General features: G+C 60.6%; 60 protein-coding genes, 5 tRNA genes and 1 pseudogene (2 of these 66 only partly in view). 40 read left to right on the top strand and 26 right to left on the bottom strand.

The genetic code is table 11. The annotated features are described in order from the left end of the window. The 9 genes from folC to PVZ78_RS15770 form a co-directional block, all read left to right on the top strand. On the top strand, positions 1-574 hold the final stretch of the coding sequence (gene folC / locus PVZ78_RS15810) for a bifunctional tetrahydrofolate synthase/dihydrofolate synthase (RefSeq protein WP_273828933.1). The gene continues 734 nt to the left of window position 1, outside the view; 574 of the gene's 1,308 nt are visible here — the last part of the coding sequence; its start codon lies beyond the left edge, outside the window; the stop codon is at positions 572-574. Further along, positions 558-1,238, top strand: coding sequence for an SPOR domain-containing protein (locus PVZ78_RS15805; protein ID WP_009048106.1), 681 nt, complete (start codon positions 558-560; stop codon positions 1,236-1,238). Before folC ends, PVZ78_RS15805 begins: the two co-directional genes overlap by 17 nt. A gap of 98 nt (positions 1,239-1,336) precedes the next feature. Continuing rightward, positions 1,337-1,894, top strand: coding sequence for a CvpA family protein (locus PVZ78_RS15800; protein WP_009048107.1), 558 nt, complete (start codon positions 1,337-1,339; stop codon positions 1,892-1,894). 41 nt (positions 1,895-1,935) lie between these two features. Next, positions 1,936-3,441, top strand: coding sequence for an amidophosphoribosyltransferase (purF, locus tag PVZ78_RS15795; RefSeq protein ID WP_009048108.1), 1,506 nt, complete (start codon positions 1,936-1,938; stop codon positions 3,439-3,441). Between the two features lie 33 nt (positions 3,442-3,474). Beyond that, the gene (locus PVZ78_RS15790) at positions 3,475-4,686 is read left to right on the top strand and encodes an O-succinylhomoserine sulfhydrylase (protein ID WP_009048109.1); all 1,212 of its coding nucleotides are present in this window, start codon (positions 3,475-3,477) and stop codon (positions 4,684-4,686) included. A 5-nt stretch (positions 4,687-4,691) separates the two neighbouring features. Further along, entirely contained in the window at positions 4,692-5,459 is a 768-nt protein-coding gene (locus PVZ78_RS15785) for an SDR family oxidoreductase (protein ID WP_219733791.1), read from the top strand. A gap of 159 nt (positions 5,460-5,618) precedes the next feature. Next, positions 5,619-5,694 (top strand) — tRNA-Val (locus PVZ78_RS15780). Positions 5,695-5,753: 59 nt separating this feature from the next. After that, a tRNA-Asp gene (locus PVZ78_RS15775) sits at positions 5,754-5,830 on the top strand. 101 nt (positions 5,831-5,931) lie between these two features. Next, positions 5,932-6,008, top strand: a tRNA-Asp gene (locus PVZ78_RS15770). 211 nt (positions 6,009-6,219) lie between these two features. Here PVZ78_RS15770 and PVZ78_RS15765 read toward each other — a convergent pair. Further along, positions 6,220-7,503, bottom strand: coding sequence for an NAD(P)/FAD-dependent oxidoreductase (locus PVZ78_RS15765; protein ID WP_081362176.1), 1,284 nt, complete (start codon positions 7,501-7,503; stop codon positions 6,220-6,222). Positions 7,504-7,686: 183 nt separating this feature from the next. Between PVZ78_RS15765 and PVZ78_RS15760 the strand changes: the two genes are divergently transcribed. The 7 genes from PVZ78_RS15760 (at position 7,687) to PVZ78_RS15730 (ending at position 12,833) form a co-directional block, all read left to right on the top strand. Then, positions 7,687-7,763 (top strand) — tRNA-Val (locus PVZ78_RS15760). Positions 7,764-8,231: 468 nt separating this feature from the next. Continuing rightward, positions 8,232-8,708 (top strand): DUF3757 domain-containing protein, encoded by a 477-nt coding sequence (locus PVZ78_RS15755; RefSeq protein ID WP_169751701.1) that lies wholly within the window; start codon positions 8,232-8,234, stop codon positions 8,706-8,708. A 201-nt stretch (positions 8,709-8,909) separates the two neighbouring features. Beyond that, the gene (locus PVZ78_RS15750) at positions 8,910-9,272 is read left to right on the top strand and encodes an NUDIX hydrolase (RefSeq protein WP_009048112.1); all 363 of its coding nucleotides are present in this window, start codon (positions 8,910-8,912) and stop codon (positions 9,270-9,272) included. 156 nt (positions 9,273-9,428) lie between these two features. Then, positions 9,429-9,779, top strand: a complete 351-nt coding sequence (locus PVZ78_RS15745) for a hypothetical protein (protein ID WP_009048113.1) — start codon at positions 9,429-9,431, stop codon at positions 9,777-9,779. A gap of 319 nt (positions 9,780-10,098) precedes the next feature. Then, entirely contained in the window at positions 10,099-10,728 is a 630-nt protein-coding gene (locus PVZ78_RS15740; RefSeq protein WP_009048114.1) for a lytic polysaccharide monooxygenase auxiliary activity family 9 protein, read from the top strand. A 46-nt stretch (positions 10,729-10,774) separates the two neighbouring features. Further along, entirely contained in the window at positions 10,775-12,238 is a 1,464-nt protein-coding gene (locus tag PVZ78_RS15735) for a carbohydrate-binding protein (protein WP_016704902.1), read from the top strand. 133 nt (positions 12,239-12,371) lie between these two features. Further along, the gene (locus tag PVZ78_RS15730; RefSeq protein ID WP_009048116.1) at positions 12,372-12,833 is read left to right on the top strand and encodes a DUF2214 family protein; all 462 of its coding nucleotides are present in this window, start codon (positions 12,372-12,374) and stop codon (positions 12,831-12,833) included. A 73-nt stretch (positions 12,834-12,906) separates the two neighbouring features. Here the strand turns inward: PVZ78_RS15730 and PVZ78_RS15725 are convergent, their stop codons facing one another. Then, the gene (locus PVZ78_RS15725) at positions 12,907-13,155 is read right to left on the bottom strand and encodes a hypothetical protein (protein WP_009048117.1); all 249 of its coding nucleotides are present in this window, start codon (positions 13,153-13,155) and stop codon (positions 12,907-12,909) included. Positions 13,156-13,499: 344 nt separating this feature from the next. Further along, positions 13,500-13,694 carry a carbon storage regulator CsrA gene (gene csrA / locus PVZ78_RS15720; protein ID WP_007920550.1) on the bottom strand — a complete coding sequence of 65 codons (195 nt, stop codon included), beginning with the start codon at positions 13,692-13,694 and terminating at the stop codon, positions 13,500-13,502. 267 nt (positions 13,695-13,961) lie between these two features. Between csrA and PVZ78_RS15715 the strand changes: the two genes are divergently transcribed. Continuing rightward, entirely contained in the window at positions 13,962-14,318 is a 357-nt protein-coding gene (locus PVZ78_RS15715; RefSeq protein ID WP_009048118.1) for an SPOR domain-containing protein, read from the top strand. 122 nt (positions 14,319-14,440) lie between these two features. Here PVZ78_RS15715 and PVZ78_RS15710 read toward each other — a convergent pair whose 3' ends face one another. The 3 genes from PVZ78_RS15710 to PVZ78_RS15700 form a co-directional block, all read right to left on the bottom strand. After that, a complete protein-coding gene (locus tag PVZ78_RS15710) occupies positions 14,441-15,130 on the bottom strand; it encodes an endonuclease (protein WP_009048119.1) in 690 nt (229 codons plus the stop codon). Between the two features lie 4 nt (positions 15,131-15,134). Further along, complete coding sequence (locus tag PVZ78_RS15705; protein WP_009048120.1) at positions 15,135-15,377, bottom strand: DUF1654 domain-containing protein; 243 nt, start codon at positions 15,375-15,377, stop codon at positions 15,135-15,137. Between the two features lie 234 nt (positions 15,378-15,611). Then, positions 15,612-16,700, bottom strand: a complete 1,089-nt coding sequence (locus PVZ78_RS15700) for an asparaginase (RefSeq protein WP_009048121.1) — start codon at positions 16,698-16,700, stop codon at positions 15,612-15,614. A 323-nt stretch (positions 16,701-17,023) separates the two neighbouring features. Between PVZ78_RS15700 and PVZ78_RS15695 the strand changes: the two genes are divergently transcribed. The 8 genes from PVZ78_RS15695 (at position 17,024) to PVZ78_RS15660 (ending at position 24,703) form a co-directional block, all read left to right on the top strand. Then, positions 17,024-17,479, top strand: a complete 456-nt coding sequence (locus PVZ78_RS15695; RefSeq protein WP_009048122.1) for a hypothetical protein — start codon at positions 17,024-17,026, stop codon at positions 17,477-17,479. Positions 17,480-17,728: 249 nt separating this feature from the next. Next, positions 17,729-18,685, top strand: a complete 957-nt coding sequence (locus PVZ78_RS15690; protein ID WP_009043052.1) for a sugar ABC transporter substrate-binding protein — start codon at positions 17,729-17,731, stop codon at positions 18,683-18,685. A gap of 57 nt (positions 18,686-18,742) precedes the next feature. Then, complete coding sequence (locus tag PVZ78_RS15685) at positions 18,743-20,296, top strand: sugar ABC transporter ATP-binding protein (protein ID WP_124314847.1); 1,554 nt, start codon at positions 18,743-18,745, stop codon at positions 20,294-20,296. Further along, on the top strand, positions 20,293-21,270 hold the full coding sequence (locus PVZ78_RS15680; RefSeq protein WP_273828932.1) for an ABC transporter permease: 978 nt from the start codon (positions 20,293-20,295) through the stop codon (positions 21,268-21,270). The genes PVZ78_RS15685 and PVZ78_RS15680 overlap by 4 nt, the downstream gene beginning before the upstream one ends. A 3-nt stretch (positions 21,271-21,273) precedes the next feature. Beyond that, positions 21,274-22,293, top strand: coding sequence for a LacI family DNA-binding transcriptional regulator (locus PVZ78_RS15675; protein ID WP_009048125.1), 1,020 nt, complete (start codon positions 21,274-21,276; stop codon positions 22,291-22,293). A gap of 22 nt (positions 22,294-22,315) precedes the next feature. Further along, entirely contained in the window at positions 22,316-23,233 is a 918-nt protein-coding gene (gene rbsK, locus PVZ78_RS15670; RefSeq protein ID WP_273828931.1) for a ribokinase, read from the top strand. After that, positions 23,230-23,634: a D-ribose pyranase gene (gene rbsD / locus PVZ78_RS15665; RefSeq protein ID WP_273828930.1), complete on the top strand. Its 405-nt coding sequence runs from the start codon at positions 23,230-23,232 to the stop codon at positions 23,632-23,634. Before rbsK ends, rbsD begins: the two co-directional genes overlap by 4 nt. A gap of 40 nt (positions 23,635-23,674) precedes the next feature. Beyond that, entirely contained in the window at positions 23,675-24,703 is a 1,029-nt protein-coding gene (locus tag PVZ78_RS15660; RefSeq protein ID WP_009048128.1) for a nucleoside hydrolase, read from the top strand. Between the two features lie 34 nt (positions 24,704-24,737). On the opposite strand, the gene PVZ78_RS15655 is transcribed toward PVZ78_RS15660, so the two are convergent. After that, positions 24,738-24,950 (bottom strand): hypothetical protein, encoded by a 213-nt coding sequence (locus tag PVZ78_RS15655; protein WP_009043057.1) that lies wholly within the window; start codon positions 24,948-24,950, stop codon positions 24,738-24,740. Between the two features lie 163 nt (positions 24,951-25,113). Between PVZ78_RS15655 and PVZ78_RS15650 the strand changes: the two genes are divergently transcribed. Both PVZ78_RS15650 and PVZ78_RS15645 read left to right on the top strand, forming a co-directional pair. Beyond that, positions 25,114-25,419 carry a hypothetical protein gene (locus tag PVZ78_RS15650; RefSeq protein WP_009048129.1) on the top strand — a complete coding sequence of 102 codons (306 nt, stop codon included), beginning with the start codon at positions 25,114-25,116 and terminating at the stop codon, positions 25,417-25,419. Positions 25,420-25,581: 162 nt separating this feature from the next. Beyond that, the gene (locus PVZ78_RS15645; protein WP_009048130.1) at positions 25,582-25,893 is read left to right on the top strand and encodes an I78 family peptidase inhibitor; all 312 of its coding nucleotides are present in this window, start codon (positions 25,582-25,584) and stop codon (positions 25,891-25,893) included. A 73-nt stretch (positions 25,894-25,966) separates the two neighbouring features. Here the strand turns inward: PVZ78_RS15645 and PVZ78_RS15640 are convergent, their stop codons facing one another. Together PVZ78_RS15640 and PVZ78_RS15635 are read right to left on the bottom strand one after the other, a co-directional pair. After that, positions 25,967-26,179, bottom strand: a complete 213-nt coding sequence (locus PVZ78_RS15640) for a cold-shock protein (RefSeq protein ID WP_003179963.1) — start codon at positions 26,177-26,179, stop codon at positions 25,967-25,969. A gap of 293 nt (positions 26,180-26,472) precedes the next feature. Then, positions 26,473-26,772: a hypothetical protein gene (locus tag PVZ78_RS15635; protein WP_009048131.1), complete on the bottom strand. Its 300-nt coding sequence runs from the start codon at positions 26,770-26,772 to the stop codon at positions 26,473-26,475. A gap of 384 nt (positions 26,773-27,156) precedes the next feature. Here PVZ78_RS15635 and thrS point away from each other — a divergent pair, with 384 nt between their 5' ends. From thrS to PVZ78_RS15590, 9 genes are all read left to right on the top strand, one after another. Beyond that, positions 27,157-29,079, top strand: a complete 1,923-nt coding sequence (gene thrS / locus PVZ78_RS15630) for a threonine--tRNA ligase (RefSeq protein ID WP_009048132.1) — start codon at positions 27,157-27,159, stop codon at positions 29,077-29,079. After that, positions 29,079-29,630 carry a translation initiation factor IF-3 gene (gene infC / locus PVZ78_RS15625; RefSeq protein ID WP_169914426.1) on the top strand — a complete coding sequence of 184 codons (552 nt, stop codon included), beginning with the start codon at positions 29,079-29,081 and terminating at the stop codon, positions 29,628-29,630. The genes thrS and infC overlap by 1 nt, the downstream gene beginning before the upstream one ends. Positions 29,631-29,690: 60 nt before the next feature. Continuing rightward, positions 29,691-29,885, top strand: coding sequence for a 50S ribosomal protein L35 (gene rpmI, locus PVZ78_RS15620; RefSeq protein ID WP_002553160.1), 195 nt, complete (start codon positions 29,691-29,693; stop codon positions 29,883-29,885). A gap of 30 nt (positions 29,886-29,915) precedes the next feature. Beyond that, entirely contained in the window at positions 29,916-30,272 is a 357-nt protein-coding gene (gene rplT, locus PVZ78_RS15615; RefSeq protein WP_007905879.1) for a 50S ribosomal protein L20, read from the top strand. A gap of 109 nt (positions 30,273-30,381) precedes the next feature. Then, positions 30,382-31,398 (top strand): phenylalanine--tRNA ligase subunit alpha, encoded by a 1,017-nt coding sequence (pheS, locus tag PVZ78_RS15610; protein ID WP_007920512.1) that lies wholly within the window; start codon positions 30,382-30,384, stop codon positions 31,396-31,398. A gap of 36 nt (positions 31,399-31,434) precedes the next feature. Continuing rightward, a complete protein-coding gene (gene pheT, locus PVZ78_RS15605) occupies positions 31,435-33,813 on the top strand; it encodes a phenylalanine--tRNA ligase subunit beta (RefSeq protein ID WP_273828929.1) in 2,379 nt (792 codons plus the stop codon). Between the two features lie 3 nt (positions 33,814-33,816). Then, the gene (gene ihfA / locus PVZ78_RS15600) at positions 33,817-34,119 is read left to right on the top strand and encodes an integration host factor subunit alpha (RefSeq protein WP_002553164.1); all 303 of its coding nucleotides are present in this window, start codon (positions 33,817-33,819) and stop codon (positions 34,117-34,119) included. After that, a complete protein-coding gene (locus PVZ78_RS15595; RefSeq protein WP_007920509.1) occupies positions 34,100-34,456 on the top strand; it encodes a MerR family transcriptional regulator in 357 nt (118 codons plus the stop codon). Before ihfA ends, PVZ78_RS15595 begins: the two co-directional genes overlap by 20 nt. A 91-nt stretch (positions 34,457-34,547) precedes the next feature. Continuing rightward, a tRNA-Pro gene (locus tag PVZ78_RS15590) sits at positions 34,548-34,624 on the top strand. Positions 34,625-34,711: 87 nt separating this feature from the next. Here PVZ78_RS15590 and PVZ78_RS15585 read toward each other — a convergent pair. Beyond that, the gene (locus PVZ78_RS15585) at positions 34,712-35,824 is read right to left on the bottom strand and encodes a phage integrase Arm DNA-binding domain-containing protein (RefSeq protein WP_101282084.1); all 1,113 of its coding nucleotides are present in this window, start codon (positions 35,822-35,824) and stop codon (positions 34,712-34,714) included. Further along, a complete protein-coding gene (locus PVZ78_RS15580; RefSeq protein WP_273828928.1) occupies positions 35,824-36,036 on the bottom strand; it encodes a hypothetical protein in 213 nt (70 codons plus the stop codon). Before PVZ78_RS15580 ends, PVZ78_RS15585 begins: the two co-directional genes overlap by 1 nt. Before the next feature lie 811 nt (positions 36,037-36,847). Between PVZ78_RS15580 and PVZ78_RS31820 the strand changes: the two are divergent. Beyond that, positions 36,848-36,964 (top strand): annotated as a pseudogene (locus tag PVZ78_RS31820) (phage tail protein); the annotation flags it as partial. Positions 36,965-37,059: 95 nt separating this feature from the next. Here PVZ78_RS31820 and PVZ78_RS15570 read toward each other — a convergent pair. Continuing rightward, the gene (locus PVZ78_RS15570) at positions 37,060-37,641 is read right to left on the bottom strand and encodes a hypothetical protein (RefSeq protein ID WP_273828927.1); all 582 of its coding nucleotides are present in this window, start codon (positions 37,639-37,641) and stop codon (positions 37,060-37,062) included. Between the two features lie 401 nt (positions 37,642-38,042). Between PVZ78_RS15570 and PVZ78_RS15565 the strand changes: the two genes are divergently transcribed. Continuing rightward, on the top strand, positions 38,043-38,504 hold the full coding sequence (locus tag PVZ78_RS15565; RefSeq protein WP_232539760.1) for a GNAT family N-acetyltransferase: 462 nt from the start codon (positions 38,043-38,045) through the stop codon (positions 38,502-38,504). Positions 38,505-38,822: 318 nt separating this feature from the next. Here the strand turns inward: PVZ78_RS15565 and PVZ78_RS15560 are convergent, their stop codons facing one another. Then, entirely contained in the window at positions 38,823-40,631 is a 1,809-nt protein-coding gene (locus PVZ78_RS15560) for a calcium-binding protein (protein ID WP_273828926.1), read from the bottom strand. A gap of 421 nt (positions 40,632-41,052) precedes the next feature. Then, positions 41,053-42,321: a beta-ketoacyl-ACP synthase II gene (gene fabF / locus PVZ78_RS15555; protein WP_198920002.1), complete on the bottom strand. Its 1,269-nt coding sequence runs from the start codon at positions 42,319-42,321 to the stop codon at positions 41,053-41,055. Between the two features lie 114 nt (positions 42,322-42,435). Between fabF and PVZ78_RS15550 the strand changes: the two genes are divergently transcribed. Then, entirely contained in the window at positions 42,436-42,942 is a 507-nt protein-coding gene (locus PVZ78_RS15550; protein ID WP_009048138.1) for a winged helix-turn-helix transcriptional regulator, read from the top strand. Between the two features lie 47 nt (positions 42,943-42,989). On the opposite strand, the gene PVZ78_RS15545 is transcribed toward PVZ78_RS15550, so the two are convergent. The 7 genes from PVZ78_RS15545 to PVZ78_RS15515 form a co-directional block, all read right to left on the bottom strand. Next, positions 42,990-43,403 (bottom strand): VOC family protein, encoded by a 414-nt coding sequence (locus PVZ78_RS15545; RefSeq protein ID WP_016704872.1) that lies wholly within the window; start codon positions 43,401-43,403, stop codon positions 42,990-42,992. A 217-nt stretch (positions 43,404-43,620) separates the two neighbouring features. Continuing rightward, positions 43,621-45,084, bottom strand: a complete 1,464-nt coding sequence (locus PVZ78_RS15540) for a GDL motif peptide-associated radical SAM/SPASM maturase (protein WP_273828925.1) — start codon at positions 45,082-45,084, stop codon at positions 43,621-43,623. 151 nt (positions 45,085-45,235) lie between these two features. Further along, a complete protein-coding gene (locus tag PVZ78_RS15535) occupies positions 45,236-45,817 on the bottom strand; it encodes a DUF1842 domain-containing protein (protein ID WP_009048141.1) in 582 nt (193 codons plus the stop codon). Positions 45,818-45,869: 52 nt separating this feature from the next. Continuing rightward, positions 45,870-46,514, bottom strand: coding sequence for a DUF1842 domain-containing protein (locus PVZ78_RS15530; protein ID WP_273828924.1), 645 nt, complete (start codon positions 46,512-46,514; stop codon positions 45,870-45,872). A 34-nt stretch (positions 46,515-46,548) separates the two neighbouring features. Further along, on the bottom strand, positions 46,549-46,737 hold the full coding sequence (locus PVZ78_RS15525) for a DUF1843 domain-containing protein (protein WP_009048143.1): 189 nt from the start codon (positions 46,735-46,737) through the stop codon (positions 46,549-46,551). Between the two features lie 276 nt (positions 46,738-47,013). Beyond that, the gene (locus PVZ78_RS15520; protein WP_273828923.1) at positions 47,014-47,610 is read right to left on the bottom strand and encodes a TetR/AcrR family transcriptional regulator; all 597 of its coding nucleotides are present in this window, start codon (positions 47,608-47,610) and stop codon (positions 47,014-47,016) included. Beyond that, positions 47,603-48,454, bottom strand: a complete 852-nt coding sequence (locus tag PVZ78_RS15515) for a 3-hydroxybutyryl-CoA dehydrogenase (RefSeq protein WP_009048145.1) — start codon at positions 48,452-48,454, stop codon at positions 47,603-47,605. The genes PVZ78_RS15520 and PVZ78_RS15515 overlap by 8 nt, the downstream gene beginning before the upstream one ends. A gap of 171 nt (positions 48,455-48,625) precedes the next feature. Between PVZ78_RS15515 and PVZ78_RS15510 the strand changes: the two genes are divergently transcribed. Next, the gene (locus tag PVZ78_RS15510; RefSeq protein WP_028682099.1) at positions 48,626-49,639 is read left to right on the top strand and encodes an AraC family transcriptional regulator; all 1,014 of its coding nucleotides are present in this window, start codon (positions 48,626-48,628) and stop codon (positions 49,637-49,639) included. A 23-nt stretch (positions 49,640-49,662) separates the two neighbouring features. On the opposite strand, the gene PVZ78_RS15505 is transcribed toward PVZ78_RS15510, so the two are convergent. The 5 genes from PVZ78_RS15505 to PVZ78_RS15485 all read right to left on the bottom strand — a co-directional run. Further along, a complete protein-coding gene (locus tag PVZ78_RS15505; RefSeq protein WP_273828922.1) occupies positions 49,663-50,292 on the bottom strand; it encodes an HAD family hydrolase in 630 nt (209 codons plus the stop codon). A gap of 149 nt (positions 50,293-50,441) precedes the next feature. Then, on the bottom strand, positions 50,442-51,056 hold the full coding sequence (locus PVZ78_RS15500) for a hypothetical protein (protein ID WP_110177251.1): 615 nt from the start codon (positions 51,054-51,056) through the stop codon (positions 50,442-50,444). 50 nt (positions 51,057-51,106) lie between these two features. After that, positions 51,107-51,250, bottom strand: a complete 144-nt coding sequence (locus PVZ78_RS15495) for a hypothetical protein (protein WP_273828921.1) — start codon at positions 51,248-51,250, stop codon at positions 51,107-51,109. 107 nt (positions 51,251-51,357) lie between these two features. Continuing rightward, on the bottom strand, positions 51,358-53,130 hold the full coding sequence (locus tag PVZ78_RS15490; protein WP_028682096.1) for an acyl-CoA dehydrogenase C-terminal domain-containing protein: 1,773 nt from the start codon (positions 53,128-53,130) through the stop codon (positions 51,358-51,360). Between the two features lie 123 nt (positions 53,131-53,253). Next, positions 53,254-54,333: the 3' portion of an acyl-CoA synthetase gene (locus PVZ78_RS15485; RefSeq protein ID WP_038580397.1), read on the bottom strand. The gene runs 543 nt beyond the window's last position; 1,080 of the gene's 1,623 nt are visible here — the last part of the coding sequence; the start codon falls outside the window, past its right edge — the gene reads right to left on this strand; its stop codon occupies positions 53,254-53,256.

The raw sequence follows: 54,333 nt of genomic DNA, 5'->3' as shown, positions 1-54,333 counted from the left end.
TCTGCCGCTGCTCGATCTGCCCATGGAGAACGCTGCGCTGGCCTTGCAGGCCTATTTGCTGCTGGGGCTGCCTTGGCAGGCCGAGCGCATCGCCGAAGCCTTGCGGCAGACGCGAGTGGTCGGGCGCCTGGATCGCCGTCAGCTCGAATGGCAGGGCAAGCGCCTGAACCTGTTGCTGGATGTCGGGCACAATCCCCATGCGGCGGAGTATCTGGCTGAACGCCTGATGCGTCGACCTGTGGCGGGCAAGCGCCTGGCGGTATTCGGCCTGTTGGCGGACAAGGATCTGGAGGGCGTGGTTGCCCGTCTGGATGCCTGTGTCGAGCATTGGGCGGTGGCGCCGCTGGATTCTGCCCGCGCGCGTCCCGTTGCGGATTTGCAGGCGGCACTGGAGAACCTTGGGGCTTCGGTAACGTCTCACGAGAGTGTCGCCGCTGCCTTGGAAGGGCAGTGTGCGCAGGCTACGGCCGAAGACGAGATTCTGCTGTTCGGATCTTTTTATTGTGTTGCCGAGGCGCTCGAGTGGCTCGCTCGGCGCTCCACGGAGGAAGCTGCACATGGCTATGCTGGATAACGTCTACAAGCAGCGAATGGTTGGGGCCCTGGTTCTGGTGGCGTTGGCGGTGATTTTCCTGCCGATGCTGTTTTCCCGCGAAGATGAGCAGCGGCATGTCAATGTCGAGGCGCCGGCAGCACCTCAGGCCCCCGCGGTAACCCAGATCCAGGTCGAGCCTGTGGCGGTGCCCGAGCCACAGGCGTTGCCACAAGAGCCGGTACCCACCGATGAAGAGGTGGCCCAGCAGGCCGCGCCTTCGATGCCGATTGCTCCAAGTGCCCCTGTTTCAGCTCCAGCCCCGACTCCGGCGCCGCCGCCAGTCGCTGCGAGCAAGCCAGTGGCTCCACCGCCTGCACCCGCGCCCAAGCCGGCTCCGGCCCAGCCGATTGCCGCGGCGCCAGCCAAGCCCGATGCGACCCCAAGCCGTGTCGATGCGAATGGCCTGTCGGTCAGTTGGTCGGTGCAACTGGCCAGCCTGTCCAGTCGGGAAAGTGCTGAAAACCTGCAGAAAACCTTGCGCAGCCAGGGTTACAACGCCTATATCCGTTCCGCCGATGGCAAGAACCGGGTATTCGTCGGTCCGTTGATCGAGCGGGCCGAGGCAGACCGCCTGCGCGATTTGCTGAGCCGTCAGCAGAACCTCAAGGGTTTTGTCGTGCGCTTCCAGCCTGAACGCGGTTAAGGCTATCGCCTTGATTTGCAAAGCACAGTGAATCGCAGCTTACCGACGGCCATGCGCTCTGTTAAAATGCGCCGCCTTATCCGTCTGTAGGCTGCACTGTGCCATTTACCTGGGTTGACTGGGCGATCGTTGCAATCATCGCCATCTCCGCTTTGATCAGTTTGAGCCGCGGCTTCGTCAAAGAAGCGCTGTCGCTGCTTACCTGGATCGTCGCAGGAGTCGTTGCCTGGATGTTTGGTGGCTCTCTGTCCGAATACCTCGGCGGATACATCGAGACTCCCTCTGCTCGCGTGATCGCGGGCTGTGCCATCATGTTTGTCGCCACTTTAATCGTGGGCGCAATGATCAATTATCTTATCGGCGAATTGGTTCGCGTCACCGGGCTATCCGGGACCGATCGATTCCTGGGCATGGCCTTCGGCGCGGCGCGTGGCGCGTTGCTGGTGGTCGTGGCAGTCGGGCTATTGAGCCTGGGGCCGGTACAACAGGATTCCTGGTGGCAGCAGTCGCGACTGGTGCCACAATTTCTATTGGTTGCAGACTGGTCAAAAAACCTCATATTGGGGTGGAGCAGTCAGTGGCTGGCCAGCGGTATCAGCGTACCCGCTGAAATACCGTTCAAGGAACAACTCTTACCGGCCAAAACGCCTCAGTAAGATGTGTTCAGTTCAGTTTCATTAAGTAGGGGTTGCGTCGCATGTGTGGCATCGTCGGTATCGTCGGTAAGTCGAACGTCAATCAGGCGCTGTATGACGCGCTAACCGTCCTCCAGCACCGCGGCCAGGACGCTGCCGGTATCGTGACCAGCCATGATGGCCGGTTATTCCTGCGCAAGGACAACGGCCTGGTCCGTGACGTTTTCCATCAACGGCACATGCAGCGCCTGGTCGGTCACATGGGTATTGGCCATGTGCGTTATCCGACCGCTGGCAGCTCGACTTCGGCCGAAGCTCAACCGTTTTACGTCAACTCGCCTTACGGCATTACTTTGGCGCATAACGGTAACCTGACCAACGTTGAACAGCTGGCCAAGGAGATCTACGAATCTGACTTGCGCCACGTCAACACCAATTCCGATTCGGAAGTCCTGCTCAACGTCTTCGCTCACGAGCTGGCCCAGCGCGGCAAGCTGCAACCGACCGAAGAAGACGTGTTCGCCGCCGTGACCGACGTGCACAACCGTTGTGTTGGCGGTTATGCGGTAGTGGCTATGGTCACTGGTTATGGCATCGTCGGTTTCCGCGACCCTCACGGTATTCGCCCGATCGTTTTCGGTCAGCGTCACACCGACGAAGGCGTCGAGTACATGATCGCCTCCGAAAGCGTGTCCCTGGATGTGCTGGGTTTCACCCTGATCCGCGACCTGGCGCCGGGCGAAGCGGTCTACATCACTGAAGACGGCAAGCTGCACACCCGCCAGTGCGCGACCAATCCGAAACTGACTCCATGCATCTTCGAACACGTCTACCTGGCGCGTCCGGACTCGATCATCGACGGTGTGTCGGTGTACAAGGCACGCCTGCGCATGGGTGAGAAGCTGGCCGAGAAGATCCTGCGCGAGCGTCCGGATCACGATATCGACGTGGTCATCCCGATTCCGGATACCAGCCGCACCGCAGCGCTGGAGCTGGCGAACCACCTGGGCGTCAAGTTCCGCGAAGGCTTCGTGAAGAACCGCTACATCGGCCGGACCTTCATCATGCCGGGCCAGGCTGCGCGGAAAAAATCCGTGCGCCAGAAACTCAATGCCATCGAGCTGGAATTCCGTGGCAAGAACGTGATGCTGGTGGATGACTCGATCGTTCGCGGCACCACCTGCAAGCAGATCATCCAGATGGCCCGTGAAGCCGGTGCGAAGAACGTCTACTTCTGCTCCGCGGCGCCTGCCGTGCGTTTCCCGAACGTATACGGCATCGACATGCCGAGCGCTCACGAGCTGATCGCCCACAATCGTTCGACTCAGGATGTGGCCGATCTGATCGGCGCCGACTGGCTGATCTACCAGGATCTGCCTGACCTGATCGAAGCGGTCGGTGGCGGCAAGATCAAGATCGAGAGCTTCGACTGCGCGGTATTCGATGGCAAGTATGTCACCGGCGACGTCGACGAGGCCTACCTGAACAAGATCGAAAACGCACGTAACGATGCCTCCAAGGCCAAGACCCAGGCGGTCAGTGCGATCATCGATCTGTACAACAACTGATTTAGAGCACTAAAGACATAAGGAGTAGGCGGCATGAGTCAGGATTGGGATGCCGGTCGGCTGGACAGCGACCTTGATGGCGTAGCTTTCGATACCCTGGCCGTGCGCGCCGGCCAACACCGTACCCCGGAAGGGGAGCACGGTGATCCGATGTTCTTCACCTCCAGCTACGTGTTCCGTACGGCCGCCGATGCGGCCGCGCGGTTTGCCGGCGAGGTGCCGGGCAATGTCTATTCCCGCTACACCAACCCGACCGTGCGAGCGTTCGAAGAGCGCATCGCCGCCCTGGAGGGCGCCGAGCAGGCCGTGGCCACGGCCACCGGCATGGCGGCCATTCTCTCGGTGGTCATGAGTTTGTGCAGCGCGGGCGATCATGTATTGGTTTCGCGCAGTGTGTTTGGTTCGACCATCAGCCTGTTCGAAAAGTATTTCAAACGCTTCGGTATCGAGGTCGATTACGTGCCCCTGGCGGACTTGTCCGGCTGGGATGCGGCAATCAAGGCCAATACCAAGTTGCTGTTCGTTGAGTCGCCGTCCAACCCGCTCGCCGAGCTGGTGGATATCGCTGCGCTGTCCGAAGTGGCTCACGCCAAGGGCGCGATGCTGGTGGTCGACAACTGTTTCTGCACCCCGGCACTGCAGCAGCCGCTGAAGCTGGGCGCGGACGTGGTGGTGCACTCGGCAACCAAGTTCATCGACGGCCAGGGTCGTTGCATGGGCGGTGTGGTGGCTGGCCGCAGCGAACAAATGAAAGAAGTGGTGGGTTTCCTGCGTACCGCGGGGCCGACCCTGAGTCCGTTCAACGCCTGGATCTTCCTCAAGGGCCTCGAAACCCTCAACCTGCGTATGCGCGCCCATTGTGCCAACGCCCAGGCCCTGGCCGAATGGCTGGAGCAGCAGGACGGCATCGAGAAAGTGCACTACGCCGGTCTGCCAAGCCATCCGCAATACGAGCTGGCCAAGCGTCAGCAGCGTGGTTTCGGTGCGGTGGTGAGCTTCGAGGTCAAGGGTGGCAAGGAAGGGGCCTGGCGTTTTATCGACGCCACTCGCCTGATCTCCATTACCGCCAACCTGGGCGATAGCAAGACCACCATCACTCACCCGAGCACCACCTCTCACGGCCGTCTGGCGCCGCAAGAGCGTGAAGCGGCGGGCATTCGTGACAGCCTGATTCGTATCGCTGTCGGCCTTGAGGATGTGGTGGACCTGCAAGCCGATCTGGCGCGCGGCTTGGCAGCCTTGTGATCGAGTTGTCCGAACAGCAGAGCATTGCCAACGGCCGCGTCGCGCTGGTGACTGGCGCGGCACGCGGTATCGGCCTGGGCATTGCCGCCTGGCTGATCAGCGAGGGCTGGCAGGTGGTGTTGACCGATCTGGACCGCGTGCGCGGCTCCCAGGTGGCCAAGGTCCTGGGTGACAGCGCCTGGTTCATTGGCATGGATGTGGCGGATGAAGCGCAGGTCGCGCTGGGGGTCGCCGAAGTGCTGGGGCAGTTCGGGCGCCTCGATGCGCTGGTGTGCAATGCGGCGGTCGCCGATCCACGCAACATCACCCTGGAAAGCCTCGACCTGGCTTACTGGAATCGGGTACTGGCGGTGAACCTCAGCGGTCCGATGCTCCTGGCCAAGCATTGTGCGCCGTATTTGCGCGCTCATGGCGGAGCCATCGTCAACCTGGCATCTACCCGCGCCCGGCAGTCGGAACCCGACACTGAAGCCTATGCGGCGAGCAAGGGCGGCCTGCTGGCCTTGACCCATGCATTAGCCATGAGTCTGGGGCCGGAGATTCGGGTCAATGCGGTCAGTCCTGGCTGGATCGATGCGCGGGATCCGGCGGCGCGTCGGGCCGAACCTTTGAGCGATGCCGATCATGCCCAGCATCCGGCAGGCAGGGTAGGGACGGTCGAAGATGTGGCGGCGATGGTGGCGTGGCTGTTGTCGAAGAACTCCGGTTTTGTCACTGGCCAGGAGTTCGTGGTCGACGGCGGCATGAGCAAGAAAATGATTTATCGCGATTGATGGCATGTGAAGGGCGCAGCGAGCGCGGCTTGAGGTCGCCGGCGTTGTTGATCCCTTCTGCAGGCATTGTCGTGATTTTGTCTTTTTCAGAAAAACTTCAAGCAGGGTATTGACTTAGCATCGGTATCTGCGTAAATTTCGCGGCCTCAACGAAGCAAAGGGTGATTAGCTCAGCCGGGAGAGCATCTGCCTTACAAGCAGAGGGTCGGCGGTTCGATCCCGTCATCACCCACCACTTCTTGAGTGTCTTTCGAAAGAAAGGCGGAGGCTTCCACGGAAGCGTCCAACCGACGCGCAGCGGTAGTTCAGTCGGTTAGAATACCGGCCTGTCACGCCGGGGGTCGCGGGTTCGAGTCCCGTCCGCTGCGCCATATTTTCCAGATCAGGGATTCCTGCTCTGAGATTGAAAAGCCTCGAAGCTTTCCAGTCAGACGATTTAAACGGTTCACATGGACGCAAGTCCAAGCGATACGCAGCGGTAGTTCAGTCGGTTAGAATACCGGCCTGTCACGCCGGGGGTCGCGGGTTCGAGTCCCGTCCGCTGCGCCATATCTACTTGAGGGGGCACTGAACGCCCTCAGGTGACGAAGGAGCCATAGGCTCTTCGGATCGATAGCAAAGACCCTGGTCGAAAGACCAGGTTTTTTTGTTTTCGGAATCCGCTTTTTCTGTGCCGTTCAGGCAGTCGATATTTCCCCTCTGCAAAGCTCAAAAAAAACCGCCTTATGGGCGGTTTTTTATCTGGAGAGGGGCAGGGTTATCAGAACCCCAGCTTGTCCCGCAGGCTGTAATACCAGGCGCCCATTGCAGTGAATGGAGTGCGCAACAGCTGGCCGCCAGGGAAGGGGTAGTGCGGTAGCTCGGCAAAGGCGTCAAAACGCTCTGCCTGGCCGCGCAGGGCCTCTGCCAGTACCTTGCCCGCCAAGTGGGTGTAGGTGACGCCATGGCCACTGCAGCCCTGGGAGTAGTAGATGTTGTCGCCTAGGCGTCCGACTTGCGGCAGGCGCGACAGGGTCAGCAGGAAGTTGCCGGTCCAGGCGTAGTCGATCTTCACATCCTTGAGTTGCGGGAAGGCCTTGAGCATCTTCGGTCGGATGATGGCTTCGATATTTGCCGGGTCGCGAGCGCCGTACACCACGCCGCCGCCAAAGATAAGGCGCTTGTCGGCAGAAAGGCGGTAGTAATCCAGCAGATAGTTGCAGTCCTCGACACAGTAGTCCTGGGGGAGAAGACTTTTTGCCAGCTCATCGCCCAATGGTTCGGTGGTGATGACCTGGGTGCCGCATGGCATCGATTTGGCGGCCAGTTCCGGCACCAGGTTGCCCAGGTAGGCGTTGCCCGCGACTATGACGAACTTGGCCCTGACTTTGCCTTGTGGGGTATGTATCACCGGATTGGCGCCGCGTTCGATGCGCACTGCAGGGGATTGCTCGTAGATAACACCGCCCAGGGACTCCACGGCCGCCGCTTCACCCAGTGCAAGATTGAGTGGATGGATATGCCCGCCGCTCATGTCGAGCATGCCGCCCTGATACAGGTCACAGGCGACGACTTCGCGAATGCGACGCTGATCCAGCAATTCCAGTTGGGTGTGGCCGTAGCGCTCCCACAGGCGCTTTTGCGACTCCAGGTGGCCCATCTGCTTGCTGGTGATGGCGGCGAACACTCCGCCATCCTTCAAGTCGCACTGGATTTGATACTTGGCGACCCGCTCACGAATGATCCTGCCGCCTTCGAAGGCCATCTGGCCAAGCAATTGAGCCTGCTTGGGGCCGACACTGCGTTCAATCACATCAATGTCGCGGCTATAGCTGTTGACGATCTGCCCACCGTTACGCCCGGAAGCGCCGAAGCCAACCCTGGCCGCTTCCAGGACGGTGACTTTAAAACCGTTCTCAAGCAGGAACAGGGCGCTGGAGAGGCCGGTGTAGCCGGCACCGATCACGCAGACATCGGTTTCCACATCATCTTGCAGCAGCGGGCGGGCTGGAGCAGCGTTGGCTGACGCTGCGTAATACGACTGTGGGTAAGGAGTGTTCGCCATCCTGCAACCTCTGTTTAATATTCTTGACGATTGCGTGGATCCTACCTGAGTTGAAAAACGCCTACCAGCCATCGAAAAATCTTCTTGGCAGACTCAAAAAATAAAAATTCGCATATTCAGAGGGTTAGCTGCAAAAAAGGTGTTGACACCCCTCCGGAATTCCGTAGAATGCCGCCTCACAGCAGGCACGTAGCTCAGTTGGTTAGAGCACCACCTTGACATGGTGGGGGTCGTTGGTTCGAGTCCAATCGCGCCTACCAAACAAAATCCGCTCTGCTGGGCGGTCTGAAAGGGCTCACCGAAAGGTGGGCCCTTTTTTGTTGCCTGCGGTTTTCAAAGCCTTTGCAAAACCCTCCCACTCAAAAGGCCAAATCGGCACCCGTCTCCAGGTACGCGAACTCTTTTTTGGTGCGCCTCTCCTGATAGTGTCCTGTCATCTTCTCGTCGGCATGGCCATCAGGGGCTGGATATATTCCTGTGGGAATTTCTGCTGTTCGTACAGCAATGCTCCTCAGGCATGAATCTCATGAAGAGCAGGGTGCTCACCGGCTGGAATGTGGTCATACGTATGTGCGGCATCCCTGTTCTGCTGACCACCACGGTCAAGTGCGTCGGCGTGGAGACCGCTGGTCTTAAGAGAAGAATCTAATACTTTAGGAATCGTCCTACATTCTAAAATTGTCCTAGCTGATAGAACTTTCCCTCTGATATTTATGAGGGAATGGAACGTGTTGAGATTGTTGGGTTGGATGTTGCTGTGTTCACAGCTGTTTACATTCGTGCATGCCGCGCCCGGTAGCAATTACTTCAATATCCCTGATTGGTCGGGTGACCAGGAGTCATGCCCTTCACCACGAGATATCAAGGGCGAGATGGGGGTTTTTAGCGCGCCAGCCAAGAGTGAGGGTGCTGAATGGGTAGGTGTGTTGGTTGATGGTGTCATGGAAGCCGTTACCAACTTCGAGAAAAGCTATTTTGTACTGACTCACCAAGGTGTCGATAAAGTTGGCTTTATAAATAACTGTATCTACGTGACCTCCGGGGGTAGATATTTGAACATGCATCTTGATCTCGGCAGCAATTACAAGCAGGTCATGTGGATTGGGAACTCGTTGTCATGGAAAGAGTCCCGAGACTTCTCCTCATCCACGATCCTGGAATGCACTGATACCTATAGAGATGCATGCAGTTTTTACTTGAGGTAAATGTCTCTGTTTGTATGGGTAGGCTTTGCCGTTCTTCGAGTCGCCGACATGCTTGCTCCCTCCAGGCAATGCCGTTGTCTTCTTGGCATCCTTAATGCTTACGTATTTCATGACATTTTTGTGACACTTTTAAGTCGATTGCGGTCTGTATGTACGTTCCCTGTGCAATGCGGGCAGGGCGTGGTCGGGTAGGGTGCAGGTATGAAGAGCAGAGCGACGGTTATTTGTGCACACGGAGGGCACATTCTTTTTGTTCGCAAGGATCGCTCCAAATGGTCTTTACCGGGTGGCAAGGTCGAGCCTGGGGAGTCTCTCGCCGCTGCCGCGCTACGTGAGTTGCGGGAAGAGACAGGGTTGGATGCCAGTGAGCCTCTTTACATCCTGGAGTTCGAAGCCGGCAATGTGCGGCATCACGTGTTCGAGGTGGCCGTGACCAATGCCGGGGATGCCCGTCCCTTGAATGAAATTGCGGCCGTCGCCTGGCATGCCTATGGGGCTGCCAGCGAGCTGGATGCAACGGCCGCCACCAAAAGTATTGTGAGTTCGTTTTTACGCCGCCTTTAACCGAGGTGTTATCGATTCATGAAGAAGCCCGCCTTGTGCGGGCTTTTGCTTTTGCAGCCAGTGGGCGAAATGATTGGCGAGCAGTTTTCTCGCGGCCGAGTGCCAATCGCTTGCCATGTGAGTGGTACAGTCGCGTTTTCACGGCGAGGTAGCATGATGCGGGTGTTGATGGCGGTAATGATCGCGGCGTTGCTGGCGGGGTGTGCCGGCTCGGTGATGAATGAGGCGCGTTCGAAGAGCCCCTACAAGGTGCTCTCGTCGGCCAAGGCGGAGCAGGTCGTGGCGCAGTGCGTGCAGTTTGCCTGGCAGGACGAAGCTGTGTTCGGTGTGGATGCGTCGGCCTACCTGGAGTCTGCCAAGGTGGGTGGATACACGGTCTATACCCGTTCGGCGGAGTCCTTTGCCGATATTCGGGGGCAGGCTTCGGGTACCACTGTCAGTTATTACGCGACCCAGGACAATTGGGTTGCCAAGCGTAGACTGGCAGCATTGGCGACCTGCCTGTAATTCCTTTCTGAGCATTATCCAGTAAGCAGATCATGAACCCGGCTTTTGTCGGGTTTATGCTTTCTTGGGGATATTCATTGCTTGTCCTGAACGGTTAGTTAACACAAAGCTAGTTGTTCTCTTATTTAATTGTGTAAGTTATTTGCCTTTCTCTCTGTAGGTTTGCGCTGTAATTATTTTCTGATGTCCCGCCTTTGTTGAGGTGCGACAATTGGCTCGGAGCTCTGTGTGTGGGAGTCAGTAGACAAAACACTGATTTGGACTAGCTTAAAAGTTCTCCTCAAGAAGGAGTTTTATTTGATCAATGGAGTGAAGCATCATGAATAAACCATTAGTTCAACTGAAACACGGGCGTGTCGTGTCCCCCTCCAGTCGTGGCGCTGTCGCCGTCGAGCTGGGGCTGCTCGGCACCTGGCAGGTCAACGAGATGGAAGGTGGCAAAAACTTCCCGGACCTGGTGGGTGGACCTTTCCAGAAACCATACGAGAGCGATGTCGCCAGCGTTGTGCCACCGGCTGATGGGCATATCCTCAGCGGCGGCAAGACCGACGAGCGTGACTGCCTCAACTTCACCAATGAAGAAATGTCGAAGAAGCTTGGCCGTGCGTTCTCCTGGCCGTTGCTCAACGTCGACCCGGGGCAGGTGTTCCAGGTCAAGTGGGAGTACACCGCCCCTCATGTGACCCGCGGTTACAGCTGGTTCATCACCAAGGATGGCTGGGATCCGAAACAGCGTATCAGCCGTGCACAACTGGAGCCGCAGGCTTTCTTCAAGGACTTCTACACACAAGTTCCGTATGACCAGCATGGCGATGAAATGAAAGCCAAGGTCGAACATCAAGTGACCCTGCCCAGGAGCAAGAGAGGCCATCACGTGATTGTGCTGGCGTGGATTGTCGCCAACACCGGCAATGCGTTCTATCAGGCATTCGACGTCGACTTCAAATAACAGCAGAAGTTGTCACTCTCTTTAAATGGTTCTGAAGGATTAGAACGTGAACAAGATCAACTTTGCATCGGTAAAGACTCAGCTGAATGATTCGGCATCGTTGATGCCGTCGATCGCTGGCAAGAAGATTCTCATGGGTTTCTGGCACAACTGGCCGGCAGGCCCCAGTGACGGTTACCAGCAGGGGCAGTTCGCCAATCTCGACCTGGTGGATGTACCCAAGGAATACAACGTGGTGGCCGTGGCCTTCATGAAAGGCAACGGCATTCCCACCTTCAAGCCCTACAACCTGTCGGATGAGGAGTTCCGGCGCCAGGTTGGCGTGCTCAACAGCCAGGGGCGTGCGGTGTTGATTTCCCTTGGCGGTGCGGATGCTCATATCGAGTTGCACAAGGGCAACGAGCAAGCGCTGGCCAACGAAATCATTCGTCTGGTGGAGGTCTATGGTTTCGACGGGCTGGACATCGACCTGGAACAGAGCGCCATCGATTTTGCCGACAACAAGACTGTGCTGCCGGCGGCGCTCAAGCTGGTGAAGGATCACTACGCAGGTGAGGGCAAGCATTTCATCATCAGCATGGCGCCAGAGTTTCCCTACCTCGTCACCGGCGGCAAGTATGTCGGTTACATCCAGGCGCTGGATGGCTACTACGATTTCATCGCGCCGCAGTACTACAACCAGGGCGGCGACGGTCTGTGGGTCCAGGAAGCCAACGGCGGGAAGGGGGTCTGGATAGCCCAGAATGACGACGCGCTGAAGGAAGACTTTCTGTTTTATCTGACCGAGAGCCTGGTCACCGGTACGCGTGGCTATATCGCCATCCCTGCCGACAAGTTCGTGATCGGTCTGCCGGCCAACGTCGACGCAGCGGCGAGCGGGTATGTCATTGACCCCGCGGCGGTGAGCAACGCCTTCAAGCGTCTGGATCGTGCCGGCTTGTCGATCAAGGGGCTGATGACCTGGTCGGTCAACTGGGATAACGGCATCAACAGGTACGGCGTCCGTTACAACTGGGAGTTCCGTGATCGTTATGCGCCGCTGATCCATGGCGGCAGCGGCGAGGAGCGACCTTCGGCGCCGGGCAACCTGGTTTCTCCGGCACAGACGGAGAACAGCGTGACCTTGAGCTGGAGTGCTGCCCACGGGGTTCGTCCGATCGAGTTCTACACCCTGTTCCGCGATGGCAAGCCGGTGGCCCAGACGGCCTCGCTGACCCTGAAGGACGAAGGTCTGAAAACCGATACGCTGTACAGCTACTTTGTCAGCGCCACGGATACCCAGGGTAATCAGTCGCTGCCGAGCACTAACCTGAGTATCAAGACTGCCGGCGGGGTACCTGACCCGCAATATCCGGAATGGCAACTGAATCATCACTATCGCAAAGATGACGGTGTGACCTACCAGGGCAATCTGTATCTGTGCTTCCAGGAGCACACCTCGAATGCCGGCTGGACCCCGGATGTCGCCTTTACCCTTTGGGCCAAGGTGGCGATTCAGCGGCGTGCGTGAACGGTGGAGGAAGCGGTACAAAGGCGCCCCATGACGGGCGCCTTTTTGTTGTACGTAGAGCAGGGCAAAGCTGCGGGTTATGAACTAATACTCACAGGCTGTTTTTTGTCATCCGTCAATGGAGAGTGGAGCGATGCTCATGCACTGGTTTCTCGCGGCTGTACACCTGTTGGCCTTTGCTGTCGCCTTTGCGGCGGTGCTCAATCGTGGTACGGCGTTGCGTCGCGTGGTCACCGAGGGGGCGGACGTGCGCCGGGCTCTGCTGGCCGATAACGGCTGGGGGCTGGCTGCCGCGGTGTTGTTGATCACCGGTTTACTGCGGGCTTTTGCCGGCTACGAAAAAGGTACGGATTACTACCTGCACCAGCCGCTGTTTCACATCAAGATGACCTTGTTCATCATCATCCTGTTGCTCGAAATATTGCCGATGGTGACGTTGATCAAATGGCGAATCGCCCTCGGGCGCGGCACCTCGATCGATACCGGCCGCGCCACGCTGTTTGCGCGCATCAGCCATCTGCAGGCGCTGTTGATCGTGCTGCTGGTGGTGGCGGCCAGCGGCATGGCGCGTGGGGTCATGTTCAGCCAGCCATGAGGTGAGGAAGGAGCAGCGAGTCGAGTGTGCTTTGGCTCGATGTGGGTTGTTGTACATCACCGAGCGCCGCGCGCTAGCAGAGTTGGCTGAAAGCCTTGCTGATGGTGGCCCGGTTGGTTTTGAACTCGGCCTGCTGCACAGGAATGATGCCGAACTCGTCGCTGACGATGGCCAGCGCACGGTGCAGGTAGTCGACGTTGGCCTGGGAGCGGAAGGTGAATATTCCGCGTTTGACTTCGTAGAGCCCCTCCGTCGAGCAGGCGGCAATGGTGCGCATTGCATTCAGGTCGTTGGTGATCAGAAGGTAAGCGAACTCTTGCATTGACCGCTCCTTGTTCGTAAAGCGTCTGCCGGTGGCAAGGGGGAGCCTCGGCAGGCTCGCGGAGGCGGTAGGTCTTGAAATTACTCCTCCTGCTCGTTGCCACGCTACTGAGTATTTATACAAAAACGAGGGAGGGCTTTCTCCCGGCCGAGTCGTATCGACAGATTGCCGGGATGGAGCGCTATCGGTGGAGGGCTTGGGTAACGCACTTTGCCAGGGCTGGCGCTGGCGGCCTGAACTGCGCCGCTGCCATTTGAAGAGGGGAGTGTGCTGCGGGGGAATCAATCAACGACGACGCTGCGCCAGCCATTGTGATGAGACAAAGGGCTGGCCGCTCATGACGCTCAAGGTGTTTCGCGTTTGTCCGGGGCGGTGAGGCCGGCTTGGATCCGTTGGTAGATTTCTTCGCGATGGACTGCGACGTCTTTCGGGGCATTGATGCCAATCCGGACTTGCTGGCCGCTCACGCCCAGAATGGTGATCGTGATGTCGTCACCGATATTTATGCTTTCACCGACTTTGCGGGTGAGTATCAGCATGATCTTCTCCTTGATTGCTTTGTAGGGCACCTGATTCAGACAGTGCAGATGTCGGTAGTAGTGCGTATAGATTACTGCGAAGTACCACTGTGTGGGTGCCTCTTTCTGACGCGCAGACGCGGTATTAATTCCCGAGCTGCAACTATACAGAGGCGATAAATATCATTCTCCTTGTTTTGCGCTGATTTTGTGGCGTTTGCGCAGGGGATTGGGGTGCTAAAATCGCCGCCTCAGACTTTCAAGGGGTAGGTTGTGCGCACAGTAGCGATGATGATGGCGGTCCTGGCATTGGCGGGATGCGGTGAGGGCAAGAAGGTCGAGGTCGACAAGAAGGTGGCGCCGGTCGTCCAGGCACAGCCGCCGCAGGCCGCCACGAAACCGCAATGGGATGTGCTGGTCGCCGGCACCCTGCCTCAGGCGACGAGCGATCTGGCTGGCTGGCTGATCGAGCACGGGATCGTTTCCTATGTCGTCGTCGAAGAGGGCAAGGATCGGGTGCTGATCGGCCCGTTCGATTCCCAGGCCGAAGCCGAAGCCAAGAAAACCGAGCTGGTCGAAAAGCTGACCAAGGCCAAGAAGCGCAATATCGAACCGCAAGTGATCGAGCACCGCGTCGCGCAGTAAGCCGTTCTTCTGAGTGCCAGGCCAGGTCGTCGCAGCGACGTTGAGCGACCGGCCTGGTCGGCGCTCAGTCATCTTGAAGGGGCTGTCCATGCCCCAGGTGTTTATCGGTAATCCGGACGGAATCAGCCGCAGGCCTTCAGGTTGACCGGGCCGACGAACTCGTTGCCGCGCCCCATCACACAGGCCACGCTCTGATTGCGCTGGCGCTCCCAGGGTTGTACCGGATAGGTCTTGTTCCAGGCTTCGTACAACTGGCGATCCTGTTTCGACAGGCGCAGGTTGTACTGCTTGCTCATATAAAAGTAGGTCCTGGCGATCATGCCGCGAATGGACGGGCGCGGCATGACCTTCTTGGCCTTGAAGTCGACCTGGGTCAGGCATGAGCCGTACTGGCCGGACTGCGCCGGCAGCCACCCGAAGCTGAAGTTGTTACGGTCGCCGTTGACCTCGCCGATGCTCGGCACCAGGTTGTGCAGGTCGGCTTCGGCGCGTTGATAGATCGGGTCGTGGCGGGTGCAGTTCTTGCGCCCGCCTTGCTGCCAGCATTGGCGCTGATGGCCGATCTGCCAGGCAGGAACTATGTGTTCCCACTCGATGCGCGCGGCGCGGTTGGCATTCTTGCGTGGTACGTAACCGCAGGCGGCGAGGTTGACCCGATTGCCGCTGTACTTGCAGCCGCAGTAGAACTCGGTGGATTGCGGGGCGTACAGCTTCCAGGCGATTTTCTTCGCTTCGTTGAAGGTGCGGGGTGCATCGGCGTGGGCATTCAGGGCAACACAAAACAGCAGTACAGCAAAACAGCGGACACTCATCGACTCAGTCTTCCTTCGGCACGACCCAGAAAATCTGCACACCGCCGTCATCGCGATAGGCGAGGGTGACGTTGTCGTTTTCGGCGATTTCTTCGAGCAGGCGCTCCCACTCGTCGACCACCTCGTCGGGCTGACGGAAGATCAGGGCGGCTTTGGCTTTTTGCGCGTTGGGCGAATTGATGATTTTCTGAACGCGCAAACCGAGGCGTTCATAAGAGCTTGGTGGGGTAGTTGCTGCGGCGGGCACGGAACATTCCTTATTAAGCTGTATGCGCGTACAGTATTTTACTGTAGGAAATTTCGCAACCGCTTAAAATTCAAGAAGTTCTTCTGACAGCGATATCCGCGGATTACTGCAAAACGATTGAGTTTTTTATCGGCGGGAAAGGAAGAGAGCCGGCCAACTGGGGCGGAGCGCTCACCCGGGGCGGGCGAGTGCGGGGTAGAGCAGTGCCCGACCTGAGCAGGTCGGGCGGGTCAATCAGTATTCCCAGAACATCCGCTGCAGTTCCTTGCTGTCCTGGGTCTTGGTCAGGGCGACCATGGCCAGGATGCGGGCTTTCTGCGGGTTCAGGTCGTTGGCCACGACCCAGTCGTATTTGTCGTCAGGCTGTTCCGCGTTGCGCAGTACGAAGCCGCCGGCATTGACGTGGGACGAACGAATGATTTGCACGCCATTCTTGCGCAGCTCTTGCAGGGCAGGCACTACGCGGGAAGACACCGAGCCATTGCCGGTACCGGCGTGGATGATGGCTTTGGCGCCGGACTGGGCCAGGGCCTTGTAGGCGGTGTCGCTGACGTTGCCATAGCCATAGGCGATTTCTACGTCAGGCAGGCTCTTGATGGTCTTGATATCGAATTCCGAACCCGAGGTGTGACGCTTGGCCGGCAGGCGGAACCAGTAGGACTTGCCTTCCACCACCATGCCCAGCGGGCCCCATGGGCTCTTGAAGGCTTCGGTCTTGATATTGATCATTTTACTGACGTCGCGACCCGACTGGATCTCGTCGTTCATGGTGACCAGCACGCCCTTGCCATGGGCTTCCTTGCTACCGGCCACGGCGACGGCGTTGTACAGGTTGAGCATGCCGTCGGCGGACATGGCGGTACCCGGACGCATGGAGCCGACCACTACGATGGGCTTGTCGGTCTTTTCCACCAGGTTCAGGAAGTACGCGGTTTCTTCCAGGGTATCGGTGCCGTGGGTGATGACGATGCCATCGACGTCCTTGCTGTCGGCCAGCTCGGCGACACGACGGCCCAGTTGCAGCAGGTTTTCGTTGGTGATGCTTTCAGAGGCGATCTGCATGACCTGTTCGCCGCGCACATTGGCGACCTGGCTCAGCTCGGGGATCCCGGCGATCAACTGCTCGATGCCGACTTTGGCGGCCTGATAGGTGGCGCTGTTGGCGGCACTGGCGCCGGCGCCGGCAATGGTGCCGCCGGTAGCGAGCACGACCACGTTGGCCAGCTTCTGTTGGGTTTCGACTTCCTTGGCCTGCAATGCAGTCGGAAGGAGCAAGAGGAGGGCCAAGGCGCCCGGAACAAGGGTGTTGAAAGCAGATTTCATTATTTTCTCTCTAGTAGTGAGACGGTGCTGGTGCAGGTTCATCTAGATACACCCGAGACAGATCTGAATGCCGCGGGCGAAAAGGAAGAGCAGGATCTGTACCAGCCGGACTGTGGTCGCAAAACTCTTTTAACTTAATGATTTATATCAATTTATTTTTATTTACCGGATGCACGGGACGTTTTGCTGTCCGGTTTTCCGAATAGTCGGAAGATTCGCGTTCGGTTGTCCGACAGTTCTGATTGGCATGAGGAAAACCCTGAATTAAAGAGCTGGTCCTTGCAGCCGATGCCCTTCAAGGATCGTTTCTTTATGGAGCTCACATGTCTATTTCTGTCGGTTTCCCTGCTGCCGGGGCCATCACCATCAACGGTAAATCGCCGGCCACTATCGATGCTCTGAGCCAGGGCGCCGCCGATAACGCTGCACAAGCCCTGGGGCTGGACGAAGACGGCAAGCTGCGGGTGGCGTCCGGTGCCGAAGCCGAGAAGGCCGAGACTCAAGAGTCCGAAGGGGACAATCAGAGTCTGGTGGTAAAAATGCTGCTCAAGCGCATGAAAGAACTGCAGGCGCAATTGCAGGAGCAACAGCAGCAGTTGGCCGCCGCCCAGGCGGCGAGCTACCCGACCCCGGAAGCCAAGGCGACTGTGGTGATGGCGATTCAAGGCCAGCTCGCCGATACCAGCGGTGCGTTGCAGGAAGTGGTGGGGAACCTGGTCAAGGAGTTGAGCAAGGACTCTTCGTCGGGCGCGGGCGGGCTGGTCAGCACCACCGCATGATTGCGTGTTGTTTTGGCGGGGCGCCTGTCCTGGCGTTCCGCGGTGCTCATGGGCGCTGGCTTTCCCGTTGACAAATCCCGGCAGGGTTCGCATAGTTCGTTCTACGCAAACGTTTGCGCAGGCCCTGGGCGAATAAGAGTCACACCCGCCTCAGGTTCGCTTCAAGCCGCGTTCATCGGGGCCTGAAGGTCGTCGAGCGTACTCCAGCGCAAGCGTTGCTCACAATAATCATAAGATCGGAGTGAACCCATGAAGCTGCCATTCGCTGGACGTCTTCTCGCTGTCGCTGTTCTGGCTGCCGCATCCGCTACGCTTCCTCTCTCTTCGGCATTCGCCGAGACCCCGGAAAAACCCAAGGTCGCCCTGGTCATGAAATCCCTGGCCAACGAATTCTTCCTCACTATGGAAGACGGCGCCAAGGCGTATCAAAAAGACCATGCCGCCGATTTCGACCTGGTCTCCAACGGCATCAAGGATGAAACCGACACCGCCAATCAGATCCGTATCGTCGAGCAGATGATCGTTTCCAAGGTCAACGCGCTGGTGATCGCCCCGGCGGATTCCAAGGCCATGGTGCCGGTGATCAAGAAGGCGGTGGACGCCGGTATCACCGTGATCAACATCGACAACCAGCTGGACCCGGCGGTACTCAAGAGCAAAAACATCAGCGTGCCTTTTGTCGGCCCCGACAACCGCAAGGGAGCGCGCCTGGTGGGCGAGTACCTGGCCAAGGACCTGAAGGCCGGTGACGAAGTCGGCATCATCGAAGGCGTGTCGACCACCACCAATGCCCAGCAGCGCACCGCAGGCTTCAAGGATGCAATGGAGGCCGCGCAGATCAAGGTGGTCTCGCTGCAATCCGGTGACTGGGAAATCGACGCCGGCAACCGTGTCGCCGCCGCCATGCTCAGCGAATACCCGAACCTCAAGGCGCTGCTGGCCGGTAACGACAGCATGGCCGTCGGTGCTGTTTCGGCGGTGCGTGCGGCGGGCAAGGCCGGCAAGGTCAAGGTGGTCGGCTACGACAACATCAATGCCATCAAGCCGATGCTCAAGGACGGTCGCGTGCTGGCGACCGCCGACCAGTTCGCCGCCAAGCAGGCAGTCTTCGGTATCGAGACAGCCCTGAAGATTCTCAAGGGCGAGAAGGTGGACGGCGGCGCCAATGGCGTGATCGAAACTCCGGTTGAGCTGGTCACCCAGTAATCGTTCTGGCGGCGCAACGGCGCCCGCCTGAACAGGCGGGCGCATGGAGAGTTTCTTATGTCAGTTTCCGCTGTGAACGCTGTCCTTTCGGTCAGCGGTATCGGCAAGACCTACGCGCAACCGGTATTGACCGGCATCGACCTGACGCTGATGCGCGGGGAGGTGCTGGCGCTGACCGGGGAAAACGGCGCAGGCAAAAGCACCCTGTCGAAAATCATCGGTGGCCTGGTGACCCCGACCACCGGAGAGATGCGTTTCAACGGTCAGGCTTACCGTCCCGGCAGTCGCACCCAGGCCGAGGAGCTGGGTATCCGCATGGTCATGCAGGAGCTCAACCTGTTGCCGACCCTGTCGGTGGCCGAGAACCTGTTCCTCGATAACCTGCCCAGCCGCGGCGGTTGGATCAATCGCAAACAGTTGCGCAAGGCGGCGATCGAAGCCATGGCTCAGGTCGGCCTGGAAGCGATTGATCCCGATACCCTGGTCGGCGAACTGGGGATCGGCCACCAGCAGATGGTGGAGATCGCGCGCAACCTGATCGGCGACTGCCATGTGCTGATCCTCGACGAGCCGACCGCGATGCTCACGGCCCGCGAAGTCGAGTTGCTCTTCGAGCAGATCACCCGTCTACAGGCCCGTGGCGTAGCCATCATCTACATCTCCCATCGCCTGGAAGAACTGGCCCGGGTCGCCCAGCGCATTGCGGTGCTGCGTGACGGTTGCCTGGTTTGCGTCGAGCCGATGGCCAATTACAACAGCGAGCAACTGGTCAACCTGATGGTGGGGCGCGAGCTGGGCGAGCACATCGATCTCGGTCCGCGCAAGATTGGTGCGCCGGCCCTGACGGTCAGCGGCCTGAGTCGTTCCGACAAGGTACTGGACGTGTCTTTCGAGGTGCGCAGCGGCGAGATCTTCGGTATTTCCGGGTTGATCGGGGCCGGGCGCACCGAGCTGTTGCGCCTGATCTTCGGTGCCGACAAGGCTGACAGCGGCACGGTTGCCCTGGGTTCTCCGGCGCAGGTGGCGAATATCCGTTCGCCGGTCGACGCGGTGGCCCACGGCATTGCCCTGATCACCGAGGATCGCAAGGGTGAAGGCCTGCTGCTGACGCAATCCATCAGCGCCAATATCGCCCTGGGCAACATGCCGGAAATCTCCCGTGGCGGCCTGGTCAATGGCCGTGACGAATCGGCGCTGGCGCAGCGGCAGATCGATGCCATGCGCATTCGCAGTTCGGGGCCGGCGCAACGGGTGTCCGAACTGTCCGGCGGCAATCAGCAGAAGGTGGTCATCGGTCGCTGGCTGGAGCGCGATTGCGCGGTGCTGCTGTTCGACGAGCCGACCCGCGGCATCGATGTCGGCGCCAAGTTCGACATCTACGGCCTGCTCGGCGAACTGACTCGCCAGGGTAAGGCGCTGGTGGTGGTTTCCAGTGACTTGCGGGAGCTGATGCTGATCTGCGATCGCATTGGCGTGCTGTCCGCCGGGCGCCTGATCGATACCTTCGAGCGCGACAGCTGGACCCAGGATGAACTGCTTGCCGCCGCTTTCGCCGGCTATCAAAAACGTGATGCGTTGCTCAACGAAGCGGCGCCTAGGGACCTCCCATGAAAACTGCATCTTCGGCCGGCAAATGTGGCGGCAACTACTACGGCCTGGGCACCTACCTGGGGCTGGCCGGTGCCTTGCTGGCCATGATTGCGCTGTTCTCGACGCTGAGCAGCCACTTTCTTTCCTACGACACCTTCAGCACCCTGGCCAACCAGATCCCGGACCTGATGGTGCTGGCGGTGGGCATGACCTTTGTCCTGATCATCGGCGGTATCGACCTGTCCGTGGGCTCGGTGCTGGCCCTGGCGGCCTCCACCGTCAGCGTGGCGATTCTCGGCTGGGGCTGGAGTGTCATCCCGGCGGCACTGCTGGGCATGGGCTGCGCGGCATTGGCCGGGACTATCACCGGCTCGATCACCGTGGCCTGGCGTATTCCTTCGTTCATCGTCTCCCTCGGCGTGCTGGAAATGGCCCGCGGCGTGGCTTACCAGATGACCGGCTCGCGCACTGCCTATATCGGTGATGCCTTCGCCTGGTTGTCGAACCCGATCGCCTTTGGCATCTCGCCGTCCTTCATCATCGCCTTGCTGATCATCTTCATCGCCCAGGCGGTGTTGACGCGCACGGTGTTCGGCCGTTACCTGATCGGCATCGGCACCAACGAGGAAGCGGTGCGCCTGGCCGGCATCAATCCCAAGCCCTACAAGATCCTGGTGTTCAGCCTGATGGGACTGCTGGCGGGCATCGCCGCGCTGTTCCAGATTTCCCGCCTGGAGGCCGCGGACCCGAATGCCGGCTCCGGCCTGGAGCTGCAAGTGATCGCGGCCGTGGTGATCGGCGGTACCAGCCTGATGGGCGGACGCGGATCGGTGATCAGCACCTTTTTCGGGGTGTTGATTATCTCGGTGCTGGCCGCGGGGCTGGCGCAGATCGGCGCGACCGAGCCGACCAAACGTATCATCACCGGCGCGGTCATCGTGATTGCGGTGGTGCTGGATACTTATCGCAGCCAGCGCGCAAGCCGGCGGAGCTGAGTCATGGCAACGATCAAAGATGTGGCGGCCCTCGCGGGGATCTCCTACACCACGGTTTCCCACGTGTTGAACAAGACACGCCCGGTCAGCGAGGAGGTGCGGATCAAGGTCGAGGCGGCGATCCAGCAGCTCGACTACGTGCCCAGCGCCGTGGCGCGCTCGCTGAAGGCCAAGACCACGGCGACCATCGGCCTGTTGGTGCCCAACAGCCTCAACCCGTATTTCGCCGAACTGGCCCGGGGGATCGAGGATTATTGCGAGCGCAACGGCTACTGCGTGATTCTCTGCAACTCCGACGATGACCCGGAAAAACAGCGCAGCTACCTGCGGGTGCTGTTGGAAAAACGCATCGACGGCCTGATTGTGACCTCGGCAGGTGGCGACGGTGGGCTGGCCAAGGGCCTGGCGGCTGTGCGCACACCGATGGTGATCGTCGACCGGGGGCTGGAAGGGGTGGATGCGGACCTGGTGCGGATCGACCACGAATACGGCGCGTACCTGGCGACCCGTCATCTGCTCGAGTTGGGCCATCGTGATATCGCCTGCATCGGCGGTCCGGACTACACCAGCGTGGCGCAGCTGCGTCTGGCGGGGTTCCAGCGGGCGTTGCGCGAAGCCGGCGTGGAGGTGCCTGCGGAGCGTATCCTGCAGAGCGACTTCACCAGCACCGGCGGTTATCACGCGGCGGCCCAGTTGCTGGAGCGCAACCCGCCCAGCGCGATCTTCGCCGGCAACGACATGATGGGCATCGGTGTGCTGCGCGCGGCGGCGGAGCGCAATATCCGGGTGCCGAGCGAGCTGTCGGTGATTGGCTTCGACGACATCCAGATGAGCCGTTATGTGTATCCGGCGCTGACCACGGTCGGCCAGTCGATCCTGCAACTGGGCGAGCAGGCGGCGGAGCTGTTGCTGCGTCGTATCGCTGCGCCTGGATTGCCGACCGACCAGCGGATCGTCACGCCAAGCATTGTCCTGCGCGAGTCGACGGCGCCCGTGGTCGGCGCATTCGCCGAGTACCGTTGAATCGAATTGTGAGTATCGATGTATGCCAGCAAAAGTAGTGGTAGTAGGTAGCCTCAACATGGACCTGGTCACCCGGGCCGAGCGGCTGCCGCGTGCCGGTGAAACCCTGATCGGCCAGTCGTTCGCCACGGTTTCCGGTGGCAAGGGGGCGAACCAGGCAGTGGCGGCGTCCCGTCTGGGCGCCCAGGTGTCGATGATCGGTTGCGTCGGTGATGATGCCTACGGCGAGCAATTGCGTTCGGCGTTGCTCGCCGAACAGATCGATTGCCAGGCCGTCACCGCTGTCCCCGGCTCCAGTGGCGTCGCCTTGATCGTGGTGGACGACAGCAGCCAGAACGCAATTGTGATCGTGGCCGGTGGCAACGGTCAGCTCACGCCAGAGGTCGTCAGCGGCTTCGACAAGGTGCTGCAGGCGGCCGACGTGATCATCTGCCAGCTCGAAGTGCCGCTGCCCACGGTGGGGTATAGCCTCAAGCGCGGCCGTGAACTGGGCAAGACAGTGATCCTCAACCCTGCACCGGCCAGTGGCCCGTTGCCGGCAGACTGGTACGCGTCCATCGACTATCTGATTCCCAACGAAAGCGAGGCCGCGGCCCTCAGCGGCTTGCCAGTGGATTCCCTGGCAAGCGCCGAAGCCGCGGCCGCCCGCCTGATCGCCGCCGGTGCCGGCAAGGTCATCATCACGCTCGGGTCCCAGGGTTCGCTGTTTGCCAATGGCACGAGCTTCGAGCATTTCCCGGCGCCCAAGGTCAAGGCGGTCGATACCACCGCCGCTGGCGATACCTTCGTCGGTGGTTTTGCTGCCGCCCTGGCTGCCGGCAAGAGCGAGGTCGAGGCGATTCGTTTCGGCCAGGTCGCGGCAGCGCTGTCGGTGACTCGCCCAGGTGCGCAACCTTCCATTCCCACGTTGTCCGACGTACAGGCGTTCTCTCCCGCATGAAAAAGACACCCTTGCTCAATGTCGCCCTGTCGCGACTGATCGCCTCCCTGGGGCACGGCGATATCGTGATCATCGGCGATGCCGGCCTGCCTGTGCCACCGGGCGTCGAATTGATCGACCTGGCCCTGACCCAGGGCATTCCGGACTTCCTCAGCACCTTGCAGGTAGTGCTTTGCGAGATGCAGGTGGAGGGCCATGTACTGGCGCAGGAGATTCTGGATCGACAGTCCCCGGTCTTGCAGGCGCTTGAGGCGCTGAGCACCGAAGGGGCGCTGGGCGCGCGCAAGCTGTTGGGCCACGATGAGTTCAAGGTGCTCAGCCGCCAGGCGCGGGCCATCGTCCGGACGGGCGAGTGTCAGCCTTATTGCAACATTGCTTTGATTGCCGGGGTGACGTTCTGAGCGTTGCCTCTCTCTGTTCAACCACGCAAAGGAGTGCGCCATGCACCGCTATGCTCAGCTACTGAAGCACCTGATCCGGAGTGTTCTGCTCGTGTCCCTGTTCACTGCTACCAGCGCCCATGCGGCAGAAAAAATCGATCTGATCATCGATACCGATCCGGGTGCCGATGATGTGGTTGCGTTGCTGTTCGCCCTGGCGTCGCCGGAAGAGCTGCAGATCCGCGCGCTGACCACGGTGGCCGGCAACGTGCGCCTGGACAAGACTTCGCGTAATGCGCGCCTGGCCCGTGAGTGGGCGGGGCGCGAAGAGGTGCCGGTGTACGCTGGTGCGCCGAAGCCGCTGCTGCGCACGCCGATCTATGCCGAGAACATTCATGGCAAGGAAGGCATTTCCGGGGTCACGGTGCATGAGCCGAAAAAAGGCCTGGCCGAGGGCAGTGCGATCAATTACCTGATCGACACCCTGCGCGCCGCCAAGCCCCACAGCATCACCATTGCCATGCTGGGGCCGCAGACCAACCTGGCGCTGGCGCTGATCCAGGCACCGGATATCACTCAAGGCATCAAGGAAGTGGTGGTCATGGGCGGGGCGCATTTCAATGGTGGCAACATCACCCCGGTGGCCGAGTTCAACCTGTTCGCCGATCCGCAGGCTGCCGAGGTGGTGCTCAAGAGCGGTGTGAAGCTGACTTACCTGCCGCTGGACGTCACCCACAAGGTACTGACCAGCGATGCGCGCCTGCAGAAGATCGCGGCCTTGAACAACAATGCCAGTAAGGTGGTGGGCGATATCCTCAACGAATACGTCAAGGGTGACATGGAGCACTACGGCATTCCGGGTGGCCCGGTGCATGACGCGACCGTCGTTGCCTACCTGCTCAAGCCCGAGCTGTTCAGCGGGCGCCAGGCCAACCTGGTGATCGACAGCCGTGAGGGCCCAACCTTCGGTCAGACCATCGTCGATTGGTACGACGGCCTGAAGCAGGAGAAGAACGTGTTCTGGGTGGAGAATGGCGATGCCCAGGGCTTCTTCGATCTGCTGACCGAGCGCCTGGCTCGCCTGAAATAAGTGATATTCCCGGCAGGTGCCAGCCTGTCGGGCGTTACGCCTTCCCTGTATCCGGCGTGCCCGAGTGCTCGCCGGGATACTTCTCGAATATCTGCTCGATGAACGTCTGGGCCGCTTCGGTGCCCAGTTCCCTGATCAGTAGGTCGATGCCGATGATCGCCAGCTCTTCGGGGCTGCCGGGGCTATAGGAGCAGTGGCCTTCGGGCCATTTGGCTTTGATGTCGGCGTCGATCGTCACGGTGGCCATGGATGTCTCGCAAGCTCGGAAATGGGCGGGCCGGACAGGCGCTTGTCGAGGGCTTCCGGTCTTGTAGAGTTAAACACCTTGGCGGGCTTTTCGCACTCCGACTTAGGCATGAGGGGAGGGCTGTGCGACACTTGGTCATTGTCTGTTTTCAAAGGGTGCCCGTGTGCAGATCGATTTGAACAACCCTGATGCCTTGACCTTCGAGGCGGTGCGCCAGTTGCTGGCGTCGGCCAGTGACGATGTGCATACCCAGCTGCGAGTGACCAAGACGGGGATTGCCTATATCTCGTCGGGCGTGGTCGGTGGTGCGGAAATCGACGGCCTGCTGTTCAGGCTGGAAACCTGGGCTGCCGGCTCCGGTTATGTCGGCCTTGTAGCGGCTAGCGATGAGGTCTGGGTGACGCAGATTCTTAACGCATTGAAACAGAACTGGCCGAAGCCACCGTTCGATTACATCGATATTTACTGAGTCTGTTCATATCCAGTCACGATTGCTGCATGAAAACGTGGCCGTACCTGATGCAGACTTGCCCGCTGTCTTGGCCAAGAGGCCATTGGCCAGTCCGTTTGTGAAACCAATAGTCAGAGTGGTTGTCGCACTATCTCTGCTTATTTTTGAAAAGGAGGCTTCATGCCTTGGAAGCTCGCGTCATTCGGTACCTTGTTGGCTGCAGTCGTTTTGACAGGGTGCAGCACTTCTTCGCCGGATAAGGATCCGGTAGCGACCGAGAGCGGCCATAGTCGCTGTGAGGCTAAGGCGGCCGAATTCGCCATCGGCAAAAAAGCTTCGCCTGAGCTGCTGGAGCAGGCACGCACTCGCGCAGGTGCGCAGAACGCCCGTATTCTCAAGCCGAATGACATGATCACCCTGGAATACCGTTCCGATCGGCTGAACCTCAACACCGATAACAACCTGGTGATCACTCGGGTCAACTGCGGCTGATCCTGTCGGCGTTTTTGCACCGTGCATAAAAAACCCCGTCACATGGACGGGGTTTTTTTAGCTCGCTGAGAAATTACTCAGGACGAACTTGTGCAGCTTGCATACCCTTTTGGCCTTTCTCAGCCACGAAGGAAACGGTCTGGCCTTCTTTCAGGCTTTTGAAACCGTCGCTTTCAATAGCTTTGAAGTGTACGAACAGGTCGTCACCGCCACCTTGAGGAGTGATGAAGCCGAAGCCTTTTTCATCGTTGAACCATTTTACGGTGCCGGTTTGGCGATTAGACATGGTGTATCTCCAAGAAACATATATTTTCAGTAGTACTGTGCTGCTCAGGCCAACTGGGCACACCGGGCTATCATAGTCGAAATGTTCGACTTGGGAGCCCCCTGGACGTGCCGATTCCCAGGTGCTTGAGTCCGTTTTGTTGCTCCGATCGGCTGAAGGCCCCGGTTTAAGGGGCTTTCAGCGAAAATATTCGGTGATAAAAAAAGCCGTAAAAGCTGCGTAAATTGTGAAAAAAGGTCGGTTTTCAGATCGCATCGAACCTGATTCAAGGCCCTCTCTCGCGCTTTAAAGACTTATTTCACCACCCGGCAAGCGGCAATAGCCTCCAGCGCCTTGGTTCTCAGCGCCGGATCCGGTTGAGTCTGCTTGCTCATGAGTTGTTTGATTTCGTCGGTAGTGAATTTCTCATTGAGCTTGTCCGCACCACAGGCGCAGTGCTTTTCCGCACTTTTCACATCAACGCTCTGGCTGGCGGCAGCCGTGCAATCCTTCATGTATTCGGCGCGTACCCCGGCTGGCCAGGCGGCTTGCGCGCTCAGTGGCAGCAGCAGGGCGAAAGGGGCGGCAAGGGCGAATAGTTGGGTGAGGCGCATGAGTCGAGCTCTCCTGGGGTTGGTACAAGAATGGCGATTCTCGGTGTATTTGAGACCTTGGGTACACATCAAGTTCACTTTGTAGCTTAGAAAGCGCTGCTACGCTGTCCCGGTGGGAAGTACGGCGCGATGACCGTTCATCTGTGCTAGCATGCCCGGCTTGGGTGTTTTCAGGCTCTGGGCGAGTTTCAATCCCACCGCGGTCTATGCCTCTATTTTTCTGATTTGAACTCCAGTCACTCTGGTTCGTTTTACCGGTTGGCCGCAAGGCTCCTGCCACTGTGAGGCAGGCGTTCGTCACGAACGGCCTGGATCGAACCGCGTACTGGCTCATCCCAACCCACGTGACCTTTGGTAGGGGTCACCACTAGGAGAGGAGGCGCCATGCCCACTATTACTCTTCCCGACGGCAGTCAACGTTCATTCGATCATCCGGTTTCCGTAGCCGAGGTCGCCGCATCCATTGGTGCAGGTCTGGCCAAGGCCACCGTGGCCGGCAAGGTCAATGGCAAACTGGTCGACGCCTGCGATCTGATCGACAGCGACGCGACCCTGCAAATCATCACGCCAAAGGATGAAGAGGGGCTGGAGATCATTCGCCACTCTTGCGCTCACCTGGTTGGCCACGCGGTCAAGCAGCTGTATCCGACCGCGAAGATGGTTATCGGTCCGGTGATCGATGAAGGCTTCTATTACGATATCGCCTACGAGCGTCCTTTCACCCCGGACGACCTGGCGGCAATCGAACAGCGCATGCAGCAGCTGATCGAGAAAGATTACGACGTCATCAAGAAAGTCACTCCGCGCGCCGAAGTGATCGAAGTGTTCAAGGCTCGCGGTGAAGACTACAAGCTGCGCCTGGTCGAGGACATGCCGAACGAACAGGCCATGGGCCTGTACTACCACGAAGAATACGTCGACATGTGCCGCGGTCCGCACGTGCCGAATACTCGCTTCCTCAAGTCTTTCAAGCTGACCAAGCTGTCCGGCGCCTACTGGCGTGGCGATGCCAAGAACGAGCAGTTGCAGCGTGTCTACGGCACTGCCTGGGCGGACAAGAAGCAACTGGCGGCCTACATCCAGCGTATCGAGGAAGCCGAGAAGCGCGACCATCGCAAGATCGGCAAGCGCCTGGGCCTGTTCCATACCCAGGAAGAAGCGCCGGGCATGGTGTTCTGGCATCCGAACGGCTGGACCCTGTACCAGGTGCTCGAGCAGTACATGCGCAAGGTTCAGCGCGACAATGGCTACCTGGAGATCAAGACTCCGCAGGTGGTCGATCGCAGCCTGTGGGAGAAATCCGGACACTGGGCCAACTACGCCGAAAACATGTTCACTACCGAGTCGGAAAGCCGCGACTACGCCATCAAGCCGATGAACTGCCCGTGCCACGTGCAGGTGTTCAACCAGGGCCTGAAGAGCTACCGCGAGCTGCCGATGCGTCTGGCTGAGTTTGGTGCCTGCCACCGTAACGAGCCGTCCGGTGCGTTGCACGGCATCATGCGTGTGCGTGCCTTCACTCAGGACGACGCGCACATCTTCTGTACCGAAGAGCAGATGCAGGCCGAATCCGCGGCATTCATCAAGCTGACCATGGATGTCTATGCCGACTTCGGCTTCAAGGACATCGAAATGAAGCTTTCCACCCGCCCTGAAAAGCGTGTGGGCTCCGACGAGCTGTGGGATCGCGCTGAAAATGCCTTGGCCGCTGCGCTTGATAGTGCCGGGTTGCCATACGACCTGCAGCCAGGGGAAGGTGCATTCTACGGCCCGAAAATCGAATTCTCGCTGAAAGACTGCCTGGGGCGTGTCTGGCAGTGTGGTACCTTGCAGCTCGATTTCAACCTGCCGATCCGTCTGGGCGCTGAATACGTTTCCGAAGATAACAGCCGTAGACATCCGGTGATGTTGCACCGGGCGATCCTCGGTTCCTTCGAGCGTTTCGTCGGGATTCTGATCGAACATTACGAAGGCGCATTCCCTGCGTGGCTGGCTCCGACCCAGGCCGTGGTGATGAATATCACTGATAAACAGGCAGATTTTGCCCTCGAAGTGGAAAAAACCCTCAACCAAAGCGGATTTCGTGCCAAGTCCGACTTGAGAAATGAAAAGATCGGCTTTAAAATCCGCGAGCATACTTTGCTCAAGGTTCCCTATCTCTTGGTTATTGGAGATCGGGAAGTCGAGACGCAGACTGTCGCTGTGCGTACCCGTGAAGGTGCTGACCTGGGCTCGATGCCCGTCGCTCAATTCTCGGAGTTCCTTGCACAAGCGGTTTCCCGGCGTGGTCGCCCAGATTCGGAGTAATTATTATTAAGCGTGAAATGAGACAAGATAAACGAGCTGCACCGAAAGCCCCGATCAACGAGAATATCTCGGCACGCGAGGTTCGGTTAATTGGCGCTGACGGCGAGCAGATTGGCATCGTCTCGATTGATGAAGCGCTTCGTATTGCTGAAGAAGCCAAGCTTGATCTGGTGGAAATCTCCGCCGACGCAGTCCCACCGGTTTGCCGTGTGATGGACTACGGCAAGTCGATCTTCGAGAAGAAGAAGCAGATTGCTGCGGCGAAGAAGAACCAGAAGCAGATTCAGGTAAAAGAAATCAAGTTTCGTCCAGGGACGGAGGAAGGGGATTACCAGGTAAAACTGCGCAACCTGGTACGTTTCCTGAGTGACGGGGACAGGGCCAAGGTATCCTTGCGATTCCGCGGCCGTGAGATGGCCCACCAGGAGCTGGGGATGGAACTCCTCAAGCGGGTTGAAGCTGACCTGCAAGAGTACGGTTCGGTCGAACAGCATCCTAAGATGGAAGGACGCCAGCTGATCATGGTCATCGCCCCGAAAAAGAAGAAGTAATCAACAGGGCACGGCAGGCCTTCTGATTATGTTTATCAACTGAATGCGGAGTATCCGAACATGCCAAAGATGAAAACCAAAAGTGGTGCTGCTAAGCGGTTTCTGAAAACTGCTAACGGTATCAAGCACAAGCACGCTTTCAAGAGCCACATCCTGACCAAAATGTCGACCAAGCGTAAGCGTCAACTGCGCGGTAGCAGCTTGCTGCATCCGTCTGACGTGGCAAAAGTCGAGCGCATGCTGCGCCTTCGTTAATTTTTGGATCAAGAATAGAGGAAGTAACTCATGGCTCGTGTAAAGCGTGGCGTCATTGCCCGTAAACGTCACAAAAAAATTCTGAAACTTGCTAAAGGCTACTACGGCGCGCGCTCCCGCGTATTCCGTGTTGCCAAGCAAGCGGTAATCAAGGCAGGCCAATACGCCTACCGTGACCGTCGTCAGAAAAAACGTCAGTTCCGCGCTCTGTGGATCGCTCGTATCAACGCAGGTGCTCGTATCAACGGTCTGTCCTACAGCCGTTTCATCGCCGGCCTGAAAAAAGCGTCCATCGAGATCGACCGTAAGGTTCTGGCTGATCTGGCAGTGAACGAAAAAGCGGCGTTTGCTGCGATTGTCGAGAAAGCTAAAGCCACTCTGGCTTAAGTACCCCCGACAGTCACCCGGGCTCACCTCTGTGGGCCCAGGTGTTAAACGTCATAAATAGGGGAAGAGCCTACAAGCTCTTCCCCTATTTTGTATCTGGAGTCTGTACATGGAAAACCTGGATGCGCTGGTCTCTCAAGCACTAGAGGCTGTGCAAAGCGCTGAAGATATCAATGCCCTGGAGCAAATCCGGGTTCAGTACCTTGGCAAGAAGGGTGAATTGACTCAGGTGATGAAGACCCTGGGGAATTTGCCGGCAGAGGAGCGTCCGCAGGTCGGCGCCCTGATCAACGTTGCCAAGGAGCGTGTTACAGAGGCTCTCAATACGCGTAAGGCTTTGTTTGAAGAAGCCGAACTGGCTGCCAAACTGTCCGCCGAGTCCATCGATGTGACCCTGCCTGGCCGTGGCCAGGTCTCCGGCGGTCTGCATCCTGTGACCCGGACTCTGGAACGTATTGAACAGTTCTTCACCCATATCGGCTACGGCATCGCCGAAGGCCCTGAGGTCGAAGACGACTATCACAACTTCGAGGCGCTCAACATCCCAGGCCACCACCCGGCCCGTTCGATGCATGACACCTTCTATTTCAATGCGAACATGCTGTTGCGCACCCATACCTCGCCGGTACAGGTCCGCACCATGGAATCGCAGCAGCCGCCGATCCGCATCGTCTGCCCAGGCCGTGTGTACCGTAGCGACTCCGATATCACCCACTCGCCGATGTTCCACCAGGTCGAAGGCCTGCTGATCGATCGCGACATCAATTTCGCTGACCTCAAGGGGACCATCGAAGAGTTCCTGCGGGTGTTCTTCGAAAAAGAATTGGCGGTGCGTTTCCGTCCTTCGTACTTCCCGTTCACCGAGCCGTCCGCCGAAGTCGACATGGAATGTGTGATGTGCAGCGGTAAAGGTTGCCGTGTCTGCAAGCAGACCGGTTGGCTGGAAGTCATGGGCTGCGGCATGGTTCACCCGAACGTGCTGCGCATGTCCGGGATCGATCCGGAAGAGTTCCAGGGCTTTGCCTTCGGTATGGGCGCCGAGCGTCTGGCCATGCTGCGTTACGGCGTGAATGACTTGCGCCTGTTCTTCGACAACGACTTGCGGTTCCTCGCGCAATTTCGCTAGGTCGCACGCCCGTAACGAATCTTTCAGGAGAGCAGGATGAAATTCAGTGAACAATGGCTGCGCGGCTGGGTAAGCCCGCAGGTAAGTCGCGACGAGCTGGTTGCTCGTCTGTCGATGGCCGGTCTTGAGGTCGATAGCGTGACGCCGGCCGCCGGTGTTTTCAGTGGCGTGGTGGTGGGCGAGGTGCTGAGCACCGAACAACACCCTGATGCCGACAAGCTGCGTGTTTGCCAGGTCAGCAATGGCGCGGAAACCTTCCAGGTCGTGTGTGGTGCGCCAAACGTGCGTCCGGGCCTGAAGATCCCTTTCGCCATGATCGGCGCAGAGCTGCCTGGCGACTTCAAGATCAAGAAGGCCAAGCTGCGCGGTGTTGAGTCGAACGGCATGCTGTGCTCCCAGGCAGAACTGCAGGTGGGAGAGGGCGATGACGGTCTGATGGAATTGCCGGCCGATGCGCCGGTAGGCAAGGATTTCCGTGAGTACCTGGAGCTGGACGATGCCAGCATTGAAGTCGACCTGACTCCTAACCGCGGTGACTGCCTGTCGCTGGCGGGGCTTGCCCGTGAAGTTGGCGCGCTCTATGCCGCACCAGTCACCCGTCCAGTGGTGCTATCCGTCGCGCCTGCGCACGACGAAGTGCGTCCGGTTGAAGTGCTGGCTCCCGCGGCTTGCCCGCGTTATCTGGGCCGGGTCGTCCGCAATGTCGACCTGTCCAGGCCGACCCCACTGTGGATGGTCGAGCGTCTGCGTCGTGCTGAAGTACGCAGCATCGATGCGGCTGTGGACATCACCAACTACGTAATGCTCGAATTGGGGCAGCCGCTGCATGCTTTCGATCTTGCCGAAATCAACGGTGGCATCCGTGTACGGATGGCAGAAGAGGGTGAGAAGCTGGTCTTGCTCGACGGCCAGGAAGTGACCTTGCGCAGCGATACCCTGGTTATCGCTGACCATACCCGGGCTCTGGCGATTGCCGGCGTCATGGGTGGCGAACACAGTGGCGTAGCTGCTACCACCCGCGATGTTTTCCTGGAAAGTGCTTTCTTCGACCAGATCGCTGTCGCTGGTAAAGCTCGTTCCTATGGCTTGCACACCGACGCCTCGCATCGCTACGAGCGTGGTGTGGACTGGCAACTGGCCCGTGAAGCCATGGAGCGTGCCACTGGCCTGCTGCTGGAGATCACCGGTGGCGAAGCCGGCCCGATTATCGAAGCGGTCAGCGAGCAGCACCTGCCGTCGATCGCTCCGATCACCCTGCGTGCCGAGCGCATCACCCAGATGCTGGGCATGGAAATCGAGGCGCCGGAGGTCGAGCGTCTGCTCGGTGCCCTGGGCCTGAAGATTTCCGCTGATGGGGCAGGGCAGTGGCGCGTTGAAGTGCCAAGCCATCGCTTCGACATCAGCCTGGAAGTCGATCTGATCGAAGAGCTGGCTCGTCTATACGGCTACAACCGCCTGCCAGTTCGCTACCCACAAGCGCGTCTGGCTCCACAAGCCAAGGCCGAAGCTCGTAGCGATCTGCCTGAGCTGCGTCGTTTGTTGGTGGCCCGCGGTTATCAGGAAGCTATTACTTACAGCTTCATCGATCCGAAACAGTTCGAGTTGTTTAATCCAGGTGTCGAGCCGCTGTTGCTGGCCAATCCGATTTCCAACGACATGGCTGCCATGCGTTCGTCGCTGTGGCCGGGGCTGGTCAAGGCGCTTCAGCACAACCTGAACCGTCAGCAGGACCGTGTCCGTCTGTTCGAGAGCGGTCTGCGTTTCGTCGGTCAACTGGAAGGCTTGAAGCAAGAGCCGATGCTGGCCGGCGTGGTGTGCGGCACTCGTCTGCCGGAAGGTTGGGCACAAGGTCGCGACGTTGTGGACTTCTTTGACGTCAAGGCTGACGTGGAAGCGGTGCTGGGCTTTGCCGGCGCACTCGATGCTTTTACTTTTGCGCCTGGCAAGCACCCTGCGTTGCACCCGGGTCAAACCGCGCGCATCGAGCGTGAAGGTCGTCTGGTTGGCTATATCGGCGCTATCCACCCTGAATTGTCGAAAACCCTCGGTCTCGACCGTCCGGTCTTCGTTTTCGAGCTGGTCCTGGCCGAAGTAGCCTCGGGAAAAATGCCTGAATTCCACGAGTTGTCGCGCTTTCCTGAAGTGCGTCGTGACTTGGCCCTGCTGGCTGATCGCGATGTTGCCGCCAGTGCGGTGTTGGATGTAATCCGTGAGAATGCAGGCGAATGGCTGACAGACCTCAGGTTGTTTGACGTGTACCAAGGTAAAGGCATTGATCCTCATAGAAAAAGCCTTGCAGTTGGCTTGACCTGGCAGCATCCATCGCGCACTCTTAATGACGATGAGGTGAACTCCACGACGCAAAATATCCTCACCTCGCTCGAACACAGGTTGAACGCCACGTTAAGGAAGTGACGTATGGGGGCTCTGACGAAAGCTGAAATGGCCGAACGTCTCTACGAAGAGCTGGGCCTGAATAAACGTGAGGCCAAGGAATTGGTCGAGCTGTTTTTTGAGGAAATCAGGCACGCTCTCGAAGACAACGAACAGGTCAAATTGTCCGGTTTCGGTAACTTCGACCTTCGGGATAAACGCCAGCGACCTGGCCGCAACCCGAAGACGGGTGAAGAAATCCCGATCACGGCACGCCGTGTGGTCACCTTTCGTCCAGGGCAGAAGTTGAAGGCCCGAGTTGAGGCTTATGCTGGAACCAAGTCATAACGACGAGCTCCCGGTCATTCCGGGCAAGCGCTACTTCACCATTGGAGAAGTCAGTGAGCTCTGTGCGGTCAAACCGCATGTGCTGCGTTATTGGGAGCAGGAGTTTCCTCAACTCAACCCCGTCAAGCGCCGCGGAAATCGCCGGTATTATCAGCGCCAGGATGTGCTGATGATCCGGCAGATCCGCGCGTTGCTTTATGATCAGGGGTTCACCATCGGTGGAGCACGCCTGCGCCTTTCCGGTGATGAAGCCAAAGACGACACCACACAGTACAAGCAATTGATCCGTCAGATGATCTCCGAACTGGAGGACGTTCTGGTGGTACTCAAGAAGTGATTTTCTGCTTTGAAAATACTTCCAAATTTCAAAAGCTTGCGATATATTCTTGAGCGCTTCGTTAAGAAGCAAACCCAGTAACACGCCTAGTCGGGGCGTAGCGCAGTCCGGTAGCGCACTAGCATGGGGTGCTAGGGGTCGAGTGTTCGAATCACTCCGTCCCGACCATATTCCTGAGTAAAATCAGACACTTAAGCCGATCATATGATCGGCTTTTTTGTGCCTGCGCAATACCCGCGCAAAACTAGCGCAAAACTACCCGGTGATTTCGCTGATATTCAGGTCGGGAATCGCCTCGGACCAGATGATCTCGGCGTGGTCGCGCTGGTAGTTTTTGGTCATTGCCTCACTCGCGTGACCCGCGATCTTCTGCCCATCTTTCCCGGCCTTCTGGTACAGGTGCAGTGATAGCGCTCGCACTTCGTGGAAGCCTGGCATCTCCTCTTCTTTCCAACCTTTGTAGCAACCCGCCAGTTCCCGGGCCTCTTTGAAGGCTCGCGTCAAATATCGCTCCTCCACCTGCGTCCAATGCTCTTTCGTCTGCGCCTGCTTCTGTTTCAGGCGATCCGGCCGGCGGTGAACCAAGTAGGGGGAAGCGATATCATCCCGGCACCGGCTGATCACAGCCTGGAGCTCATCGGTCACCTTGAACCGGATCCATGCCGCGTCACTGGCCTTGGCCGTCTTCTGCTGCACTACGTACAGAAACCCCTCCCGAACCCCGTCGAACCGCATATTGAGGATGTCCGTCCGGCGCTGAGCCGTGATCAGGGCGAGGTCGATCGCGTTCTGCAGCCAGGTTGGCGACTTCTCCCGGATCGTCTTAAGGCCTTCGATGGTATGTCGCTTGCGCTGCTTCTTCTCGATGCGGCTGATGGTGCTGGCCGCCGGGTTATCCGGGCATAGGCCCTTGGCCGCCGCATGGTTGAATATGTCGATCAGCAGCGCCCGGCATTGGTTGGCGGTGCGCGGGGTAAGGGCATCCAGCATTTCTGCGATCATGCGGATCGTGATCTGGTCCACGGCCTTGCCTTCGAAGTGCTTCCGAAAGCGGCGGAAGTGGACGGCGTACAGGCCCAATGTGCCTTTGGCCAGTTCCCGCGGAGGCAGGACATCACGTTCATAGGTGTCGAGGAACCCGGCGAAAGACTCGGATGAGTTACCCATCACGGCGCCGATCAGATCTGCACCACGCATGAACTCTAGGTTCAGCTGCTTCGCTGCGTCGATTGCTTTCAGGCGATCGGAGCCGAACGGGAAGAGTTTCCCGTCGGTCGGCCGCCGGTAGCGATATGTCCCGCGCCGCGCATCGAAGTACAGATTCTGCGGAAGGCTCTTGTTCGCAGTTTTGCGCGGCCTTGGTGCCATCATGCAGCTCCTTTCAATACCATCGCGACGAGATCGTTACCGGCTGACTTGGTGAATGCAGCCCAGTCAACGTACCAGAGCTTGCCTATCTGCTCGCCTGGGAGTTGTCCGTTCCGGATGTAGTTGCGGATCGCCTGGGGGCAGGGTGGGGTTCCGTTATCTCCCCAAAACCGGCGTTGAAATTCGCTGATCTTGATCAGTTCTCGATTCATTTAGTGCCTCTAACCGGATAGGGCTAGCGTGCCGCGGGTGGCGGCAGGCTTTCAGGTTTATTCAGAATTGTGTTCGAGACAGATGTCTCGACAGTTTGTAGAGTTGCGCCGCTCGACCGGCCCAGCGCACTTGTAAAGGGGCGAATGTGCTGGCCGGGACGAGCGCCAATTCAGATTTCGGGCGTGGGCATTTTGGAAAGCTCTGATGGTTGCCGGCATTGCGCACGGATATCGTTGAGTCGTTCGCCCAGTCCGTTGTCCTGGCTATCCGTCGACTTTCCGGCGGGCTGTGGCGAACTCCTTCTGAGCCGCTGATAGCCATGTCCATCCGATAAGGGAATGCCTCTCCCTCCCACTTGCCCGGCTTGCCGCGTATCGCACCATAGCGGTGAGGTTTCTTGCTGCTGAATAGCGCCTCACAAGCTTCGAGCAAGGCTATCTCTCCCTGAATCGCCATCAACTCCCTACCAGCAATCGAACCCACTTGAATCCAGCCCGATTTTTCGCGGCCGTAATTTTCCGTCTTGAATAGGCGGTAGCGATTTCGATGCCCGGTATGGGGGGGGAGGTTTCAGAGTTCAGGTAGAAGGCCACACCCTTACTTCGGACCCGAAGGAGTGTTCTAGCCATTCTGGGGCTCTCCCTGTTCCGCAGTAGCTTTCAGCTTGAAGCTGATACCGCATGCTGCTGCCAGGGAGGTGAGCTTACCTACGGTTGTCGAGCCTTCCTGTAGCGCCTGGCCGAAGCGAATCAGACGAGCGCCAAGGTTGGCGAACTCATTCCGTTGAGAAGGGGTCGTGGTTGTAGGCATGCTTTTCTCCAGGCAAGCCGATGGTGGGAAGACCCGGCCGGGCCGAGCCTCTATGAACAGACCTATGAAGCGGCGGGATTTGTGCGGGTCGACCAGCCGCAGCGAGGGGACATGATTGAATCGCCCCGGGTTTCGTAGACACCTCGTTGCCTTAAACTGAGGCCAATCAGCGCTTTAAAAGCCAGCATGCCTGGTGATGAGCTGGACGCCATTCAAGAAGCGTCGGTCGGCCCCTGACGTTGCTCCTGCTGGCACTGTTCGGACCCGGGGCCGGAAATGGACAGGCTGATACTGATGGGGTCGACATCGCGTCTGCCAACGGTCAGCACGGCTTCCTGCGCACCTTCCAGACTCGCCCCTTGGGAGGCCAGCCACTGGGACACCAGGACTTGCTCTCGCTCGTCATCCACTGCCTGGTCGATGGCTACCGAGGGCGCGCCATAGCGCTGGGTGAGTAGACGAGTCAATTCTTCGAAGCGGGCGCGAATGGCCGAGTCCTGCGCATTCTCCGGCATCTCGACCGCTGTGTAGATTTCGCACAGCCCGGCTTCTTTACCAAACTTGAGTGATAAATGATCAAACCCGGCAATCGGCCTCGGCGGGTGCTCGACCAGCATGAGGTTGCGCCGATCGTTGCTGCCCAGAACCTCGGTGACTGCCCGGGCCTGCTCGGCGGTCATGCCCATCTGCAGGCCGAACGGCCCGTTATAGGCAGCCGCCACCTCTTGTTTGCAGCCGCCCGTGCCCGCCGCGAGTACTGCTAGTAGAAGCAGGGGCAATTTATGTTGGTTCATAGCACTTCCCGTTTTCCATGACAGGTTGAACGCTGATCGGCTGAATCGGGCCGAACCTTCGTTGCTGAAGTTTCCAGCGGAGATACTAACCCTTAATCATGCGAAAGCAGCGGCCGGCTCGCTCTGCTCGGAGCGCTCATCAACTTTCGTCCAGTGATCCTGGGTTTTTGCATGGGCTTGTGCTTCAGGTGACCAGGAGCTCTTCTCAAAACATGGCTATCGCTTGCGTCGTTAAAGTGAGGTTTTCTAGAATTTCGCCGCCGCTTGGCCGGATCAGCCAATCGGTTTCCATCCGCGAGAAAAAAGGAGGTGCCCTATGACCCAGATTCCAACGATGTTTTCGCTACTGAACCATCAACGAAATGCTGGAGGGGCGATCACTGCCCCGCGGAGAAAACCCAATGCGTACGCTTTACCCCGCTGTGCTTCTTGCTCCGATATCCACTCGCGATGAAGAAGCAGAATGTTGCGCTCTGCAAGTGCGTGACGAACAGATCGACTTTATTGCCAGCAACGCCGAATCATTGGAAGAAGCTGCCGAATGTCCTTGGTGTGAACCCTTGGCGGTGCGCGCCGTTCATTCTGGAGAAATGGTCGGCTTCCTTATGCATGCCCTCGACCCGGACGATAACGGTCGCTGGCTCTATCGCCTGATGATTGACCGTCACCACCAAGGTTTAGGGTATGGACGCGCAGCTCTGCGTGCGCTGGTGGCATACCTGAGAGGCTTGTCGGGAGGTCCTGACATCACCCTGGGCGTCGCGCCGGAGAATATTGGGGCGCGCAATCTTTATGCCTCCGAGGGGTTTCTAGAGACGGGCGAGGTGCTTGATGGCGAGCTCGTGATGCGCCTGAGGACATAGTGCTCGCGGTTACCGATCGGTATTGCGAGTGCAGGATTGACTGAACAGAAACCCGGCCATCGAGCCGGGTTTTTTCTGCCCGCAACAAACCATCCGGCGTATCCGGAGCGGCCTGATGGAGCAGATCGATACAAGCTCAAGAGCAGAGTCTTCATCGGATGTGTGTGGGGTGAGCTTGCCGATGGCTCAAGTGCCCTAAATAAAGAATGGACGATCAAAAAAAGGGCCCACCCCAAGGTGGACCCTTTGTGTTTCTGAAGTGGCCAAAGCCGGCTGGAGCAACACCCTCACACTAACGGAGGGCGTGCCCATCGAGCATCAGACCAGGCTGATCATATCCGCACTGAGTTGCGCGGGGTTGAACCCTACCAGGGTGATGCTGCTGTCTCCCGCCACGATCAGGCTGTCGCTGCCTTGCTGGCTGGTGGCGCTGATGACCGCAGCCGCGGAGGCGAACAGGGATTTGGAGAACACCAACTGATCGAAGCCGTTCTGGTGAACGTTGAAGTCGCTGATCAGGTCATGGCCGAACCCGCCCTGGTCGAAGACAAACAGATCGCTGCCCACGCCACCACTGAGGGTGTCGTTGCCCAGGCCGCCGACCAGGATGTCGTTCTGTGCGCCACCGTAGAGGGCGTCGTTGCCACTGCCGCCGAGCAGGGTGTCGTTGCCACTTCCACCGTGCAGCAGATCATGGCCCGCACCGCCTTCAATAAGGTCGTCACCGCCCTGGCCGAAGATCAGGTCGCGGCCGGCGGTACCCTTCAGGAGGTCGGCCAACTGCGTGCCTTCGGTGGCCTTGGCGTAGCTCTTGTCCGATCCGAACAGGCCTTCGAAGTTGAGCTTGCTGCTGGTCACGGTATAGGCCGGGGTCAAGGCCTGGCCCAGGAGGCCTTCGAACTCGACATGTTCGACGTCGTGCAGCTCCTTGAGGCCGTAACGCCCGCCGGTGTCGTTGAGAAACAGGCTGCCATCGCTCAGGCGCACGGCTTCGTAGCTGGAGACCGTACCCTGCAGGAAGACTTTGTCGTCGCCCACCCCGCCCGCGACGATGTCGGTGCCGGTGCTGACCTTGAAGCTGTCGTTGCCGGCGAAGCCGTCCAGGAAGTCGTCGTTCCTGCCGTCCTGCAGCTTGTCCGCGCTGTCCGTGCCGAGGAGAAAGGCCGGAGTGCCGAAGTGGTTGGAGGTGGCGGAGTATTTGTCGCTGACCCAGGTAAAGCTGCGGCTGACCGGGTCGAGGTTGCTGATGATGATGGTGCTGTCGCGCTCGATGTAGTCGTAGAACGTCGACTGGCCGATGCGCTGGATAGGGTTGATGAAGATGCCTTCGAGGTGCGCCACCCAGCCGTTGGGATTGACCACGGAGAAGGGGCCGTTGGGCCAGGTGGGCAGGGCGTAGACCGTGTCGAACAGCACGATGTTGTCGGTGGTCGAGGTGTAGCTGGCGTCACTGCCTTTGAGGGCCGCGAGAATGGCGCCGCTCAGGTCGGTCTGTTCGCCGATCAGCCGATGCACGATGTCGTTTTCGAAGCCGAAGTTGAAGATGCCGTCACTGTTGCTGGCCTTGGGCGAGGCCATGCCGAAGTAGTCCGAATCCTTGAAAAAGCCGTCGGCCAGGGTGTCCCTGCCCAGGTACATGCTGTTGGTCACGGAGCCGCCCTGGCTGTAGCCGGTGACCAGCACATCCTTGCCCGTCAGGTTATGGCTGGTGGCGTAGTTCTTGATCGAGTCGAGCAGGTAGTCGTAGCCGTGGATATAGGAGTTGTCGATCATCGCCGGGTAGCCCAGCAGGTCCATCGGCGAGTTGGTGCCGGCAATCGAAAAGCCCATTTTGACCAGCTTGCCGCTCTCGTCGTACTGGCCGAACACCTTGGCCTGGGAGCCGGATACGTTCTCGCCCTTGAAGCTGCCTGTCAGGTCGAGGTGGCTGCCGTCGATGCCCAGGTCACTGGCGCTGATTTCGCGCCAGCCCTTGGGCAGGGCAAAGGTGTTGCCTTCGCCCAGGACCGCCCCGGGCAGGTTGTAGAGCGCCCCTACCGTCGCTACACCGCTGGTGTAGGTGGCCAGGTTCCAGGCATCTGAAATGAGCACGCGACCGTCTTGGCCCTTGTAGTCGAATATCGCCATGGTTCGTTTTCCCTCACAAACTAAAAAGTCATGAAAAAAAACAAGAGCTGAAGTCTTCTTGTTCTTCTTCGCTCGGATTGCGGAGCCTGGTGACTGCGTGCCCCGGAATCTGCGCCCAAGCTACTCATTCATGTGGAGGGTGTGGGCCAGGCAAGGGGGGTGTTGGCACGATTGTCCTAGGGAAAGCCCGATCCAGCCGCTATAAATCCAGCGTCATTACAGTTTGGTCAGCTTGAGGGTGGCTCGCAGCCGCCCATCCTCTTTACCTTTGAAGTCGGATGCATGCACGGCAACCTGGCGAAGGTGCCGAACGTGTCGACATCCGACTGAAAATACCCAGCTGTACAAGGCTGGCCGGGCACATCGAGGTTTCAGCGAAGCCGCACTGAAACCACGTTATGCCCGGTGAACAATCCCGGCCTTACCCCCAGCGCCGGAACAGCACGCTGGCATTCACCCCGCCAAAGCCGAAGCCATTGGACAAGGCGTATTCCATCGCCAGGGGCTGCGCCTGGCCACGAATCAGGTTGAGGCCTTGCGCGCCGGCATCCGGGTTTTCCAGGTTGAGGGTGGCGGGGGCGATCTGGTCGCGCAGCGCCAGGATGGTGAAGATCGCTTCGATCCCGCCGGCGGCGCCCAGCAGGTGGCCGGTGGCCGACTTGGTCGAGGCGATGGCCAGCTCGCTGCTGTTGCCAAACACACTCTTGATCGCCGCCAGTTCGCCTTTGTCGCCCACCGGGGTCGAGGTCGCGTGGGCGTTCAGGTGCTGGACCTGGGACGGCTCGACGCCGGCCTGACGCAACGCCTGTTGCATGGCGCGGCGGGCACCGTCGCCATCTTCTGGCCCGGCGGTCATGTGATAGGCGTCGGCGCTGGTGCCGTAGCCCACCAGTTCGGCGATCGGCGTGGCGCCCCGGGCCAGGGCGTGTTCCAGCTCCTCGATCACCAGCAGGCCGGCGCCTTCGCCCATCACAAAGCCGTCGCGCGCCTGGTCGAAGGGCCGCGAAGCACGTTCCGGGGTGTCGTTGAAATCGCTCGACAGGGCGCGAGCGGCAGCGAAACCGGCCAGGCTGACCCGGTGAATCGTGGCTTCCGTGCCCCCGCAGACCGCGACGTCGATCTCCCCGGCACGAATCATCCGCGCGGCGTCGCCGATGGCCTGGACACCCGCGGCGCAGGCCGTCACCGGCGTGCCCAGCGGCCCCTTCAGGCCATGCTGGATCGACACATGACCGGCGGCCATATTGCTGAGGAAGGATGGAATGGTGAACGGCGAAAGACGCCGCGGCCCCTTGCTGTCGGTGGTGCGCACGGCGTCGGCGATGGCCGGGAAGCCGCCCACGCCCGAAGCGATGATGGTGGCGGTACGTTCCTGCTCTTCCGCGGTCTGCGGCACCCAGCCGGCCTGGGTCAGCGCCTCCTGGGCGGCGGCGAGGGCGAACAGGATGAAGCGGTCCATCTTGCGCTGTTCCTTGGGCGCCAGCAGCGCGTCCGGATCGAAGCCGGCCTGCGGGTCCTGGATGCGGTCCGGAACCTGGCCGCCGATGCTGATCGGCAGGTCGCCGATCAGTTCTTCCGGTAGCCGGCGGATACCCGATTGCCCGGCCAGCAGGCGTTGCCAGACCTGTTCGACGCCGCAGCCCAGCGGGGTCAATGCGCCCATGCCAGTGACGACAATGCGTTTATTCATGACCTTCAGCTCCTTCATCTCGAGTAGGGTGTGTCGCTCTATGGACGTCACTATCATCATGAAAGTAACATGCCCGAACCACAAATACGCAACTGCGAACTCCGAGGAGCCGCCATGCAACGCAAGACCCTCCTTCACGACGAATGCCCGATTGCCCGCAGTCTGGAGCGGGTGGGCGAGTGGTGGAGCATCCTGATCATGCGCGACGCCCTGCATGGCCTGCGGCGTTTCGAGGAGTTTTCCCGCAGCCTGGAGATCGCCCCCAACATGCTCACCCGGCGCTTGAATTCGCTGGTCGAGGCCGGCTTGCTCGAGCGCCAGGCCTACAGCCAGCGGCCGCTGCGCTACCAGTATGTGCCGACGGCCCGGGGCGAGGACTTCCGTGTGGTGCTGATGGCGTTCGTTGCCTGGGGCAATCGCCATTACGCGCCGGAAGGGGAAAGCGTGCAGATCGTCGAGCGCGCCACCGGCCGGCCGGTGCGGCCGATGATGGCTGACCTGGTCGATGGCCGCCCGGTACCGCTGGAGCACTGCACGGTCCAGGCCGGGCCGATGGCCAGCGAAGGCATACGTCAGCGCCTGGGAGCGCTGCAGGTGATGGAGGCCAAGGGCGAAGCCTGAGGTGCCGCGGATCGCCGCGGCACCTTGGGCTTAACCACCAGCGCCTGTCACTGGTCCTTTTCGCAGTTGACCATCCACGAGGCGCCGAAGCGGTCGACCAGCATGCCGAAGCGCGCCGCCCAGAAGGTGGCCTCCAACGGCATCTGCACAGTGCCCTGGTCCGCCAGCGCGGCGAATACCCGCTCGGCCTCGGCGATGCTGTCGACATTCAGCGATATCGAGCAGCCGTGGATCCCCGCGTAAGGTCGATCGGGCGTGCTGTCCGAGCCCATGATGGCCTGGTCGCCCACCAGCAGGCGGGTGTGGATGATCAGGTTGTGATACTCGGCGGGAACATGCTCGCGGGCGGGGCTTTCGCCGAAGGTCATCATCACTTCGAGGGTGCCTTGCAGGCTCTGGGCGTAGAACTTGAAGGCGGCTGCGCAATCGCCGTTGAAGATCAGGTAGGGATTGATTTTCATGCTGGTGACTCCCGGATGGCAGGGCAGCGGGCGCGCCGGATAAGCCGGCCCGCTGGCAAAAAACCGATGGATTGAGACCTCCACTAGCAAAGCCTAAACCTGGGTGGCAGTGGGCTTGTTCTTAGACGGTTTTCTCATTGGGGCGGTGACGGGTTATCACCCTTGGTGCACTCACTGTCAGGCCCGCCGCCGAGTCGGCGGCGAGCCTGGGGTGGCGCTACACCAGCCGGGTCTGGGGCATGCCCAGCAGGCCGGTCAGGCGATCCATGATCGCCTGCTGCCGGGCGCGGTCGGCCAGGTAGTCGGCCTCGGCGCTGGCCACATCGGCCGAGCAGTGCGGGCAGGTGGTTTCGTGGCTATGGAGGTATTGCCAACAGCTGCGGCACAGGGCCAACCGGGTGGGCAGGCGTCCTTCCTCGGGGGATTTCTGCCCCTGGTTGATCCACGCCAGCTTGATCACCTGGCCGCTGTCGCTGACGCTGCTGACCGTCTCGCCGGTGTCGATGCGTTCGGTGATCAGGTCGAAGCGCCCGACCGCGAACGAGGCCTTGGCGGCGTCCTCGAGTTTGACGATGCGTTCGCGCAGGCCCTTTTTCTGCAGGTCCAGGGCGCGGTAGTGGCAGTACGGATTGTTGCCCGGCTTGCCCAGCAGCGAGTGCGAGGTCCAGGTGCAGCCGCCGCGGCACACGTCGTTGTAGTAGCAGGTGCGGCAATAACCCCAGAGGTCGTCGACCGAGCGCAGGCGGCCAAAATGCATGCCTTCGCTGTAGTGCCAGATGTCGTGCAGGTTCATGTCGCGCACATTGCCGCCGGAGAACCCCACCGTCGCCAGTGACGGGCAACCCTTCACCGTGCCGTCGGCTTCCAGGGCCAGCACCGTTTGCCCGGCGGCGCAGCCGCTCCAGTGCACGCGCTCGTCACCGAAACCGCGCCACATATGCTCGTATGGGCCGTAGTAACCGATGTTGTTGCCCACGTTCATCAGCAGGCCGCGTTCCTGGCCTTCGCGGTAGAGGCGCGCGAGCAGCGGCATGACTTCCAGCAGTTGATAGGGTTGCAGCAAGAGTTCCGGGTGATCCACCGCGTTGCCCATGGCCACCGTCAGCTGGATCTGCCAATGGGTGGCGCCCAGCTCGATGATCAGGTTCATCAGCTCCGGCAAGTCGGGCAGGGTGGCCGCGCCGATCTGCGTGTTGACGCTGACCGCGAGCCCGGCCTGCTTGGCCCGGCGCAGGGTGTCCACGGCCTTGTCGAAGGAGCCCGGGACGTTGCGCACGGCGTCATGCAAGGGCGCCAGGCCGTCCAGCGAAACCCCCACGCCGTTGAGCCCGGCCTCCACCGCGGCCTGCATTTTCGCCGGGGTGAGGTTGCGCCCGCCGGTCTGGATCGCGCAGTAGATGCCATGGTCGTGGATGGCCCGGATCAGGCGGGTCCAGTCCTTGCGCAAATAGGCTTCGCCGCCGATCAGGGTGACCTCCCGCGTGCCGAGGGCGGCGAGGGCGTCAATCACGTCGAGGCATTCCTGGGTGTTCAGTTCGTTGGGGCGTCGATGGCCGGCGCGCGAGCCGCAATGCAGGCACTTGAGGTCGCAGGCGAGGGTGATTTCCCAGACCACATGCACCGGTACGTAACGCTTGAGGTCGGTTTCGCTGAGGTAGCGGGCGGGGCGATTGGCTGACATGGACAGTCCTTTGGGCGCACACAGGCGCGCGGCACGAACCTGGTGGATGTCCGCGCCGTCCCTGGCGGTGCCGGCCCGAGCGGACACATGGTTTGCAATGGAAGACCGGGCCTGGCCCCGAGGAAGGAAGGCCAGGCCCGGACGCCACTGCTCAGCGAGCTTCGAGGCGGGCGATCTCGGCGTTCAGCTGCTGCAAGGCGCTGCGCAGCGCATCACTGCTGGCCAGTTGCTGCTCGCCCTGGCGGACGACCGCCTTGAGCTGCGCCAGGTCACCGCTGCTTTGCGCCTGCTGCACCGCCACCGCATACAGCGGCACGGGGTGATGGGGCACAGGCTCGGGGTGCGGGATCGACGCCTGGCTGACCGTGGCGTGCTGCACGTCCTGCCAGTTGCCCTGGTAGCAGTATTTGTAGCTGGCGAAACCGCTGGCCCAGTCGAGCCCGAGAATCCCGTGCAGGTGGAAGGTCGCGGCGATCTGGCTGGTCGGGCCGCTGGGGTTGCCGGTCAGGCTCAGGATGATGTGGCCTTCGGTCGACGGGTGCAGCTGTGCCTTGGAATAGTCGCCCCACACGTCGGCGAAGAAGTTCACCGGCGGGTAAGTGCTCTTGAACACGCGGGCCACGCCGCTGACTTTTTTCTGCACGGTGTTGACCAACAGGTCGAGGGTCAGAACCGGGGCACCCAACAGCCCCGTGGTGGCTTGGATACGGGTATGGAACAGTCCAGTTTGCATGGTGCAACTCCTTGTTCTTGTTCAGGGAAGTCGGTGGGTTGGCACGCCGTGGTCAGCGCCGCTCGAGCCGGCCGATCTCGTCCTTGGCCGCATCCAGCGCGCTGCGCAGCTGGGGCAACTGGTCCAGTTGCTGCTGGGCCAGGCTGGCCAGGCTCTTCATCTGGGTCAGGTCGCCGCTGGCGATGGCGCCATGGATCGGCGCGGCATACAGCGGGGTGATCGGTGGATACGGCAGCAGGACCGGGCCGGGCTCCAGTGGTATTGGCAGGGCTGACAAGGCGTAGGAGGGTACCGACTCGACGAGGTGGGCCGGTGCGTTCTCCACCGATACCCAGCGCTGGCCGTTGTAGTACTGGTAGTTGGCGATGCCGTTCTTCCAGTCGTGGTCCACCACCAGCTGAATCTTGAAGGTGACGATCGAGTTCGAGCCCGGCCCGCCCTGGTTACCCTGGGCGGTGACCAGGATCTTGCTCGAGCTGGGTGGCATGACGGTCAGGTAAGTGTATTGCCCCCACACATCGGACGGCAGGTCCAGCGGCGGGTTGGTGGCCTGGGTCACCACCGAGGTGCCGCGCACGGTCTGCTCGGGGGTGTAGACCAGAAGGTCGAGGGTAAGGCTCGGCGCGCCCGGGGTCAGATTGCCGATCCGGTAGCTGAGCGGAAACAGGCCAACAGGGGACGTAGTGGAACCGGACATGATTGCCTCCAGTGCATTAGAAAATGGAACGGCCTTAGCGCCGTTCCAGACGGGCGACTTCCTGTGCCAACTGCTCGTAAGCGCTGCTCAGATCCTTGGATTCTTTCTGGGATTTATCGCGCTGTTTGAGCAGGGACTTCATCTGCGGCAGGTTGCCGAGGGAGATTGCTTTCTGAATCGCCACTCCATAGGGCGGAATGACATGTTGCGAGGATGAACTCATGGCGTTGCCTTCCGTGGGAGGTTGTAGAGACTGCGCTATCCGGCAGCTTTTGCAGTTAAGCAGGCCGGGCTCGGGGCAAACGCAAGGGCCACTGAATAACTTTGAATAGCCGTTATCGGGAAAAAATATATTCAGGCGGGACAAGCAACTGGCGCGGCGATATAGCGCGTTTGGCAATCAGCAGGGCGCGGCTTACGAAGAATAGATACAAGCGGCGCTGCGCACTTCGACTCCCGGAAGTGGGCGGAAAAGGGCAGGATCGCCCCCGGCCCGGCGTCAGGCCACGGCACTCTGCGGCGAGCTGTTCAACAGCCGTTCCAGGGCGCCGCTGAGCAGGTGTTCCAGCAGGGTTTCGCGCTCGTGTTCGGCCAACGGCTGTTCGGCCAGCCAGCCGGGCGCATTGTTGAGCAGGCTGGCGATGGCATGCCCGGTGGCCAGCAGCACCGCGTCGCCGAGCCGCGGCAGCGGGCCGAGGAGCATCAGCAGGCGGCGTTCATATTGCTCGCGCAGCTGGCGCACGCGCTCCTGCTGGTCCGGGTTCAGGCAACCGCTGTCGCGCTCCACCAGGCGGAAATGCCGGGGCAGTTCCCGGTGCAGTTTCAGGTGGGCGCGGATCAGGGTGCGCAGGCGATCGTCCGGCGCCTTGCGCCGCCGTTCGATGCGCCCCAGGGTATCGAGCAGTTCGTCGTAGAACTCTTCGATCAGGTCCAGCAGCAGGTGCTGCTTGCTCGGGTAATGGTGATACAGCGAGCCCGGGGTCAGCCCCAGATGGCTCGCCAGCTCGCGCATGCCGACCTGGCCGAAGCCCTTGCTGGCTAACAGCTCCAGGGCCTTGTCGCGGCTTTCGGCAAAACGCGAGCAACGCTCAGCCATAGCGGTGGAAGCCGCGTTCGGTCTTGCGCCCCAGGTAACCGGCGGCGACCATTTCCTTGAGCAGCGGCGCGGGCCGGTATTTGCTGTCGTTGAAGCCATCGTAGAGGGCTTGAAGGATCGCCAGCAGGGTGTCCAGGCCGATCAGGTCGGCCAGGGCCAGCGGGCCGATCGGCTGGTTACAGCCCAGGCGCATGCCGGCGTCGATGTCCTCGGCGCTGGCCAGGCCTTCCTGCAACACCAGGATCGCCTCGTTGATCATCGGCACCAGGATCCGGTTGACCACGAAGCCCGGGCGGTTGCCGGCGGTGATCGCGACCTTGCCCAGGCGCGTGGCCATGTCCAGGGCCAGGGTGTGGGTCGCGTCGCTGGTCTGCAGGCCGCGAATCACTTCGATCAGGCCCATCACCGGCACCGGGTTGAAGAAGTGCAGGCCGATAAAGCGCTCGGGCGCGCTGACGCTGGCGGCGAGCTGGGTGATCGACAGCGACGAGGTGTTGGAGGCGATCACACAGGTGCTGGCAACCTGGGCGGCGATCTGTTGCAGCACCCGCAGTTTCAGCTCGAGGTTTTCCGTGGCGGCCTCGATCACCAGGTGCGCGTCGACCAGGCTGGCGTAGTCGGTGCTGGTGCGGATGCGCCCCAGCGTCGCCTGTTTCTGTACTTCGTCCAGGCTGCCCTTGGCGATCAGCCGGTCGAGGTTCTTGCTCACCGTGGCCAGGGCCTTTTGCAGGGCGCTGTCGCTGATGTCCAGCAAGGTCACTTCGAACCCGGCCTGGGCACAGACCTGAGCGATTCCGTTACCCATGGTGCCGGCGCCGATCACGCCGATATTCTGCAGATTCATCTTGGCTTCTCTTTCTTCGTCCGGGCGTGTCGCAGAGCAGCGCGAACGCGTCTTGCAATGCAACCTTCGAGGCGCGAGTCTAGTGCCCGCGCCGACCCCGGCCTATGCCAAAAGCGCTCAGCCGCGCTGGCGTTTTTTGCCATGTTCACAGCCACAGAGAGCAGTCATTCCATGCGGGAAAAGGATTCGGTCGCGGTCTACTTCGTGCAGGTCATGGTCCACGCCTTGCGTGAGCGACCCGAGCGCCTGGCCGCGGTGCTGGCCGAGGCGGGCATCGATCCGGCCTTGCTCGGCCAGCCCGAGGCGCGGGTGCCGGCCAGCGCGTTCGCGGCCCTGTGGCTGATCCAGATCCGCGAGCTGCAGGACGAGTTTTTCCGGCTCGATTCCCACGGCCTGCCGCCGGGCGCTTTCGCCCTGATCTGCCGGGGGCTGATCCAGGAGCCGACCCTGGAAAAAGCCCTGCGCCAATGCCTGGCCAACTTCGGCCTGTTCCTGCGCGACTTTCGCGGCAGCCTCAGTGTGCGCGGCAAGCGCGCGGTGCTGAGCCTCGACAGCCAGCCTCGCGATGAGGCCACCGGGCGTTTTGGCGAAGAGACCTTCCTGGTGCTGATGATCAGCCTGCTGTGCTGGCTCGGCGGGCGGCGCATTGCCATCGACCGCGCCGACTTCCGTTATCCGCGCCTGTCCCTGAGCGACGATGCCTTGCTCTGGGGGCCGAACCTGACCTTCGGCGCCGAGCGCACCGAAATCGAGTTCGCCAGCCGTTTCCTGCGCCTGCCGGTGGTCCAGGATCTGGCCTCGCTCAAGGTCTTTCTGCGCAGCGCGCCGCAGTGGCTGGTGATCCGTTTTCGCAACCAGCACGGCCTGGCGACCCAGGTCTATCAACGCTTGCGCCGCAGTCATTACAGCCAGTGGCCGACCCTGGAAGCCTTCGCCGGCGAGGTGCAGGTCAGCCCCAGCACCCTGCGGCGGCGCCTGGAGCGCGAGGGTGTGTCGTACCAGGAAATCAAGGACGAAGTGCGCCGTGGCATGGCCGTCGAACTGCTGCGCCAGAGCCGCGCGAGCATCGGCGAAATCGCCGAGCGCACCGGCTTCCAGGAGCCCAGCGCCTTCCACCGCGCGTTCAAGAAATGGACCGGCGAAAGCCCGGGGCGCTATCGCGCGCGGTACCAGCCGACAACCTGACGGGCTGGCGCGCCCGCCTCAGTTCAAACCGACAACCCCAACCCCAACGCCTGCAACTGGCGACGGGTTTCAGCCGCGGACTGATGGTGAATCGCATTCCAGCCCAGGGCGTTGGCGGCGACGATATTCGGCGCGTGATCGTCGATGAACACCAGCTCCTGAGGCGCTACCTCTGGCAGGTGCGCGCGGATGCGTTGCAGGGTGGTGTGGTAGATCTCTGCGTCAGGCTTGATCTGCCGCTCCTGCCCGGACACCACGATGTCGCGAAAACGCTGCAGGAACGGATAGTTGTCCCAGGCATAGGGGAAGGTTTCCTGGGACCAGTTGGTCAGCCCGAACAGCGGCATCTGCGCCTGATGCAGGTCTTCCAGCAAGGCCACGCCGTCATCCAGCTGGCCGCGGAGCATTTCCGGCCAGCGCCCGTAATAGGCCTCGATCAGGGGCGCATGTTCCGGGTGTTCGGCCACCAGGCTGCGGGTCGCTTCGGCCAGCGTTCGCCCGGCGTCCTGCCGGGTATTCCAGGCCTGGGTGCAAATGGTGTCGAGGAACCATTGGCGGCGGGCATCGTCAGGGATCAGTTGGCGGTACAGATGGTGCGGATTCCAGTCGAACAGCACGCCACCAAAATCGAAAACCACAGCACGAATTGTCATGAGCACGTCCTTTGAGCGGTTGTGGGTCAGGGCAGACATCCTGCGACGGTAGGCGATGCAATGCAATTTGCCGACGGCCCGGGCCCGGTTTCCGGCGCAGCGACGTGCGCTGCTCGCCGGGCTGTTCGAGCCGGGGCCACAGCCCTCTTTCAGTCGACAATCACCTGTTCGTTCGGGTCATCGCCCAGGCACACCGTCAGCTGTTGCCCGGCCTTGTTGAACGCACAGTTGGGCAGGGCCTGCTGCTTGATGAAGTTCAGCGGTGGGAGGAGGAACACGCCGGCGAGGATCAGCGCGCCGACGGTCCGGGGCAGCAGCACATCCGCGCTAGTGGCGACCGGGCGGGGCTTGAGGCGCCCACGCCGGTACCAGTACAGACCGCTGAAGACCAGGCCGCAGCCGATCGCCATGGCGTAGTCCAGCTCCCAGGCTTGCGGGCTGAAGATCAGGTTGCCGTCGGCATCGTCCGGGTAATTGATCCGCCACCAGGCGCCCAGCAGCAGCGGCACCAGGCCGGCGACGATCCAGGCCAGGCGGGCGCCGGGCATGCGCGTGAGCAGGGCCAGGCCCAGGCCGAGGGCGCAGAGGAGCCAGATGCCGAGGTACAGCTGAAAGCCCATGGCCCCGCCGAACAGGGTGCCGCTGACGTCCCGGGGGACGATCAGTTGCAGGTCGGTAAACACCATCACGGACAGCGGGGCCGCTACGGCGATTCCGCTGAGGACGGCGTTGATCCATAACCACAAAGTGAACAGACGATGCATGGGCGTACTCGGCAAAGACAGGAAAGGGGATGGCACGGGGCGTGCCGGATTCAAAGGAATGGCAAGCCACTGCCGGTGGCGGACAGGGTCGGTTCACCAGGCTGGAATGGGCGAGTAGCGAAGGTGCGGATCAGGTGCACAGTGTCGGGCAGCAGCATGGCTGGCCGGGCAATGATCGGGGCAGGCGCCAACACGTTTCTTCCTTGGGCGGTGTTCGGGGCGCGCAGTATGCAAGGCCGCCGCCGGTTTTGCATCAGCCGCCGTGCAGCAGGGCGGGGCACGGAGGCCCCGCCCGAGGGGGTTAGAACTGCTCTGCTTCCAGGCCGAACAGCGAGGAGCTGCCGGCGCGGATGCTCTGCTCCAGGCTGAGGATGCGCGGCAGCAGGCGGCTGAAGTAGAAGCGCGCAGTGGCCAGCTTGGCGCCGTAGAAACTTTCGTCCTCGGCGTGCTTGTGCTCGGCCACCTGGGCCATGCGCGCCCACAGGTAGGCGTAGGCCACGTAGCCGAACAGGTGCAGGTACTCGACGCAGGCGCTGCCCACCGCGTTGGGGTTCTGCACCGCCTGTTCGCGCAGCCAGTCGCTGAGGTCTTCCAGGCGCTGCACCGCGTCCAGCAATTCGGCGGCGTAGGCGGCGCCGGGCAGGTAGGCGTAGTCGCGGATCTCGCCGGTGAACAGGCGCAGGGCCACGCCGCCGTTGCCCACCACCTTGCGGCCCAGCAGGTCGAGGGCCTGGATACCGTTGGTGCCTTCGTAGATCTGCGCGATGCGCACATCCCGCACCAGCTGTTCCTGGCCCCATTCGCGGATATAGCCGTGGCCGCCGAAGACCTGCTGGCCGAGGATGCAACTGTCCAGCCCGGTGTCGGTGAAGAACGCCTTGGCCACCGGGGTCAACAGCGCCACCAGGGCCTCGGCGTTGTGCCGCTCGTGGGGCTGGTCGGCGAACTTGGCCAGGTCCAGCTGCTGGCCGACGTAGCTGGCGAAGGCCCGGCCGCCCTCGGTCATGGCTTTCATGGACAGCAGCATGCGCCGCACGTCGGGGTGGACGATGATCGGGTCGGCGATCTTGTCCTTGGCCACCGGGCCTGCGGGCGAGCGGCTCTGGATGCGCTCGCGGGCATAGGTGCGGGCGTTCTGGTAGGCGTTCTCGGCGCAACCGATGCCCTGGATGCCGATGGACAGGCGCTCGTAGTTCATCATGGTGAACATCGCCGCCAGGCCCTTGTTGGCCTCGCCGATCAGCCAGCCAGTGGCGCCGTCGAAGTTCAGCACGCAGGTGGCCGAGGCCTTGATCCCCATCTTGTGTTCGATGGAACCGCAGCTCACCGCGTTGGCCTGGCCGAGGTTGCCCTGGGCGTCGACCTGGATCTTCGGCACCAGGAACAGCGAGATGCCCTTGGGCCCGGCCGGGGCGTCCGGCAGTTTGGCCAGGACCAGGTGGATGATGTTTTCGGTCAGGTCCTGCTCGCCGCCGGTGATGAAGATCTTGCTGCCGCTGATCCGGTAGCTGCCATCGGCCTGGGGTTCGGCGCGGGTGCGGATGATCCCCAGGTCGGTGCCGGCATGGGCCTCGGTCAGGCACATGGAACCGGCCCAGCGACCTTCGTACATGGGTGGCAGGTACAGTTGCTTGAGTGCCTCGCTGGCGTGGGCGTCGATGGCCAGGCAGGCGCCGGAACTCAGGGCCGAATACAGGGCGAAGCTGGAATTGGCGGCGTAGAGCATCTCTTCGAACTGCACCGCGAGCATCTTCGGCATGCCCATGCCGCCGTAGGCCGGGTTGCCGCTCAGGCCGACCCAGCCGCCCTGGATGTAGGTGCCGTAGGCCTCCTTGAAACCGGCGGGGGTGCGCACCCGGCCGTTGTCCCAGGTGGCGCCTTCCTCGTCGCCGCTGCGGTTGAGCGGGGCGATCAGCTGGCCGGTGACCTTGGCCGCCTCTTCGAGAATCGCATCGGCGGTATCGGCGTCCACCGTCTCGGCCAGGGCCGGCAGCCGGGCCCAGAGTTTGGGCGCGTTGAACACTTCATGCAGGACAAAGCGCATGTCGCGCAGGGGAGCGTTGAATTCGGGCATTGCAGGAACCTCGGGCAAAAGTGGAGGTTGAACGGCCGGGGCCGGGTGATTCAAAAAGGGTAGACCCCGCCATGCCGACTCCCAGCAGGGCAACGGCGTGCGCGGGGTTTTTGTCTATTCAAGCTAGAGGTTTTTCGCCATGTCGCGCAGGACGAATTTCTGGATCTTGCCGGTGGAGGTCTTGGGCAACTGGCTGAACACCACGGTGCGCGGCACCTTGAAGCCCGCCAGGTGTTCCCGACAGAAGGCGATGATCTGCGCCTCGCTGACCTGCTGGTGGTCGGCCTTGAGGGTGATGAAGGCGCAGGGCGTCTCGCCCCATTTCTCGTCGGGCCGAGCCACCACCGCGGCTTCCAGCACCGCCGGGTGGCGATACAGCACGCCCTCCAGTTCGATGGTGGAGATGTTCTCGCCACCGGAAATGATGATGTCCTTGAGCCGGTCGCGGATCTCCACATAACCGTCCGGGTGGGTCACCCCCAGGTCGCCGGTGTGGAACCAGCCGCCCTCGAAGGCCTCGGCGGTGGCGCTGGGGTTCTTCAGGTAGCCCTTCATCACCGTGTTGCCGCGCATGAAGATCTCGCCGATGGTCTGGCCGTCGCGGGGCGTGGGTTCGAGGGTTTTCGGGTCGGCCACCATCACCCCTTCCAGGGTCGGGTAACGCACGCCCTGGCGCGACTTGATCTGCGCCCGCTGTTCCAGGGGCAACTCGTCCCAGGCCGCGTGCCAGGCGCACAGGGTTACCGGGCCGTAGACCTCGGTCAGGCCGTAGACGTGGGTCACCTTGATGCCCATTTCCTCCACCGCGCCTATCACCTTGGCCGGTGGCGCGGCCCCGGCGACCATGGCATTGACCGGGTGGTCGATGGCGGCCTTGGCCGAGTCCGGCATGTTCACCAGGGCATTGAGCACGATCGGCGCGCCGCACAGGTGCGTGACCTGGTGCTCGCGGATCAGGTTGAGGATCTTCTGCGGGTCGACCCGGCGCAGGAACACATGCACCCCGGCCAGGGCGGTGACGGTCCAGGGGTAGCACCAGCCGTTGCAGTGGAACATCGGCAGGGTCCACAGGTACACCGGGTGGTTGCCCATGGCCCAGGTCATCTGGTTGCCCAGGGCGTTGAGGTAGGCGCCGCGGTGGTGATAGACCACGCCCTTGGGGTTGCCGGTGGTGCCTGAGGTGTAGTTCAGGGCGATGGCCTG

The sequence above is a fragment of the Pseudomonas sp. SBT1-2 genome, assembly GCF_028640875.1.
GTDB classification, from domain to species: Bacteria; Pseudomonadota; Gammaproteobacteria; order Pseudomonadales; family Pseudomonadaceae; genus Aquipseudomonas; species Aquipseudomonas chlororaphis_I.
This window is presented reverse-complemented; position numbering and strand designations above follow the sequence as displayed.

Coding starts and splice junctions, on each gene's coding strand:
- PVZ78_RS15805 (WP_009048106.1), top strand. CDS start 558: ATGGCTATGCTGGATAACGTCTACAAGCAGCGAATGGTTGGGGCCCTG.
- purF (WP_009048108.1), top strand. CDS start 1,936: ATGTGTGGCATCGTCGGTATCGTCGGTAAGTCGAACGTCAATCAGGCG.
- PVZ78_RS15790 (WP_009048109.1), top strand. CDS start 3,475: ATGAGTCAGGATTGGGATGCCGGTCGGCTGGACAGCGACCTTGATGGC.
- PVZ78_RS15765 (WP_081362176.1), bottom strand. CDS start 7,503: ATGGCGAACACTCCTTACCCACAGTCGTATTACGCAGCGTCAGCCAAC.
- PVZ78_RS15750 (WP_009048112.1), top strand. CDS start 8,910: ATGAAGAGCAGAGCGACGGTTATTTGTGCACACGGAGGGCACATTCTT.
- PVZ78_RS15745 (WP_009048113.1), top strand. CDS start 9,429: ATGCGGGTGTTGATGGCGGTAATGATCGCGGCGTTGCTGGCGGGGTGT.
- PVZ78_RS15740 (WP_009048114.1), top strand. CDS start 10,099: ATGAATAAACCATTAGTTCAACTGAAACACGGGCGTGTCGTGTCCCCC.
- PVZ78_RS15730 (WP_009048116.1), top strand. CDS start 12,372: ATGCTCATGCACTGGTTTCTCGCGGCTGTACACCTGTTGGCCTTTGCT.
- PVZ78_RS15725 (WP_009048117.1), bottom strand. CDS start 13,155: ATGCAAGAGTTCGCTTACCTTCTGATCACCAACGACCTGAATGCAATG.
- csrA (WP_007920550.1), bottom strand. CDS start 13,694: ATGCTGATACTCACCCGCAAAGTCGGTGAAAGCATAAATATCGGTGAC.
- PVZ78_RS15715 (WP_009048118.1), top strand. CDS start 13,962: ATGATGATGGCGGTCCTGGCATTGGCGGGATGCGGTGAGGGCAAGAAG.
- PVZ78_RS15710 (WP_009048119.1), bottom strand. CDS start 15,130: ATGAGTGTCCGCTGTTTTGCTGTACTGCTGTTTTGTGTTGCCCTGAAT.
- PVZ78_RS15700 (WP_009048121.1), bottom strand. CDS start 16,700: ATGAAATCTGCTTTCAACACCCTTGTTCCGGGCGCCTTGGCCCTCCTC.
- PVZ78_RS15695 (WP_009048122.1), top strand. CDS start 17,024: ATGTCTATTTCTGTCGGTTTCCCTGCTGCCGGGGCCATCACCATCAAC.
- PVZ78_RS15690 (WP_009043052.1), top strand. CDS start 17,729: ATGAAGCTGCCATTCGCTGGACGTCTTCTCGCTGTCGCTGTTCTGGCT.
- PVZ78_RS15685 (WP_124314847.1), top strand. CDS start 18,743: ATGTCAGTTTCCGCTGTGAACGCTGTCCTTTCGGTCAGCGGTATCGGC.
- PVZ78_RS15680 (WP_273828932.1), top strand. CDS start 20,293: ATGAAAACTGCATCTTCGGCCGGCAAATGTGGCGGCAACTACTACGGC.
- PVZ78_RS15675 (WP_009048125.1), top strand. CDS start 21,274: ATGGCAACGATCAAAGATGTGGCGGCCCTCGCGGGGATCTCCTACACC.
- rbsK (WP_273828931.1), top strand. CDS start 22,316: ATGCCAGCAAAAGTAGTGGTAGTAGGTAGCCTCAACATGGACCTGGTC.
- rbsD (WP_273828930.1), top strand. CDS start 23,230: ATGAAAAAGACACCCTTGCTCAATGTCGCCCTGTCGCGACTGATCGCC.
- PVZ78_RS15660 (WP_009048128.1), top strand. CDS start 23,675: ATGCACCGCTATGCTCAGCTACTGAAGCACCTGATCCGGAGTGTTCTG.
- PVZ78_RS15655 (WP_009043057.1), bottom strand. CDS start 24,950: ATGGCCACCGTGACGATCGACGCCGACATCAAAGCCAAATGGCCCGAA.
- PVZ78_RS15645 (WP_009048130.1), top strand. CDS start 25,582: ATGCCTTGGAAGCTCGCGTCATTCGGTACCTTGTTGGCTGCAGTCGTT.
- PVZ78_RS15640 (WP_003179963.1), bottom strand. CDS start 26,179: ATGTCTAATCGCCAAACCGGCACCGTAAAATGGTTCAACGATGAAAAA.
- PVZ78_RS15635 (WP_009048131.1), bottom strand. CDS start 26,772: ATGCGCCTCACCCAACTATTCGCCCTTGCCGCCCCTTTCGCCCTGCTG.
- thrS (WP_009048132.1), top strand. CDS start 27,157: ATGCCCACTATTACTCTTCCCGACGGCAGTCAACGTTCATTCGATCAT.
- rpmI (WP_002553160.1), top strand. CDS start 29,691: ATGCCAAAGATGAAAACCAAAAGTGGTGCTGCTAAGCGGTTTCTGAAA.
- rplT (WP_007905879.1), top strand. CDS start 29,916: ATGGCTCGTGTAAAGCGTGGCGTCATTGCCCGTAAACGTCACAAAAAA.
- pheS (WP_007920512.1), top strand. CDS start 30,382: ATGGAAAACCTGGATGCGCTGGTCTCTCAAGCACTAGAGGCTGTGCAA.
- pheT (WP_273828929.1), top strand. CDS start 31,435: ATGAAATTCAGTGAACAATGGCTGCGCGGCTGGGTAAGCCCGCAGGTA.
- ihfA (WP_002553164.1), top strand. CDS start 33,817: ATGGGGGCTCTGACGAAAGCTGAAATGGCCGAACGTCTCTACGAAGAG.
- PVZ78_RS15595 (WP_007920509.1), top strand. CDS start 34,100: ATGCTGGAACCAAGTCATAACGACGAGCTCCCGGTCATTCCGGGCAAG.
- PVZ78_RS15585 (WP_101282084.1), bottom strand. CDS start 35,824: ATGGCACCAAGGCCGCGCAAAACTGCGAACAAGAGCCTTCCGCAGAAT.
- PVZ78_RS15580 (WP_273828928.1), bottom strand. CDS start 36,036: ATGAATCGAGAACTGATCAAGATCAGCGAATTTCAACGCCGGTTTTGG.
- PVZ78_RS15570 (WP_273828927.1), bottom strand. CDS start 37,641: ATGAACCAACATAAATTGCCCCTGCTTCTACTAGCAGTACTCGCGGCG.
- PVZ78_RS15565 (WP_232539760.1), top strand. CDS start 38,043: ATGCGTACGCTTTACCCCGCTGTGCTTCTTGCTCCGATATCCACTCGC.
- PVZ78_RS15560 (WP_273828926.1), bottom strand. CDS start 40,631: ATGGCGATATTCGACTACAAGGGCCAAGACGGTCGCGTGCTCATTTCA.
- fabF (WP_198920002.1), bottom strand. CDS start 42,321: ATGAATAAACGCATTGTCGTCACTGGCATGGGCGCATTGACCCCGCTG.
- PVZ78_RS15550 (WP_009048138.1), top strand. CDS start 42,436: ATGCAACGCAAGACCCTCCTTCACGACGAATGCCCGATTGCCCGCAGT.
- PVZ78_RS15545 (WP_016704872.1), bottom strand. CDS start 43,403: ATGAAAATCAATCCCTACCTGATCTTCAACGGCGATTGCGCAGCCGCC.
- PVZ78_RS15540 (WP_273828925.1), bottom strand. CDS start 45,084: ATGTCAGCCAATCGCCCCGCCCGCTACCTCAGCGAAACCGACCTCAAG.
- PVZ78_RS15535 (WP_009048141.1), bottom strand. CDS start 45,817: ATGCAAACTGGACTGTTCCATACCCGTATCCAAGCCACCACGGGGCTG.
- PVZ78_RS15530 (WP_273828924.1), bottom strand. CDS start 46,514: ATGTCCGGTTCCACTACGTCCCCTGTTGGCCTGTTTCCGCTCAGCTAC.
- PVZ78_RS15525 (WP_009048143.1), bottom strand. CDS start 46,737: ATGAGTTCATCCTCGCAACATGTCATTCCGCCCTATGGAGTGGCGATT.
- PVZ78_RS15520 (WP_273828923.1), bottom strand. CDS start 47,610: ATGGCTGAGCGTTGCTCGCGTTTTGCCGAAAGCCGCGACAAGGCCCTG.
- PVZ78_RS15515 (WP_009048145.1), bottom strand. CDS start 48,454: ATGAATCTGCAGAATATCGGCGTGATCGGCGCCGGCACCATGGGTAAC.
- PVZ78_RS15510 (WP_028682099.1), top strand. CDS start 48,626: ATGCGGGAAAAGGATTCGGTCGCGGTCTACTTCGTGCAGGTCATGGTC.
- PVZ78_RS15505 (WP_273828922.1), bottom strand. CDS start 50,292: ATGACAATTCGTGCTGTGGTTTTCGATTTTGGTGGCGTGCTGTTCGAC.
- PVZ78_RS15500 (WP_110177251.1), bottom strand. CDS start 51,056: ATGCATCGTCTGTTCACTTTGTGGTTATGGATCAACGCCGTCCTCAGC.
- PVZ78_RS15490 (WP_028682096.1), bottom strand. CDS start 53,130: ATGCCCGAATTCAACGCTCCCCTGCGCGACATGCGCTTTGTCCTGCAT.